Here is a 57,671-nt window from a genome sequence, read left to right as displayed (position 1 = left end):
GTTCAACTAATTTTTCTCCCACATTTCCAACACCAGTAATAAAAATATTAAGTTGTTTTGTTTTGGTTTCAAAAAATTGTTCGTGCAGTGTGTTCAACGCTTTTTTAACATCGCTTTGTAAAATAACAGCTGAAATATTTTTCTCTGAAGCCCCTTGAGCAATGGCTCTAATATTAATGTTGTTTTTCCCTAAAGTACTAAACATTTTACCGCTAATACCTTGGTGATTTTTCATGTTATCACCCACTAAAGCGATAATAGACAAGTCTTTTTCAACTATAATAGGATCAATTTTATGTAAAGCAATTTCATTTTCGAAGGCAGCATCGATAGCTGTTTGAGCTAATTCAGCATCATTTTCATCAATACCTAAACAAATAGAATGCTCTGAAGAGGCTTGCGTAATTAAAATGATGTTTATTTTTTCCTGTGAAAGTGTTTCAAACAAACGTTTAGAAAAACCAGGAATACCAATCATACCACTTCCTTGAAGCGTTAGTAAAGCAATATTTCCAATGTTACTAATGCCTTTTACAGGTGAAGAAGAAAAAGTTTCTTCGTTAGAGATAACCGTTCCTGCAGCTTCTGGTTCTAAAGTATTTTTAATGTGAATAGGGATATTCAAATCTAAAACGGGTTGCACCGTTGGTGGATACAATACTTTAGCGCCGAAATGCGATAATTCCATCGCTTCTTGATAGGATATTTTATCGATAGGGTAGGCTTGTTTAACCAATTTTGGGTTGGTAGTGTACATACCACTTACATCGGTCCAAATTTCCAACTGTTCAACCTTTAAGGCGGCAGCAACAATGGCGGCTGTAAAGTCAGATCCTCCACGACCTAAAGTGGTTTGTTCTCCTATTTTAGATCTAGAGATAAAACCAGGAAGCACGGTAATTTGTTGACTTGCTGAATTAAAATACGATTGAATATTTTTATTTGTTATAGCATAATCTACTTCCGCTTTTGTGAAATTAGAATTAGTAACTATCAAATCTTGTGAGTTTTTACTATCGGCAGATAACTCACGGTTTTTCATGGTTTCAGCAATAATATAAGATGATAATAGTTCACCAAAACTCACTAATTTATCAGAAGTTTTTGGAGACAGTTCATTTATTAAAAAGATACCGTCTAACAAACTTTTAAGGGCATTTAGTTTATCATCAATAAAAGGGATGATGGATGAGCTCTTTCCTAGATTAAGTTCATTAACCACGTTAAAATGGATATCCTTAATTAAATTAAAGGTTTCAATATAGGTAGTGTCTTTATTTTGAGCTTGTTTTCCCGCTAAAAGTAATTTATCTGTAATACCGCCAACTGCCGATACAACACATACTACTTTATCCTTTTCAGCATAATTCTCTAAAATGCTAATAACATTATTTATGTTTTTTGAAGAACCTACAGAAGTTCCTCCAAATTTTAAAACTTTCATGTGTTTTTATTTATTTTTTTGTCAGTCACATGTTATTTCCATATAATTTTTTCTTTTGATTTCGAAACCTCAATATGGAAGGTGCATGTTTTATTGAATTGATGATTTAAATAAAATATTAAAGATGTTGTGATTATAAAAACCACAAAGATAACCCGAAGAATATATAATTAGCAACCCCAAAGGGTTGTAATAATTGTAGTTGTACCAAAAATAAACGTGGTTTCTTTTGTTGAAAAAGAAACAGTTGTATTTGTATTTTGGCTTAAATGATTCATTATATCTATAATAATAGAATTCAAAAATATCACATTTAAACTTATAAAAAAATTAAAAATCCTTTTTTACGTTATTCTTATATTCATACAAGTTTCGTTTAAGAAAAACGACTATTTAAAATATGTATTGAAAAATCTATAATAATTTAGAAGGGGTTTTAAAGTGTACCTTTATGCCTCATTTGGTTTTGTGAATGCGTAACACTGAAATTAGTGTTCACTTTTAACAATATTTGTTAAATTATATCGTTTAAAATCATATTTACATGATTAAATGTGTTAGAAAATAAAGGTTTTCGCATATTTGTACCGGTAATTAATATAAGTCTCTTCAAAACCTCATCCCAAATGCTCTCAAAAAGAAAATGTACTTTACTGTGCTTGTTGTTCGTTGTGTTTATGCACGCTCAAGACAGTCCAAAATTAGCCCAAGAGATTGCAACTACCTCAAAAAATGAAGCGCCCAACATTAGTGGTTCAGCAGTATTAAACCATACTTTAGATACGATTGATTTGATGGGAGAAATCGCAGACACCAAAGATGCGGTAATTTTAGAAAGTGGATTCGTTTTTAGTACTTCTGAAACCCTACCTACTGTTTTAGATACTAAGATAATTACAGAATCAATAGGCGGGTCTTTCACCCATAAATTAGTAGATTTAACAGCTAATTCCATGTATTACATTCGGTCTTTCACCATCACAGATGGTGGTGTATTTTATGGAAACTTAAGCACGATAGACACGAGTACGCAATCGAATATTGATGTTAGTTTAAAAACGAGAATTAAAACATACCCCAATCCTTCAACTAGTTATATTAGTTTATCAGGGTTGATGGATACCAAAAACTATATTATTTACAGTATGACAGGGAAAGAATTGGCAAGAGGCACAGTGTCTTACAATAATAAAATTGATGTCCGCTTTTTGGAAAACGGCATGTATCTTTTAAAGTTAGACGATCTTGATATAATAAAATTTATTAAAGAGTAAGAAATTGCTTTTCAAAAAACGCTTGTAAATCCTTAGCTATTTTAGTTAAGTTTTTTTTCATTATATAAACTTCTGTTTGATTTAAAATTTAAAAATGCGTAATATTAGTGTTGATTAAAAATACAATCTACACATGAAAATTTTCTCAAAAGAACAAATTTACCAAGGAGATGCTCTCACTGTTTCGCGTCAAAATATATCTTCAACCGACTTAATGGAACGTGCCGGTGCACAAATTTTCAATTGGATGCATGTGCGTTTACAAGGTGCGCAAGTGCCTATTCATGTGTTTTGCGGCATCGGGAATAATGGAGGGGATGGTTTGGTTTTGTCGAGACATTTAATTTTAGATGGTTACAATGTTAAAACCTATGTTGTAAATTGTAGCGACAAACGATCTAAAGATTTTTTAATTAATTATGATAGAATCAAGAACGTTACGAAACAATGGCCAACGCTTTTAAGTTGTGAAGAAGATTTTCCGGAAATTAACCCTGAAGATATTATTGTTGATGCCATTTTTGGAATTGGACTGAATAGACCCGTAGATGCATGGGTAAAAGGCTTATTTATTCATTTTAAAAAATCGAAAGCTTTCACCTTATCGATTGATATTCCTTCAGGCTTGCAAACAGACAGTGTTCCTAAAGATGAAGATGCTGTGGTTTGGGCTGGTTACACTTTAAGTTTTGTAACACCCAAATTGGTGTTCTTTTTACCTGATACAGCAAAATACACAGTGCAATGGGAAGTTTTAGATATTGGTTTAGATCCCGAGTTTTTATCTGCAACGGAAACCCAAGTGGAACTAATAGGGAAACATGAAATGTTGCCCATTTATAAACCTAGAGATAAATTTTCGCATAAAGGCGAATTTGGACATTGCTTAATTATTGGTGGTAGTTATGGTAAAATAGGAGCCGTTACTTTAGCGAGTAGAGCGGCTTTAAGTTCGGGGGCAGGTTTGGTTACGGCCTATGTTCCTAAATGCGGCTATATACCTTTGCAGAGCGCATTTCCAGAAGCTATGGTGCTCACAGATGTAAACGATGAAAAAACAACAAATATTAGTTTCAAAATAAAACCAACGGTTATTGCTTTTGGAGTAGGAGCGGGCACAGATAAAGAAACAGTTGAAGCTTTTGAAGCCTTTTTAAAAATGAATAAAACCCCACTGGTTATAGATGCCGATGGTATTAATATTTTGGGAAAGAATAAGACGTTTTTAAAATTACTGCCAGAACAAACCATTTTAACGCCACACCCTAAAGAATTAGAGCGTTTACTAGGAAAATGGACAGATGACTTTGATAAAATAAATAAAGCGAAAGCCTTCTCTAAAAAGCACAACTTAATTGTTATAATTAAAGGCGCTCATAGTATAACGGTATTTCAAGAGAAGTTATATGTGAATTCAACAGGAAATCCTGGTTTAGCAACTGCAGGAAGTGGCGATGTATTAACGGGTATCATAACAGGTTTAATAGCGCAAGGCTATAGTGCTCTCGATGCTAGTGTTTTTGGCGTTTATTTACATGGGAAATCGGGAGATATAGCCATTGAAGATTATGGTTATCAAAGTTTGATTTCTAGTCATGTTATCGAATTTCTTGGAGAAGCGTATAAAGATCTATTTAAACAACCAGAGCAACCGCCTGTACAGCCAGAGGAAACGGTTGAAAATAAGAAGCAGAAAAAGTAGAATTAAAAAAGCCACGAACACACAATTCTATTAGTGTATTCGTGGCTTAATTTTAACCTCGCAAGGCTATGTTTTATATTAAGTAGTCTAAATATTTAATGAAGTAAATAATTCTGTTAAACTTGGGTCTGATGGTCTTGGAGCATCTGGTGTTACCACATTCCCATTTGGGTCTATTAAAATAAACCTAGGAATCCCTTTTACTTTGTAATCTACCACAAACTGCGATTGCCATCCGTTTGGAGCAAAAAGTTGAATCCCACCTAAGTTTTTGTCGGCAATCATAGCCTTCCAATCGGCACGTGCTTTATCCCAAGAATTACCATGACTTCTATCATCATCAATAGATAAGCTCACAAATTGAATGTTTTTTCCGTGATATTGTTTTTCTAAGGCTTTTAATGAGGGTATTTCTACTTTACATGGTCCACACCAAGTAGCCCAAACATCCACATACACATATTTTCCTTTTAAATCTGATAAAGATGTTTTACCACCTTTATAGTTTTCATAATCTTTAAAAGTTGGTGATGGCGATCCTTTTGCTAACTCTGTTTTTAAGGCAATAGATTCAGATATATAGCCTTTATAGTAATTCAACATCGGGTCTATATTTTTAGATAATCCATTAATTATAGAACTATCAATATCTTTATTGGCATTATAAAACTCCGTTAAACTCGTTTTTATTTCATTGAATTTAGCATCCAAACCAGTCATATCCAAATTACTTAAAGCATCAATATCTAAAAGTTTTTCTTGCATTAAACTATTTTTAGCCAAAAAACTACTGTGTTCTGAACCTAAGCCTGTGTATTTTACAGACTCATCAAACTCTTTAGTATCGACAGTAATGTTAATATCGAAACCATTTTTAAGAAATAGGTTGGTAGATTCACTACCATCATAAAAATTATAAACACCCGCTGCCACTTTTAATGTATCGCTAAAAGTACCATCTGTATTCACTTTAATTGTTTTTGAAAACGTGCGTGATCTCACAACAACCGAGTCACTACTCTTGTCTGTTATTTTTCCAGATAATGTAACATAATCTTTAGGTTCTTCTTTACAAGCAATTAATGCAATAGCAGCTGTTAGTAATAGTAGTTTTTTCATGTGTTTGTTTAATTTTTGAAACTCAAAAGTAAATATTTAATATTTTTTAGGTGGTAATTTTGATTAACATTAACATTTATTGGTTATGTTTTTACTGGGTTGCGTGTTTGTTTGCTTACATTGATAAATGTAAAACTAATAATTTTTAATGTACATTGTTGTGCGTTCGTTTTTATTCTCTTTTGTCTATTCCATCTTTGCCCCAATAATCATAAAAAAGTCTACCAATTTCTGCTGAAAATTCAAATCCTGCATTCGTCGAATTAAGCGGTTTTGAATCATCTACATTTATACATTTTAGTCCGATAACATATTCACTTTTAGATGTTTTGATATAAGCAACATCTCCTCGATAACCTGGCGTAAATCCTGCTTTGCCGTATAATTCAATACCAGCGTATATTGGTTTGTATTTTCCGAATGCTTTCATAGTTGTCACTTCTTCAACAAATGGACTCCAAGGCAAATGACGAGCAAGTCCATTATCCTCATAATGTTTTAGCATAATGCTTTTGCATAAATCAGCTGCTTTTTTCGAATAGCCATATTTTTCTGGTCGTGCTAATATTTGAGCTGCAGTTGCCAATGACTTTGCTGAAGTTGAAATCCAATCTCCTTTAAAAACTTCGCCTTTTACTTCGGTATCATTAATACCAATTTTTTTCAAAAATTTATCGACAGCTTCTATCCCTCCAACTTCCCTCAATAATATATTAGTTGCAACATTATCAGAAATAGACATCATTAAGTATGCAACAAAGGATAGTGAAACTTGGTTTCCTAGTATTTCGAAACGCAACACACCGGAACCTAAAACTTTATCTTCTTCTGTTAGTGTTATTCGGCTGGTAGGGTCTAAAGTGCCGCTAATAACTTGTTCAGCATAAGTAAGTAAAATGTAAAGTTTTGCTTCACTTGCAGCATTATGAATACTACTTGCTTCAATATCTATGACTTGTCCAGTTGTAAGATTTTCTGCGTATAAATGAGCATTGCCGTCGAAGTTTTTAATCAATTCATTTAATTGACTTTCAAGGCTAAGATTCTCTTTAATTTTAGTATTACAAGATAGAAGTAATATAAATAAAGCTAGTATTGATATTCTAAATGGTTTAATTTTCATCAATGAAGGTTATTCTGTTGATTAGTTTTGTCAAATGACGCTCAACTAAAGTACATGTGTTAACTTTTCATAAGAAACCATTTCTGGAATGATATCCAAAGCAAACAATTCTTTTTGAATGGTGGTCACTGTTTTTTTATCGATTAAACTTTGAGACCACTCGGTAATACTTAACCATTCTTGAACATCTTCCAATTGCTGCTCATACCGGTTAGCAATGTTTCTATCAATACTCGGTATATCTTTAAATTCTGAAGTCGTGTTATTTATAATGCGTAAAATGGTCTCTAAATCTTCTTTATTAGTTTCGATAAAATCTTCACGTACTGCGATCACAAAGCAAGGCCAAGGCGTAGGGCAGTTGCCTATTCTTCTAAAAGTACCATTATCTACTAAAGGTTTGGTGGTGAATTTCTCCCACATAAAATAATCGGCAGAACCATTTGTTAAGCCTTCAATCGCGCCACTCAAATCGTTTATAACCTCAAAATTTAAATCGGTTTTTAAATCCCAACCATGATTTTCAGCATTGATGTAAGCCATTAAATGAGAACCAGAACCATATCTACTAATTGCTGCTTTTGTTCCTTTTAAATCTTCAATGGTTTTATATGGCGAGTTGTTAGCTACATGAATACCCCAATTTAGAGGTGTTTGCACAAAGGTTTGTACAATTTTACTAGGGTTGCCATCAATAATATCTTTTATAATACCTTCAGTGAGTATAACGGCAATATCAATTTCTTTGTTTCGAAGCGCTTTACACATGGCGCCAGTGCCATCAGGATAATCTTGCCATCGTAAATTGATTTGCTCTTCTTTGTATTCCCCATTTTTTAAGGTTAAATACCAAGCTAAGTTGAAATGTTCTGGTACGCCACCAATGTTTACTTGTTTCATAAAATGAATGGTTTATTCAAAAACTTTATTTAGAGTATAAGTTATAAGTTTTTCTACAGTTTCTAAAGGATTTTTACTAAAAGTACCGTCGGCTCTATTAGCAACAATCGCGTTTAATGATAGCGCATGATGACCTAACAGTTTTGAAAGCCCATAAATGGCCGATGTTTCCATTTCTAAATTTGTAACACGCATACCGTTAAAATTAAAGTTATCCATTTTAGTGTTTAACTCCGCATCTTGGATTGGTAAGCGTAACACACGTCCTTGAGGACCGTAAAAACCACCCGCAGTAGCCGTTAGTCCTTTATGCATGGTACTGCTTTCCAATTTGGTTTCAAGTAGTTTACTGTTCGCTATAACCAAAGGGCGTGATTTGTTTGGGTGCCAATTGCTATGTTTTATAAAAGCATCTTCAATATCAGGATGGCTGATGCTGTTTACTTGATAAGCATGCAACATACCGTTAAGATCGAGACTGTGTGTGCTTAACAGAAAAGAATCGACAGGAATATCCTTTTGTAAAGAGCCTGAAGTGCCAATTCTAATAATTTGAAGGCTTGTTAATTCCTTTTTTATTGTTTTTGTTTCCAAATCAATATTGAAAAGTGCATCCAATTCATTTACAACAATATCAATATTATCGGGACCAATGCCTGTTGAAATAACAGAAATGCGATGCCCCTTTAAAGTACCCGTATGCGTTTTGAATTCACGTTTCTGGGTTTTAAAATCAATGCGATCAAAGTGTTTTGATACTTGCCCAACCCGATCTTGATCTCCCACAAAAATGATGGTTTCAGCAATTTGATCTGGTTTTAAATTAAGATGGTAAACACTACCATCTGGGTTTAGTATCAATTCCGATTCTTTAATTGGCATTATATATCGTTTTTATTAATTTATTTTCATTTTTATTAAATTGAAAATCGAATTTAAAGGCACCTCCATAAGTCATGGCGTTATTAATTTCTAAAGCAAAATTATGTTTAGCCAGTAAAGCTTCGTGACCTTTTCTATTTAATTTAATGAGGTTTTCTTCTTCTGTGAAAAAGAGGGTTAGTTTTTCTATAATTCTAGAAACCTGCAAGTCGGAATAACCATAGTAACCTTGGTAATTAAGCGCATAACCCAACAAGTGGTGCTTGGATTTAATGCTGTTATCTCTAACTATTTCCAAGATATTGCGTTCCATCACATTTAAACCATCTTTCGTTTTAGGAAAGCGTTCTAAATGTGCTTTTAAACAATTGCTTAAATATTTAAACGACGATTTTTCTATAATAAGAGGTTTTAGTAAATTATGGTCTGTACCACAGTAAATACTCCATGCACTCATAGCCATTTCAATATCTTCTGGTAAAAGTGCTACTTTGTCTCTAAAATGTTTTAGCAATTGACCCGAATTAAGTTCTGCTAAACCTTTTAAATTCTTGTTTCGTTCCACTTTACCACTGCAAACCAAATAGAGTGGTAGGTTTATTCCTTTCTGATGTAAAAGACTTATTATAGCAATCATGTTGATATGACAAAACAAATCATACTCAAACCAAAGTACTATTTCAGAATATTTTTCGGTGGCATCTAACTTATTTAATTCTAATTTAATTTCAGATGTTACGAGCGTAATATCATAAAATGAACTAAAAAAGTCTTTTCTAAGTTTCAAAAATTCATCGGAATACACCTGCTCTACAGTAGGTCCTTCACACAGCATTTCTTGCCATGTAAGTATATCCCCTTCAATATTTAGTTCGTCGAGGCGCTTGGTTAAAACAGAACCATTGGTGATGTGAAGCGGATGCTTGCTCATAATATTAACCGCCTACGCGTTTTACGTTAAACCCTTTGTCTTTTAGCATTTTCATGATTTTATCACGATAATCGCCTTGAATAATAATTTTATCATCTTTAAAACTACCTCCAACACTTAGTTTGGTTTTAATTTCTTTTGCTAAAATTTTAAAATCTTCAGTAGCGCCTGTGTACCCTTCTAAAATAGTAATGGGCTTACCTTTGCGTTTTTCATATTTACAAAGAATGGGGTCGTCTTGCATCCAAATTTTTGAAGTACTTTCAGTATCGACTGTAGGTTCTTCTTCTTTGTGATCTGGGAACAGATTTTTTAATTGATCTTGTAAATCCATTTGTTTTTTTTAGTATTCATTTCCAGTTTTTCAGTCCGTATACAACGACTTAGACTAAAAACTGTAAAATCATTTCTTAATAAGTCCTAATTCAATTAAACGTTCTGTTAAAAATTCACCAGCCGTGATATCCTCAAAACCTTTCGGGTTCCTTTCATCGATGCAACCATCTAAAACATCTAGTTTCATATCGCTTATGGGGTGCATAAAAAACGGAATGGAATAACGTGAAGTACCCCAAAGTTCTTTTGGCGGATTAATAACGCGATGAATAGTCGATTTAAGCTTATTATTAGTGTGTCTCGATAACATATCACCAACATTTATCATTAACTCATCAGGCTCTGCAATGGCATCTATCCATTCACCTTTATGGTTTTGTACTTGCAACCCACGACCTTGAGCTCCCATGAGTAAGGTGATTAAATTAATATCACCATGTGCTGCTGCTCGTACAGCTTCTTTAGGTTCTTCGGTAATTGGTGGGTAATGTATGGGTCTTAAAATAGAATTCCCATTGTGTATATAATTATCAAAATACGTCTCTTCCAAACCTAAATGTAAAGCGAGAGCGCGTAATACATATTTAGCTGTTTTTTCAAGCATTTTATAGGTTTCTTTCCCTACTTTATTAAATTCAGGTAATTCCTCAACCATAACGTTTGCGGGGTATTCTGCTTCTAATTTCGGGTTATCATCAACGTACTGTCCAAAATGCCAAAACTCTTTTAAATCGCCTTCTTTTTTGCCTTTAGCGCTTTCTTTTCCAAAAGAAACATAGCCGCGTTGTCCACCAATACCGGGTATTTCGTACTTGCGCTTTTTTTCGACAGGCAATTCGAAAAAGTTCTTTACTTCACTGTATAAAGTTTCAACTAATGTATCATTTAAAAAATGACCTCTTAGTGCTACAAACCCGATTTCTTCATAAGCCTTTCCAATAGCGTCTACAAATTGTTGTTTTTTAACAGAGTCGCCAGATATAAAATCACTTAAATCTACACTTGGTATCATATTCATGTGGAATCATTTTAGATTGTTCTATAACAAATGTACAAAAACATTGTAAAAATTCGGACAATGTAATTCAGTTTACTTTATAATTGAAAATGCTATCTTTGATTCTATTAAATTCCCAATTTATGAATCAGAATGCAGCTTTCACGAATATTGATTTTAGTCATAATCAATTAGATTCTAACACTTTATTGAGTTTATACAAGGCTATTTTAAAGCCCCGATTGGTAGAAGAAAAAATGCTTATTCTTCTGCGTCAAGGAAAAATAAGTAAATGGTTTTCAGGTATTGGGCAGGAAGCTATTGCGGTTGGTGTTACTATGGCGCTTCATAAAAACGACTATATTTTACCTATGCACCGCAATTTGGGTGTTTTTACAACCCGCGACATTCCGTTAAAAAGACTGTTTGCACAATGGCAAGGTAAAGCTTCTGGATTCACAAAAGGTAGAGATCGATCCTTTCATTTTGGTACACAAGACTTCAATATTGTGGGCATGATTTCGCATTTGGGTCCGCAATTAGGTGTTGCCGATGGTATTGCATTGGCTTCAAAATTGAAAAATTCCAACCAAGTTACGGCGGTGTTTACCGGTGAAGGTGGTACGAGTGAAGGCGATTTTCATGAAGCATTAAATGTGGCTTCCGTATGGCAATTACCCGTGCTTTTTTGTGTGGAAAATAATGGCTACGGACTTTCAACCCCCACAAATGAACAGTATAATTGCCAAAACATTGCCGATAAAGGCATGGGCTACGGCATGGAATCGCATATTATAGATGGCAATAACATCATTGAAGTTTATACAAAAATAAGTGACATTGCAGCAAGTGTTCGTAACAACCCGAGACCCGTTTTACTAGAATTTAAAACCTTTAGAATGCGTGGACATGAAGAGGCCAGTGGTACAAAATATGTGCCTCAAGACTTAATGGATACTTGGGCACTAAAAGATCCTGTAGTAAATTTTGAACAGTTTTTAAAAGGACAAGATATTTTAACCGATCAGGAAGATGCGCAGTTAAAAGAGGATATTATCAATGAAATTAACGAACATTTAAATAGCGCTTTTGCGGAAGAAGCTATTATTCCTAATGAAACTACTGAGTTAAGTGATGTATTTCAAGAATTTATATATCAAGACATTGAAAATAATTCAGAATTGAAGGATGTACGTTTCATTGATGCGATTTCAGACAGTTTAAAGCAAAGTATGGAGCGAAACCAAGACCTCGTTATTATGGGGCAAGACATTGCCGAATACGGTGGTGCTTTTAAAATTACAGAAGGTTTTGTAGAACAGTTTGGTAAAGACCGAGTACGCAATACGCCTATTTGTGAATCGGCCATTATAGAAACTGCTATGGGACTTTCAATAGCAGGCATAAAAAGTGTTGTTGAGTTGCAATTCGCCGATTTTGTAAGTTCAGGTTTTAATCCTGTGGTGAATTATTTAGCAAAGTCATATTACCGCTGGGGCCAAAATGCCGATGTGGTTTTAAGAATGCCTTGTGGTGGCGGTGTTGCCGCAGGACCATTTCACTCACAAACTAACGAAGCATGGTTTACTAAAACGCCTGGTTTAAAAGTGGTGTATCCTGCATTTCCGTATGATGCCAAAGGCTTGTTGAATACAGCGATTAACGACCCGAATCCTGTATTGTTTTTTGAACATAAAGGTTTATATCGTACCATTCGTCAAGAGGTTCCTGTTGATTATTATACGCTTCCTTTCGGAAAAGCATCGCTAATTCGTGAGGGTAGCGCCATTACTATTGTTAGCTATGGCGCTGCGGTTCACTGGGCTTTAGAGACTTTAGATAATAACACCGAAATTGAAGCAGACCTGATTGATTTAAGAACGCTTCAACCACTAGATACTGAAGCTATTTATGCCTCGGTTAAAAAAACAGGGAGAGCGATTGTTTTTCATGAAGATAGTTTGTTTGGAGGCATTGCTAGTGACATTTCAGCATTAATCATGGAGCATTGTTTTGAGTATTTAGACGCACCTGTAAAGCGCGTGGGAGGCTTAGAAACACCAATCCCTTTTGCGGCTCAATTAGAAGCACAGTATCTTCCTAAAACTAGATTTGAAACCGAATTAAAATCACTTTTAAAATATTAGCAGTATCTTTAATCATCATAAATCTATAGACTTTGAGAATACTAGTCGTCTTATGTTTACTTACCTGTTTTTCGTGTAAAAAAGAAGTCGTAATACCTTTTGAAGAGAATTACATTTGGCACGATTTAAAAGTGACGGCTTCAGCATATAATTCATTAAAAAGTCAAACCAATTCCAACCCGCATATTACCGCTTTTGGTGATAGTTTAAAACCTGGATTAAATTACATTGCCGTTTCTAGAGATTTGTTCAGAAAGGGGTTGATTCGCGATACGCCTGTAAAAATTAAAGGCTTTGATAGTATCTTCTATGTGAAAGACCGCATGCATTCTCGTTGGGAAAACAAGATTGATATTTACATGGGTATTGATGTAAAAGCAGCAAAAAAATGGGGAAGAAAAAAAGTTTCTATTTCTTATGGCATTTTGAAACCTGTTGATAGTCTTATTATTAAAGAATGATAGCTAAAATATTAATTTGGGAACGCTTTTTGTTAAATGATTGTAAAATATAGAGGCTTATAAAGGTGTTTTTAATATAAAAAAATATCTTTGAGGAATAATTAAGTCTGTAATTAGTATAAACCCAAAACTGTTTTATAAAACTGATGAAGCTACTTTTATCATTTTTTATTTTATTATCAGCAACATTTTTTGCTCAAGCTCAAATAGATAGCCAGAATAAATCTACGGCTATTCCTGCGGTTGAAAGTAAAAAACAAATTGATAATACACCAAAAATAACACCTTCGAAACCCGACAATTCTAACAACACAACCTTTGGAAGTTTAGATGTGCCGAATCTATCAACTGGTGTTGAAGCTCCAAAAAAGGAGTTTTCGTTATTTGGTGAAAAGTTTGGAAATCCCGGAGAGCTTTATCAAAAACAGCTAGATAAGAATTTAGAGAATACAAAATTAAGTCAAGCAGAAGTTGAAGCTAGAAACGGTAGTTTAACCGACCAGTATTTTGGAGACTTTAAAAGCAATGCCAAATCTGTGAATGTTTCATATCGTGACCACGGTTATGTAGATGGCGATTTAATACAGGTTTTAGTAAATGATGATGTGGTGCAGGCTAGAGTATTTCTAAATGGTGGCTTTAGTGGTTTTAAACTCGATTTACAAAAAGGATTTAATAAAATAGATTTCTTAGCCTTAAATCAAGGAGAATCTGGACCAAATACTGCGGAATTTCGTGTTATTGATGATATGGGTAATTTAATATCGGCCAACCGTTGGAACCTTTCAACAGGTGTAAAGGCGACTATAATTATAGTAAAAGAGTAATATCGTTATTCTAAAATATAATGGTACTGAAAGCAGTCATGGCAGTTATCAAATAGCACAAGTTCATTTTCAAATACTTCATATGATCGCATATTTCCAGTTTCATAAATTATTAGTTTTGAATTTTCGCCTCTAATAGATTTTCCTTTACCTAGTTTGTAGTTTGTTTCAGATTCTAATAGTTCATTTTTAAAAAGCTTGATTTTAGTTCTAGATATTCAAGTTTCATAATATCTCCCGTGCTTTCTGGAGTTAAAGTTCTACCATCAAACCCACCAGAAGATTCTACCCAATTCCAATGACCAATAATATCATTATTCAATTTATTGGAAGAGCAATTGATGCTCATACAGCATACAAAAACGAAAACGAAAAATAGTAGTTTTTTCATAAAGCGAATAGATCAAACTTTATGCACTAGATGCTATTAAAACCTATTGGTTGCTTTGGGTTAACCAACAATTTTATCAATCAATTGCAATTCATCTTCAGAAAAACTTAAATTACCCAATGCCTTTACGTTTTCTTTTAGTTGATTCGGAGAACTCGCACCAATTAAAACAGAAGCCACTTGAGGTTTTCTTAAAATCCAAGCAATAGCCATTTGTGATAATTTCTGGCCACGTGTTTGCGCGATGGCATCTAAAAGTTGTACTTTTTCAAGATTACTCGTAACTGTATCTACGTTTAAATAGCTTAAATCTTTGGCTGCCCTAGAATCTTTAGGGATTCCTTTTAAATATTTATCGGTAAGCATCCCTTGGGCTAAAGGTGAAAAAGCAACACACCCAACACCGTTATCATCTAAAGTATCTAAAAGTTCATTTTCAACCCAACGATCTAGCATAGAATAGCGGGCTTGATGTAGAATGAAAGGAACGTCTAAACGCTTTAAGATAGCAGCTGCTTCTTGAGTTTCTTTGGGTTGGTAATTAGAAATACCCACATACAAAGCTTTTCCTTGACGAACGATGTCGGCCAAAGCGCCCATAGTTTCCTCTAAAGGTGTATCTGGATCTGGTCTGTGATGATAGAAAATATCAACATAATCCAGTCCCATACGCTTCAAACTTTGATCTAAACTAGAAATTAAATATTTTCTAGACCCGAAATTGCCATATGGTCCAGGCCACATATCGTAACCCGCTTTACTGGCAATAAACAATTCATCTCTATAGTTTTTGAAGTCTTTTTTGAAAATAGTTCCGAAATTTTCTTCGGCAGAACCATAAGGAGGTCCGTAATTATTAGCCAAATCAAAATGAGTAATCCCTAAATCGAATGCCGTTTTTAAAACAGCTCTACCGTTTTGAATGTTATCGATAAATCCGAAATTATGCCATAAACCAAGAGATATTGCGGGTAAAAGCACACCGCTTTTGCCAGTTCTCTTATAGGTCATGTTCTCGTAGCGTTGTGAATTTGCTATATATTCCTTTGTTCCAGATTTATCGTTTATTTCCATAGTTTCTAATAATTCAAAAAGTAAAAGTATGAATTACTAAAAGTATTTATATGAAGTTTTTAAAATAAATAATTAATTTAAAATGGTATTTAACTCATTAATTAACGATGATTTTGCTGCAGAATCTGAATCGCTTAACGGTAGTTGGTTCGTATTAAGCAAATTGGTGGTTTCCAAAGCATCGGTTTCTAGTTTGTAAAGTGCTTCAGAGCCATCATTAAAATAAATATATTTATGAGTGCTATTTCTTACTGTTTGATCATTGTTTTCAGCATAAACAACCGTTCTGTTTTCGTTATTTGTATTTGTTAAAAGACCTTTAAAACTTTTACTGTCGTTAATTTTAGTGGTTTCTACACCCGCTATATGGGCGATGGTTGCAAATAAATCGCTGGTGTTTATTAAAGCATTTTCTGTATCATTGATTCTAGTAACATTTTTGCCCGAAATAACCATCGGTACATTAACACCACCTTGATAAATACTACCTTTAGCCCTGCTAGACCGGTATGTTTGCGCTACCTGATTAGGACTGCCATTGTCACCTATAAAAATAATAATGGTATTGTCTCTTTCTTCTTGAGGCATGGATGCGATTAATCTACCCATTTCAGAATCAAGTGCTTCTAAAGCCGCCATGTAATAGGGTAGTGGGTTGGCATTGATACTGGCATCGTCTGTTGGTAATTGACCTTGCGAGTGCAGGTTGTTAGGTGGTAAATGAAAAGGCACATGTGGCGCATTATAGGCTAACCATAAAAACCAGGGTTGCGCTTGTTTATCAACCCAATTAATGGCTAAATCGGTGAATTTAGTAGTTGTATATTCTGTGGATGTTGATGTTTTTCCATCTTCAATTAAAGTCCAATTATAATAATTAGGTATAACGCCACCCGAAAATCCAGCATAATAATTCACACCCATATCCGTTGGATGGGTTGTAGAATTCGACAAATGCCATTTCCCTATAACGGCATGATTGTAAGTGCTATTCGTGTTATTATCTAAATAACTTTGTAAAGAAATTTCAGAAGTTGATAAAACATCTCCGGGCGTTAAAATACCGGTTCTAAAACCATATTTCCCCGTAAGTATCGTTGCTCGCGTAGGAGCACAGGTTGGGTTAGACCAAAGATTGGTAAATCGAATTCCAGAATTAATCATACTTTCCAAATTTGGCATATTCGGTTTTACTGCTCCTATATCATAACCTGGGCAAGCGTCTAGTCCCATATCATCTGCAATAACAAATAAAATATTTGGTGTTTTATTGGTGTCTACAGGCGTTTCAATTTCGTTTGTAATATCTTCTTGTTTAGAGCTACATGAAAGGATACTAATTAGTAAAAGGAGAGAATATAAAAAACGAGTCGTCATATGGAATTGATAAATTTAACAGAATAGTAATGTTGTTAGGACTAACAAATTACAGATTAGTTTAAAGCTATTAAAAAATTATTAGAATTTTCACATGAAACATTCGTTAAAAACCCTTTAAAGGTGTTATTTTTGCTCGCCATAAAGTTTGTTACATGTCTATATCAAAAACAGAATTAGAAGAAAGAGATGCCGGTAAAAATTTATATAGCTACCAAAAGGGAGCTATAGATAAAATTTTTAATGCATTTGAAGAATCTCCAGACGATTACCATTTATTGTACCAATTACCTACAGGTGGTGGTAAAACCGTTATATTCTCTGAAATTGTAAGACAGTACCTTAAACACCACAAAAAAAAGGTGTTGGTTTTGACTCACAGAATTGAATTGTGTAAGCAAACATCTAAAATGCTTACTGAATTTGCTGTAGACAATAAGGTGATAGATAGTAAGGCCGATTTAAGCGACCAGAGCAACTACAGTTGTTTTGTTGCCATGGTTGAAACCTTAAACAACAGGCTAAATGATGATAAATTAGATATTTCTGATATCGGTTTAGTTATTATTGATGAGGCTCACTACAACTCCTTTACCAAATTATTCAAGTTTTTTAGTCAGTCGTTTATTTTAGGAGTTACAGCAACGCCTTTAAGTTCGAGTATTGAATTACCTATGACTGATAATTACGACGAGTTAATTGTTGGAGAAAGTATCGAGTCGCTTATTTCGAACGGGTTTTTGGCACAAGCTGAAATGTTTACATATAACGTTGGATTAACCTCGTTAATAGTAGGCGCAAATGGTGATTACACCGTAAAATCTTCGGAAGATTTATATACTGATAACGACATGCTTAGCAAGTTGTTACAGGCCTATGAAGAACGTTGTAAAGGTAAGAAAACCTTAATTTTCAACAATGGTATCAACACGTCTTTACATGTGTATGACACCTTTAGAAGAGCCGGATACCCTGTAGCGCACTTAGATAATACGAATAGTAAAAAAGAGCGTGCCCAGATATTGAGATGGTTCAAGAAAACACCAGATGCCATATTATCATCGGTTAGTATTTTAACCACAGGGTTTGATGAGCCAACGGTAGATAGTATAATTTTGAATCGTGCAACCAAATCATTAACGCTTTATTACCAAATGATTGGGCGTGGTTCTCGTATTTTAAAAGATAAGAAAACCTTTAGTGTTATTGACCTAGGAAATAACTTTCACCGTTTTGGACCTTGGGGAGATAATTTAGATTGGCAACGTATATTTAAATCGCCAAATTATTATTTAGATTCTATTTTAAGTGATGATGAGTTAGAAAGCAATTTCAGATATGAAATGCCGGATGAATTACGTGCTGAGTTTGGTAAATCGAAAGAAGTCTATTTTGATATTCAAAAAACCTATGTAGATTCTATTAGAAATGGTGAGTCTTCAAAAGTGGTTTTAGAGCGTTCTATTGAACAACATGCTAAAATTTGCACTGAGAATAGTGAAGATGTTTATGATGCCTTAGCTTTAGCTAAAATGCTTGGAGATGATATTGATTTCAGAATTCAACGTTACACAAAATGCATTAGTAAAAGTACTTTTAACTTTGTAGAATGGTTGAAAGACGACTATAGAAAAAAGCTAAATTCGTACTTACGAACTAATTTTGACGAAGTTTTTGAGAGTATTCATGGCTATCCACCTGAAGATTAAATCTTAATTAATAAAAGCAATATAATTATAACATCCTTAAAATAAGGCGTACCTTTGCAGTATCGTAATTAATAGTATGCCAACATTTTCAGAATTAGGAGTTAAAAAAGACTTTATTAAAGCTCTAAAAGAATTAGAGATTAAAACTCCAACCGATATACAGGAGCAAACCATTCCTGTATTACTAAAATCTGCTACAGATTTTATTGGTTTAGCACAAACAGGTACTGGTAAAACAGCTGCTTATGGTTTGCCTATCTTACATCAAATAGATACTTCATCAAACAACGTACAAGCCCTAGTTTTGGCGCCTACGCGTGAATTGGTTCAGCAAATAAAAAAACAACTTTTTAAATTCACGAAGTATTCGGAAGATAAAATATTTGCCGAAGGTGTTTATGGTGGTGAAAAAATTGAAAAGCAAATTGCAGCACTAAGACGTACCACTCACATTATTATTGCAACTCCAGGACGTCTATTAGATTTAATAGAACGTGGTGATGTTAATATACAACATGTAAAAACTTTAGTATTAGACGAAGCAGATGAAATGCTTAGTATGGGCTTTAAAGAAGATCTAAACAAAATACTAAAACATAATACAAGTAAAAGACATACGTGGTTATTTTCAGCAACTATGCCTGAAGATATTCAACGTATTATCAATACATATATGGCTTCAGATGCCATTAAAGTAGAGGTGAATAAGGAACATTTGGTGAATGCAAACATCACACACCAATACATTTCTACTCATATCAAAGAAAAATTTAATATCTTAGTAACAATATTGGGTAGAAGACCAAATGAACGCGGTATTATTTTTTGCAGAACCAAAGCGGGCACTAAAGATTTAACTGAAAAACTACTAGATGAAGGTTTTTCTGTTGGTGCACTAGAAGGTGATATGCAACAAAAAGAACGCGACAAAGTAATGCGAGCTTTTAAAAACGAGTCGTTACGAGTATTAGTCTCTACAGATGTATCTGCAAGGGGTATTGATGTTAATAACTTAGCATTTGTTATTCATCATCAACTTCCAGAGCAATTGGAATATTATACACATAGAAGTGGTAGAACTGCTCGCGCAGGGAATAAAGGCTATTCTATAGCATTAATAATTCCTGGAGAATTACAAAAAATACACGATATTCAAAAAGCTTTGAATATTCAAATAAAAGAAACAATCATATAATTAATTAAACCTGTTCACATAAACAATGGCAAAATCACAAGTAACTTTTAATAAAATTGAAAAGGAAAAGAAACGCTTAAAGAAACGAGAAGATAAGCAAAAGAAAAAAGAGGCTCGTAAAGCAGAATCAAAAGAAAACCCACAAGGTATTCAGTTTGCTTATGTTGATTATAATGGAAATTTAACAGATACTCCGCCAGACCCTAATTTAAAAGTTAAGGTAGATGCAGAAAGTATTGAATTAGGTATTCCTAAAAAAGAAGATAGAGGCGAAGAGGAGCCAACTGGAAAAGAAGGTAAAGTATCATTTTTTGATACCTCTAAAGGTTTCGGTTTCATCCTTGATAGCATCAATCAAGAAAAATATTTTGTACACGTAAGTGGTTTGTTAGAGCCTATTAAAGAAAATGATAGAGTAACTTACGAATTAGAGCGCGGTCAAAAAGGAATGAACGCTGTTCGAGTAAAAAAGATTTAACTCGTTTTTATTATATAGTTTATTTTTAAGAATTTATGAGTGTACCTCGTAAAACTATGCTCATTATATTGGCATTTTTTGCCATATATGTTATATGGGGCTCTACATATTTACTTAATAAAATAGTGGTTACAGAAGTAGCCCCCATGTTTTTGGCGTCCATACGTTTTACTACGGCTTCTATATTAATTTTTGGCATTGCGAAAGCATTGAAATTAAAATTAACTATAAGCAGAAAACAATTTTTCAACAATGTTTTAGCTGGATTCTTATTTCTAGTTTATGGAAACGGCGTATTTGTTTGGGCTCTAAAATATGTAGATAGTGGCTTCGGTGCTTTAGAAGCCTCTATCCAACCATTGATGGTATTAGTGATGATGCGGATGATTGATGGTAAAAAAATTCAAAAAAAATCTATAATAGGTATTTCTCTGGGTATTATTGGCATGTACTTGTTGGTAAGCCAACAACAATTATCGTTTGAAAACGATAGTTTAATAGGTATTGTAATGATATTTACATGTGTTATTAGTTGGAGCGCCGGTAGTCTGTTTGTCGCACGGGCCGAATTAGGTCCAAACTACTTCGTAAATACCGCTTACCAAATGCTTAGTTCGGGTACTTTACTTTTTTTCATTAGTTTAATATTGGGTGAAACTTGGTTATCTCCTTTAGATTGGAGTGCTTCTGCACAACTCTCTATGGGGCTTCTTATTGTTTTTGGAAGTGTAGTGGCATTTACAGCCTTTAACTATTTACTTAAAGAGGTGTCTACTGAAAAGGTATCTACTTCCGCCTATATAAACCCTGTAATAGCTTTAATATTAGGCTGGTATATACTCGATGAACAAATAACGGGACAATCTATAGTGGCAGCTATCATTTTACTAACAGGTGTTTATTTTATAAATTCCAGAAAAACTATTAAACCAAGAATGCATGGACGTTAAGAATGCTATAAAATTCATGATTTTAAGCACCATGGCATTTGCATGCATGAATGCGATTGTGAAGTACTTAGATAATGTTAACACGTATCAAATCGTGTTTTTCAGATCTTTAGGTTCGCTATTTTTCACTTTTGGTTACTTATTAAAAAACAAAATACCTCTTATTGGGAACAAAAATAAACTACTCATATTACGTTCGTTAATAGGAGCTGCATCGATGATATTTTTCTTCTTATCTGTAAAATATTTATCTGTAGGTACAGCGGTATCACTTCGTTATACGGCACCTATTTTCGCTGCTATTTTTGCTGTTTTCATTTTAAAGGAACAAATTAAACCTCTACAATGGGTGTTTTTTATACTGTCTTTTATAGGTGTTTTGGTTTTAAAAGGAATTGACAACCAAATAGATACGCTTGGTTTAATATTTGTGATCATAGCGGCCATTCTTAGTGGTTTGGTTTATATTATGATCAATCAAATTGGGCAAAGCGAACATCCTGTAGTCGTTGTGAATTATTTTATGGTGACAGCCATGATTTTGGGAGGTGTGCTTTCTATTGGAAATTGGGTAACACCATCTGGTGTTGAATGGCCTTTATTATTAAGCTTAGGTATTTTTGGCTATTTCGGGCAGATTTACATGACCAAGGCTTTTCAAACAGCTTCCACAAACATTATTGCACCTTTAAAATATATAGAAGTTGTTTTTACTGTATTATTAGGAATGGCTTTATTTGGTGAAATTTACACCTTTTGGAGTTTATTTGGTATGGTTTTAATTATTACAGGTTTGGTTTTAAACGTGTGGTACAAAGGAAAACTAAAACAATAAATTCATTATTTTTCAATTACAATTATACCTTAATTTGTAATTTGCAACATTCAAAAATAAGTTTTAATTACATTCAAATTATGGCATTTAAACAAAGCATCAATCAGGTAAGAAGACGGTTAATGCACAAAATAACCAGAAGTGTTGGTGACTCTTATTCTAATCCAAAATTAACCCCTGGTCAAAAAGTTGATATCAAAAAAGTATTGATTATTAGACCGAACCACCGATTGGGTAATCAGTTGCTTTTAACACCTTTAGTTCAAGAGGTTATAAATACATTTCCAGATTGTAAAATCGATTTATTTGTAAAGGGAGGTGTTGCACATCCAGTATTTGAAAACTTCGAACACGTTAATAAAATTATTCAATTACCAAGAAAACCTTTCAGCAATATTTTGAAGTATACTGGTGGTTGGGTTTCTATTAAAAGCACGAAATACGATTTGGTTATTAATGGTGATAAAAATTCATCATCAGGACGTTTGTTAACGCAAATAGCGAATGCGCCTTTTAAAGTTTTTGGTGATCTTGACGAAGAGGTCCAAAAACAATATGCAGATCATAAGCACATCTCAAAATCGCCTATATATAATTTAAGATCCTATTTAACAAAAATTGGATTTCCTAAGAACGATAGTCCGGTTCCTGTTTTAAATATTAAATTGAATGCTGAAGAATTAGCTCAAGGCAAGATTGTTTTAGACGACATTATTAAAAACGATAAAAAAACCATCTGTATTTATACGAATGCTACAGGTGCTAAATGTTATTCTGAAATGTGGTGGGAGAGTTTTTATGCACGTTTGCAAAAAGAATACCCAACCTACAATATTATAGAAATGTTACCTATAGAAAACATTTCAAAAATCAATTTCAAAGCACCACATTTTTATAGTGAGGATGTTCGAGAAATGGGGGCTATTATCAAAAATACAGCTGTTTTCATAGCTGCAGATAATGGTATTATGCACCTTGCTAGTGCATCGCTTACACCTACAGTTGGTTTCTTTTCGGTTACAGATCCAGATGTTTATGCGCCTTATAGCCATGGAAGTGTTGCGTTACACACGAATGAGACAACCATGGATTTTTGGATAAAATCTATTGACGATATTTTAAAGTAAACACCTCGGTATGTCGGATATTTCTAACGTTCATAAAACCTTCATTCCATTTAACGTTTATTTTAAGTGTTCGTGTGATTTTTTAGGAATCTATAGGCATAATTAATTAGTTTTAAACTGATTAATTATAGCAAATTCATGAAAACCCTCCTTTATATTTATTGTTTTTTTACTTTTTTTGTAACCAAACAGACTGTTACTGCTCAGCAATATGCATCCGTCTTAGACGATGTTCCTTCAAATTATAAGAAACAAAACCCTATTTATAATTTATCTGTAGAGGAATTGACAAATGTTGGTACAGTGCCCGGTTTTGATACGAAACCCAATAAATTAAAAATCACGGGAACTATTTACCTTCATGATGGTAAAACACCAGCGAAAGACGTTGTGCTTTTCATTTATCAACCAGATGAAACGGGTAATTATGAAATGAAAAAGGATAGCAACCGGAAGCGTTATTTTTACCATAGAGCTTGGGTGAAAACGGATGAAGACGGTAAATATACCTTCTATACCTTTATGCCTGGTAAATTTTTACGCAATAAAGAATTAAAGCAAATACACCGAGTTATAAAAGTACCGGGACAACCAGAATACAATATGGCCTCTTTCTTTTTTAATGACGACCCTTTATTACCAGAATTAACATTGGCATGTCGTGCGCAAGCGGTTCAAAGTATGCTTCGTATTGAAAAAGAAGATGATATGTTTGTAACGGTAAAAGACATTAAACTTCCTAAAGAAACGGCCCTGTTTCAATAAATTTATCAACGATTTCATGTCTAGTGCATACTTTTTAATTGGTGACCATGTAAGCATAACTCCTTTACTTACATCGAGTTAAATCCATTAATTTCTCGTATATTTGGTTTTCTCCCACTTACCAACCATATACATGACAGCTTTGAAATTATTCCGAAGTGTTCTTGTTGTTGTTATTATTTTGATTTCAACACACTCAAGTTATGCCTTGGTGCAACTTTCAAGTGAAGAAGCTCTAGAGAAATTCAATAAACTACATGAAAGTATTGAAGCCTTGTTTCCGCAGAATGAAATAAAAACATTTAGAAGGGAATCGTTTACAGAAGAACAGCTTAAAACCTATTTATCACAACATTTTAAGCAATTAGACCTCATACCATTTATAAAAGGGCATCATGCCTTGAAATTAAACACCTATTTGCATTCGGCAAACTGGTTTAGACTTATTGGTTTAACAAAAGAGTCCATCAACTCCTATAAAGAGTTCTTTCGTTATTATGGTGTTAATGAAGAGCAACTTACCGAGGCTGAAAAGGAAGCTTATTTGAGAATGAGAACTTTTGGGTATGATATGCTCGCTGATAATTATGCAAAAGTATCCTATTTAGATAGTGCACAGATTCAGCATAAGTATAATATTAAGTTCGCATCCAAATTTAACAGAATTTCCTACCCATCGTCCATAAATAATTATGGTCTTTTTCTTTATTGGCATAAAAATGATTTGGAAGCAGCATTAATCCAATTTAAAAAAGCCTTTACTATTACAAAAAAACAGTTTTCTCAGCATTATCTATTAGGAAGTATTCGCGATAATATTGCAGATATTTATTTAGAATACAATCGAATAAAGGAAGCTAACACGTTGTATGGTGAAAATTTTGAGTTTTATAAATACACTATTAATGATGATTTACAATCTATCGACATACCTCGCTTAGTAAGTGCGGGTTCACAATACATATCCACTGCGCTTACTTTAAACGATCTAACTGAAGCTACTAAGGTGTTTAATGAGTTAGAAACCATCCTTAAGAACCCTATTTACAAATCTAAAATATTGCCTAAGAGTCAGTTAGAAATTTTAAAAGCGAAAGAACTTTTGTATTCGAAAAAAAACAGATTTGAAGATACGTATGCCATTTTAAAAGAGGTCAAAACACTTGAAGATAGTTTAAACTCACTAATTGCTGGGTCTGAACAGAAACGCTTAACCGTTGTGAATAGTATTGTGTTAGACCAAGTGAAGTCTAGTTTTAAAACCGAACGCATAGAGCGCGAAAATAAGATTAAAAGTCAGGATTTAAAATTATGGATCATAACACTGTCTTCTTCCTTAGTTTTACTTGTTTTGTTATTACTATTTCTTAGAAGGCATAAAAACTTAATTATTGCGCAAAACAAACAGCAATTAGCAGAGCAGTCTAAAGAATTAGTCACCATAAATAACCAAAAGCTACAGGCCGAAATAAAAGCTAAAAAAAGAGATTTATCGGATTTTGCCATAAACTTAACTCAAAACCAGGAATGGGCTAAATTGTTGGCAGAAAAATTAGAGGTTTTTAAAAAAGCTAAGGGGCGGGAACGCACTAAACTGCTAGAAATATTTGAGAAAGACATTCAAAACAAAATAAGGTATGATCATGATACTAAAGATTTCTATGAACGTCTTGATAAATTAAGTGATTCTTTTTACAGCGTTTTACATACAAAATACCCCAATTTGACAAAAACAGAAATACATTTATGTTCATTAATACGTTTAAAAATAGATAGTCACACTATTGCCAATTTTCAAAACATAACCCTTTCATCCTTAAATACAAGCCGGTACCGCCTCAGAAAAAAGCTAAACCTTCATGAAGATGATAATTTAGATGAATTTATTCAATTCTTATAAAATAGTACATAAATATCTGTTTATCAATTGATTGGAAATATAAAACACAATTTAGTCTATTAAAAATCTATTCACAGTCTATTGTTTGTCTATGTGTTTTATGGCTGAAATAGTAGGTTTTATAATACTTTTATACAAGAACGAACTTCCCCTATTGTTTTAATTGTAGTACACAGTTTCCCTAAGTATTACTAATAGCAAGAATTTAATGTTTCATTTTTATAAATAAAAAAAAACTCATGAAAACTTTTCTATTAGGGTTACTATTTTTAGGATTCACCAACCTAACATTCTCTCAAAACAATATGGCTTATGTAGACGTAAGTTCTGAAATTGATTTTATCAAAATAAGAAAAGCTGCGCCTGTTGCCATCAACTCCAGTTATATAAACAGTTTTGCTGCTGTAGATATTTCTAAAAGAATTTTATCATTTCAAAACGTTGCCGCTTATTATAATATTAAATCGAATGAAGTTTATACGGAAGATAAACCCACAACATATGATGTCGTTTTTCAAGAAGCTAATAATAGAATTGAAAACGTATACGACCAAAGCGGTGAAATACTAAGTAGTAAACAATCGTATAAAGCTATAAAATTACCATACAGTCTTAGTTCTAAAGTTGCCGAACAGCACCCAGGTTGGTCTATTAAACAAGTTGCCTGCTCTATAGCATATTTACAAGGAGAACCTTTAGATATTCATTATAAAGTAAAACTTAAAAAAGGCTACCGTACAAAAACTTTAAAAATTGAGTAATTAAACTTTAAAAACATCAAAAATAGAGAGTAGTAGAGAAGAAGTGTGTGTGGTTTGAATTGATAAAAATCAAACGGCACACGCACTTCGTTTTAAAAGCATATACTCGCCATTATTCTTAAACTCGCGAATAGAAATGCCTGCATAGCGTTTAAAGGTTTTTGATAAGTGACTCACATCTGTAAAGTCTAACTCATCTGCAATTTCCGTAAGTGTGTAGTCAGAATTTAGTAAACGTATTTCCACCAGTTTTAATTTGGCTTTAATTATGTACTCACGAAGAGGCATATCCACTTGTTTTTTAAAAAATTCACTTACATAGGTTGGAGACATCATAAAAACATCGGCTAAATTTTCAACCCTTAAAAGTTCTGAGTTGTCAATATTCTCATTTATATAGGTTAACATTTTTGTGATTCTATCATCTAAATGTTTCTTAGGTTTTTCAAAATAACTAGTCTTTTTAATGTTCCGAATAAGAATTTCTAGGATACTCGTCATTAAACTAGTTATTAAACTCACCGATTCTTCCCCGTAATTTCTAGATTCTAATAAGATAATAGACGTTAAACTTTCTAAATGAATTCGATCTACATCATTTTTAATAATATCTCCAGGTAATTGATTGTAGTTAGATAGTATGTAAGAAGCTTCCTTAAACCATTCATTTCTATCAATAGCTATTCTGTTGGCATTTTTAAAAAACGAATCTGTAAACTTCAAAAAGATAAATTTGGTGGTTTTTTCTATATTAAAGGAATGACACTTTAAGGGTGGTAGTAAAAAGATACTTCCTTTATTATAAGTGTAATTATTATAGTTTATACACTGCGTTCCTTCACCAGCTGTAATTAAAACAAGCTCAAAAAAGTTGTTTTTAACTGCACGTTGTTTCCATTCCGATAATTCTAACTCTTGTATTTCAAAAGGTTTATAAGCTTCTAGTACTTGCATTTTGGTATGTATTAATGATAATATAGACCAAATTTAGACAAAACAGCTGTATAATTCATTGTTTTGAGCGAATTAACCTTTTAAAGTACATGAATACCCATTTTAAATACATGAAACAACTTTGATTGTACCTATATATTTGCATCATCATTTAAACGAAACATATATTTCAACAAAATAATTAGATAAAAACACAAGAAAATGAATACACCAAACATTTCAAAAGAAGCCATAATTAATGCATTTCAATTTAGACACGCTACAAAAGAATTTGATGCCACCAAAACCGTGTCTGATGAAGATATGAGTTTCATTTTAGAAACGGCACATTTATCGCCTAGTTCTTTTGGTTTCGAACCTTGGCATTTTATTGTAGTACAAGATAAAGAATTACGCGAATTATTAAAACCTGTAGCTTGGGGAGCACCTTTAAAACTAGATACGGCAAGCCATTTTGTATTGGGTTTAAGCATGAAAGCGCCTATGGTAAAGCACGATGCAGACTACATTATGCACATGATGAAGGATGTTAAACAATTACCAGCCGATGTCATTGAAATGTATTCTAAATTTTACAGAGAATTTCAAGAAAATGATTTTGATTTAGATACAGACAAAAAATTATTCGATTGGTCTTCAAAACAAACGTACATCGCTTTAGGTAATATGATGACAGCTGCGGCATTAACAGGTATTGATTCTTGCCCTATTGAAGGATTTCACCAAGAAAAAGCAGAAGCATTATTAAAAGACAAATTTGGAGTAGATACCGATAAGTACGGTTTATCATTTATGGCTGCCTTTGGCTATAGAAAAACAGATCCGGAATTTGGAAAATCAAGAAGAAATTTTGAAGATATCGTTACGTTTAAGTAAACAATTCAATTTAAAAAATATAAAAAAATGAAAGCAATAGGATATAAAGAGAACCTTCCAATAGAAGATGTTAACTCATTACAAGACATAGAATTAAAAACACCAAAAGCTACTGGAAAAGATGTTTTAGTAGAAATAAAAGCCATTTCTGTAAATCCAGCAGATTATAAAGTACGAGCAGGAATGCCAGTAGAAGGAGACGATTGGAAAGTTATTGGTTGGGACGCCACAGGAATTGTAAAAGAAGTTGGTGACGATGTCTCTTTATTTAAGGTTGGTGACGAAGTTTGGTATGCTGGCGATTTTACGCGTCCAGGAAGTTATGCGCAATACCAAATAGTAGACGAACGTATTGTTAGTAAAAAACCTTCAAGTTTGTCTTATGCGGAAGCTGCTGCTTTGCCATTAACATCACTTACAGCTTACGAAATGTTGTTTGATAGATTACAAGTTGCAAAGAATGATGCTAGCAAATCTATTTTAGTAATTGGTGCTGCTGGAGGTGTTGGTTCAATATTAGTGCAATTAGCTAAAAAGCTAACAAAACTGAATATTATAGCTACCGCTTCTCGTGAAGAAACTACAGCCTGGTTAAAAGATTTGGGGGCAGACGCTGTTATTAACCACAGAAATAAATTAAGTGAAGAATTAGAGAAATTCAACCTTCCTGCACCAGATTATGTAGTGAGTTTAAACGGAACCGAGCAACACGCAGATGAGATCGTTAAACTAATTAAACCACAAGGTCAATTCGGGTTTATTGACGATCCTAAATCGTTTAACGTCATGCCTTTTAAAGCAAAATCAGTATCAACTCATATCGAGTTTATGTTTACGCGTTCTATGTTTCAAACGGAAGATATAATGGAACAACATAACATTTTAAACGAAGTAGCTACCTTAATAGACAACGGAACCATCAAAACTACTTTAGGTGAACATTTCGGAATCGTTAATGCGGAAAACTTACGTAAAGCACACGCGTTCCTTGAAACAGGAAAGGCAAAGGGTAAAATAGTTTTAGAAGGATTTTAATATGAAAAAGATCAATTTAAATAGGGTTTTAGTATTAACTATGCTAGCTGTTGCATTTACAAGTAACGCAGTAGTCGCTCAAGTAAATACGATAGATTCTGTAGCGACATCCAAAGTGCAACATTTCAATTTTGACGACATGGAATCTGAAACGATTGGTGAAGGCATAAAACGAAAATGGTTTCATGGCGAAAAAGGCCAAATTACTATTTTTAATTTAGAAAAGGGAGCACACATTCCTTGGCACCAGCATCCTAACGAGCAAATAACTTACATCATGTCTGGAAAGGTTAAAATTAAGACCATTTTAGACGGTAAAGAACAATTTGTAGAAGTAGGAGCAGGCGAAGTGATTGTATTCCCAGAAAACGTACCGCATGAGTTTTGGGCTTTAGAAAAAACGGTAGATTTAGATGTGCACGTTCCTGTGCGTCAAGATTGGTTATCTAAAGAGTTGCCGGAGTATCTTAAACAAAGTAAGTAGCGTTTATTTAAATGAATTACAAACTTGAGGTGGGTACTTCCAAAAGAGGAATCGTAACTCTAAATAAAGCATAAATAAATTGTTTATTGATTCATACTAAAAATAAGCCACTATCTCATTGTGGCTTATTTTATATTAATAAAGGTGAAAATGAAAAAATTCGAAAACATAAACAAAGGATACAATAGCATTTTTAAACAAAACGAGCTAAGTATTGGTATTGTGGCACCTATTGAAAATTATTCAACAAGCCAAATACCAAGCATGCAAGACCACTTGCTACGTGTAAAACAAGTTGAAGCATTGGGGTTTAAAGCACTATGGATTAGAGATATCCCATTTAATGTGCCGAATTTTGGAGATGCAGGGCAAACCTTCGATCCGTTTACATATTTAGGTTTTTTAGCAGGTCAAACTTCAAAAATCGCATTAGGTGTTTCTAGTATTGCTTTACCGCTACGCCATCCATTACATGTAGCGAAATCGGCAACAACTATCGATCAACTATCAAACGGGCGCTTACTTTTAGGTGTCGCCTCAGGCGATCGATTCGATGAATATCCAGCTATGGGAATGGATCATGAAAAGCGGGGTGACTTGTTTCGAGAATCTTTCGATTATATTCGGAAAGTACAAAATAATTTTCCGTCTTTTAAAACAGACAACTACGGCAGTTTACAGGGTACTATTGATATGTTACCCAAACCAACCGGACATAAAATTCCATTATTAATGACGGGAAGTAGCCGACAAACATTAGAGTGGAATGCGAAAAATGCGGATGGTTGGATGAATTACCCAAGAGATTTGTACACTCAAAATTACACCATAAAAGGATGGCGCGAGCTTGTTGCAGATACGCATGAGTTTGATAAACCTTTTATGCAGCCCATGTATGTTGATATTCATGAAGATGCTAATTTTAAACCGCAACCTATACATTTAGGGTTTCAATTGGGAATAAATTATTTGTCTGATTATTTAGATAAATTACGAAGTATTGGTGTTAATCATCTCGCTTTAAATTTAAGATTTAATACCATGGATATTAATGACACTTTAGAACGTATTGCAGCACATGTATTACCAGAATTTCATTCAACAGAAAAACAAATAGAACATCATGAATAAAACGATACTAATTACAGGAAGTACAGACGGCATAGGGAAATTAACAACTTTAAAATTGGCTAAAGATGGCCATAGCATTTATGTGCATGGTAGGAGTAAGACTAAAGTTTTAGGTTTAATTACTGAGTTGAAAGAAGCTTCAAAAAACAACAATATTAAAGGGTTTGTTGCCGATTTTTCAGATTTAAAAGCCGTTACAAAAATGGCTGAACAGATTAAAAATGAAATTCCTAAAATAGATGTATTAATTAATAATGCAGGTGTTTTCAAAAGCAATACGAGTCAAAATAGCCAAGGTTTAGATATTAGAATGGTGGTGAATTATTTAGCACCTTACGTACTAACGAATGCGATACTTTCAATTATTAAAAAATCGGAAGCACCACGTATCATCAATGTAAGTTCTGCAGCTCAAGCACCCGTTTCACCCGCTGTTTTAAGCGGTGCAGAGCAAGAGTCTGAAAACAATACTTATGCACAAAGTAAACTTGCTTTAACTATGTGGAGTTTCCATTTAGCAAAACAAAATAAAGATATTACCGTAATTGCCGTAAATCCTGGCTCTTTGTTAAATACAAAAATGGCAAACGAAGCTTACGGACAATTTTGGTCGCCAGCGGAAAAAGGTGTTACTATTTTATATGATTTGGGGACATCTGAGGCTTACAAAAACGACACAGGCAAATACTTTGATAATGACAAGGGAGAAATTAAAGGTAATTTTTCTGAAGCACATCCAGACGCTTATAATTCTGAAAAAAATAATTCACTTATCGATTTGACTAACAATGTATTAACAGAAAATGGAGGCTTGTAAGAAAACGAAGCGTTGTAACGCATATTTGATTTTTTTATTGCCTGTTATTATTCATCAATGTTAAATATTTAAAAAAAAAGTAAATAAAAGATTGCTTTACACGCTAAAATTTAAGAACTTTCTTGCAAAAATTAATTACTACAAAGAGTTCAACCCTGAAATCTAAAGAATGAAAAAAGCACCCCTTCCTGAAAATGAGGTAAAACGACTTGAAGCTTTAAATAGTTATCATATTTTGGATACTTTTCCAGAAGAAGAGTATGATAATATCACAAAAATAGCATCAGAAATTTGTGATACACCGATGGCCTTAGTTTCATTAGTTGATACCGAAAGACAATGGTTTAAATCACATCATGGTCTAGGTGCCACTGAAACCCATAGAGATTATGCGTTTTGTGCCCATACCATTTTAGAACCTGATAATTTATTTATAGTATCAGATGCCACGAAGGATGAGCGTTTTTTCGATAACCCATTAATAACGGGAGATCCTCATGTTGCTTTTTATGCTGGAGCCCCCCTAAACACATCTGATGGATTTTCATTAGGCACTTTATGTGTTGTCGATACCAAGCCCAGAGAACCTTTAACAGAAGGGCAGAAGTCATCTTTAAAAGCCTTGGCGAATCAAGTTATGGTTTTGTTGGAATTGAGGCGAAAAAATATGAAATTAGAGCATGCCAATAATGAAATTTCGAGATTAAATGATCAATTAAGTCATTTCGCATACCGTTTAACGCACGATTTAAAAACTCCCATTAGAGGTATTAACGCGTTGGTCGCTTTTATTAAACAAGATCATGCCGATTTATTTAAAGACACGAAGGTCGAGGACATGATTGAACTTATTTATTCAAGGTCTAAGTACATGGATACTTTAATAGGTGATATTCTAGAATATACTAAAGTGAATAATGCAGATATTCATTTTGAAAAATTCAGTGTAAGATACTTGATAGAGAATGTTTTAATAAATTGCGATGTAGAAAAAGTGATTAAAGTGTACATGGAAAATGTAGATGTAGAAATTATACATTCTAGTATTTCTTTTGTTCAAATTTTTCAAAATTTACTCCTTAATTCTAGACAGTTTAATGATAAAGAAACCTGTGAAGTACAAATTAAATTAATAGAAGAGAAAGATTACTATCGCTTTATTTATGAAGATAATGGCCCTGGTATCCCTAGAAAATACTGGGAAAAAGTTTTTGTTATGTTCGAAACTTTAGATGAAGGAAGTAATAATAACACAGGCATAGGTTTAGCAACCGTTAAATCGATTATTACAAGATTAGGAGGAAGTATTACCATTAAAAATAGAGACGACCATAAAACGGGTGTCTGTTTTGATTTTACAGTTGAAAAGAATAATATGGTAGTTTAAAAACTATAGTTTCTTAAAAAATTCAATTTAAGGAATTTCTATTTTGTTAGTTAAGAATGAAACCTAAGATATTTTGCTTTAAATTTGAATGTTATAAAAAACATGCAAAAAGACATTCCAAATATTACGTTCAATTCTACAAAACCTGATAATAAAGGAATCGAGATATTAACGATTGAAAGTCTTTCTATTCGGAAAAACGATATCCTTCATAATCCTGAAAAGGCACATCAAGTTGCTTTTAATATGATTGTTTTTTATACCGCAGGGGCAACCCAACAACTAGTCGATTTTGTGTGGCACGAGGTTAAAAAAAATACTATAATTCACCTCGCTAAAGGACAAATTAATACGTTTCAGTTTACTGAGGGCCTAAAAGGCTACATTCTGCTATTTACAGATGATTATTTAAAAAAACAAATTCATTCACTTCCAGAAAATGAAATGATTCGGTTGTTTAACTCCCATTTGTTTTCTCCTAAAATTCAAGTTCCAGAAGCATCGAACGTGCCCACGTATTTTGAATTATTCTACGAAGAATATTCAAATACAAATGAAGATTACAACCAAGAAAACACCTATAACGCCTTACATTCCATTCTTTTTTCCAAATTAGAGCGCTTAAAGCAATATCAAACAGTTCATTTAAAACGTTCGGATAAATTGAACACGTTTTTAAATTTTAAAGCACTTTTAGAAGACCATTTTAATAAAAATAGAAATGCCGATTTTTATGCCCATACTTTAAATATCACCTATAAACATCTAAATAGTATTTGTAAAGACATTATAAAAGTCACCGCAAAACAATTTATTGATGCTTTTGTAATTTTGGAAGCCAAACGGTTACTTATAAATTCTGAAATAAAAAGTACCGAATTGGCCTATTCTTTAGGCTTTGAAGAACCCACTAATTTTGTGAAATATTTTAAAAAACATACAGGATTAACCCCTAATAGCTTTAAAAAAGACTACATATAGTAGTTTAGGTTCGATATTTACCATTTTAAAATCCAAATTCACCTTTAGTAAAAGGCATCGCTGCTGTAATTTTGTCCTCATAATTATTAACATTAATATATGAAGCAAACACTTTTAGCATTATCACTAGTTGTAACATTAGGATCTTGCAAATCGGAAAAAAAAGAAACATTAGCAATAAACAACAAAACAGGAATTAAAATGGAAACAGTAACAAATCTATCTAACAAGGACAAGACATTAGCAGTTTTAAAAAGTATTGAAACTGGAGATCAAAAAGCGGTAACTTATATCAACCCAAATAACTACATACAGCATAACCTTGCAGTGGCAGATGGTTTAGCTGGCTTTGGTGAATTGCTACATCATGCTCCAGAAGGCGGTTTTAAAGTAAATACTATTAGAGCCTTTCAAGATGGAGATTACGGATTTACTCAAACAAGTTATGATTTTTTCGGACCAAAAATTGGTTTTGATGTATTTCGTTTTGAAAACGGACAAATTGTAGAACATTGGGATAATTTAATTGAAGTTTTACCAGCAAATCCTAGTGGTCGCACTCAAACGGATGGCACAACCGAAATTACCGATTTAGATAAAACAGAAGCCAACAAAACACTAGTTTCAAACTTTGTGAGTGATATTCTTGTGCAGGGTAAAATGGAAAAATTAGCAAGCTATTTTGATGGCGATAATTACCTACAACACAATCCAAATATTGCAGACGGTTTATCCGGCTTAGGAAAAGGCTTAGAAGCAATGGCGAAGCAGGGTATTACTATGGAGTTTAAAACAATTCATAAAGTATTAGGACAAGGTAATTTTGTATTAGCAATTAGTGAAGGCACGTTTGCAGGACAACCAACTTCCTACTACGATTTATTTCGAGTTGAAAATAACAAAATAGCAGAACATTGGGATGTTATGGAGACTATTACTCCTGATGCTGATAGAAAAAACACCAATGGGAAATTCAACTTTCCTAAGTAATTTTTTTTTTAGTAAATATAAAAAAGGTTCTCTTAATTAAGAGAACCTTTTTGTTTTTGGGCTAGTAAATTCAGAGAAGTCTAGACATCGCTAGTACATTTCTTTAAAAATCAAGATTACAGCGCAAGTTTTTTTTAGATACTGCATCTAAAATTAAAACCATAAAAATAATACCATGAATTTTAAAATTAAAGTAGAAGCCATTGTCCTTTCAATACTTATGTTAAGTATCGTGAGTTGTATAAGTTGCAGTGATAGTGACACTAAAACAACAGAAAATGTTAGTGATTCTACTATTTTGAATGTAGACGCTTCGTTATTCTTAACAAGTACTTCCGCCGTAACTATTACAACAGTACCATGTACACTTTCCGATGGTACAAGTACAGATTGTTATAAAATTGTTGCAACAAGTACACCTTCAGATCATGAAATGGGGCCTTGGTGTCCTATTAATATTTCAGATGATGCCTCTGCAGGAGGTATTTGGTTAGAAAATGGCCAAGTGTATGATGTGGATGGTGCCTTTATAAAAAATATGGCAACATTTTACAACGATACCAATTGGCATATGTATGATGCTAATGGCGCTATTTATAAAACAGAAACACAAGAAGACTGTGCTAATGCCGCCAACCCAAATGTTGGGGTAGAATACGAAAACTTCTGTGTTGAATGCTTACCATCCTATGTTGCGGGTTTAACCCAAACGTACTATATACCCGTTACTCCTGTTAAGCAGGCGACTGCCACTAATTTTGGCGGCGGACCTCCAGGAAGAGGAGATGCTGGTCCATCACAACGCGGTATTGCTTTTAACGGGGTTGTTTTTGATGCTCCTGCACCAACGGATGCTATTTTAGGAGCGTACACTTTAGCACCTTTTGATGATGCAGGTGGTCACATTAATTTTAATGCCGGGTATCACTACCATGCTGCCACTGGAGTATCTACCCAAATAGCACAAGCAGATACACATGCGGCTATGATAGGCTATGCCTTAGATGGTCATGGTTTATACGCACAATTAGATGCCAATGACTCTGAACCAACAGATTTAGATGCCTGTAGAGGACATTATGACGCTATTAGAGGTTATCATTATCACGCCGATGCTCCAGGAAATAACAACTTTATAAATTGTTTATACGGTGCTTACGCCAATTAAATCTAGAATGATGTTTAGAAAAAGTATGTTAGTTATTTCGCTACTTATTACCATGGTAGCTCAAGCACACCAGCCAGATGTTTCAACAACGATGTTGGTGGAGAAGGAAAATAACACGTGGGTTTTACAAATAAGTGCTTCATTAACTGCTTTTCAGCAAGAAATAAGAACACATTTTGCTGAGACACCGTATAAAACTCCCGAGGAGTTTCAACAAATGGTGATTACACACATAAAAAATAACCTTGAAATTAGCTTTAATGGTGGTAATAAAATCACCCTAGGCAAAGGCTTTGTGAAATTAGGTCATGAAACAAAGGTGGTTTTTGAAGTAGTGGGTGTCCCGCTAGACATGCAGTCTGTTGTAGTTAAGAATAGTGCTTTTAAAGATATTTTTAAAAATCAAAGCGCCTTGGTATTACTTAAAAATGGCTTTAATAAAGAGCATTTTGTTTTAAATGATGCCAATAACCACACCTTAAACTTGGAAGTGCAAACTAATAAGTTTGTAGAAAAAACAGACAGTCAAGCCGCTTCGTTTCCTTCAGAATATGGATACTTTTTGATTGCTATTTTATTGGCCAGTTTGGGTGTTGCTTTTGTTATTAAAAAAAATAATGCGAAGCGTATATCAATTTAATGCCCTATGATAAAAATCTTCAGAAAAATTAGGCAGCGTTTGCTAACAGAAAGCAAATTTGGTAATTATTTTGTTTATGCTTTAGGTGAAATATTTCTTGTAGTTATAGGTATTTTAATTGCGCTAAAAATTAATAACTGGAATGAAATTCATAAAACGGATAAAGTGAGAAATGGTTATTATAGCCAACTTTTACAGGATTTAGAAAAGGACAAGATTTACATTAATACCATCAAAAAAAAGATGGATTCGAGTGTGTTAAAGTATAACGACTACCGAGACTCATTTAATAAACCGAATTTAACTGCTGTTGAAATTCTTCATAATCAAAATAAATTGAATTATAAATCGAAACTAATTCGGTTTCATTCCAATACCATTTCAACTTTAGAAAATACCGGCGATATAAAATTATTACCTTCAGAAATAAGGAATATTTTAATTGATTTGAAACAACTACAAGAACTTACTATAAAAACAGCTGAGTTTAATGATCAAGGTAAAGCCGAATTATTAAGAAGCGCTATGATAGAATATGGCAGTATGGATTTGATTGAAAGTCGCGATAATCAATCAAAATTAGCGACCTTTTATAACAATGAGCATATTCGATTTAAAAAAATCATGTCGTTAGAAGCGGCACAACAAGTGAAAAATGATTCAGAAAGAGATATTGTTGAGTCGTTTGAACAAATGTTAATTGAGATTGACCGAATTACAAACCTCATTCAACAAAAATTAAACTAAAAAAAAGCCTGTAAATAATGGATTTACAGGCTTTTTTAAATTTATATTGTGTGTATGGACTAGTAAGCCATTTTTACAATTTTCTCCACTTTATCTGGAGATAATGTTTGGTGTTCTCCTAATGCTACCCAACCACGATCTGTAAAACGTTGTGCTATTTTTTCAGCAGTACCGTTATAATCTTTGGTGTAATCAGATAACTTAGTGTCGATTCCTAATTCATTAAAAAAGGCTTCTGTTCTTTCAATAGCAGCATGTGCTTTTTCATCAAGACTACCTTCAGTAATGTTCCAAACACGTTCACCGTATTGTGCTAATTTTTCTTTTTTAGCTTCAAAATTGAACTTGTAATGACTTGGAGCAATCACCGCCAATGTACGGGCGTGGTCTATACCAAATAACGCGGTAAGTTCGTGTCCAATAGCATGTACAGCCCAATCTGTTGGGACTCCTTTTTGAATTAAACCATTAAGTGCCATGGTACAACTCCACATAAAATCTGCCGTTGCTGTATAATCTGTAGGGTCTTTTAATACTTTAGGAGCTACTTCAATTAACGTTTGTAAAATACTTTCAGCAAATCGATCTTGTAAAGACGCACCAATAGGGTAGGTCATGTATTGCTCTAAAACGTGTGTAAATGCATCCGTGATTCCGTTAGCTAATTGACGTTCTGGAATAGAAGCAATTACTTTTGGATCTAACACTGAAAACTCTGGAAACAAACCTGGGCCACCCATGGCTAATTTTTCTTGAGTTTCGGCTCTAGTAATCACAGCACCAGAATTCATTTCAGATCCCGTTGCAGGCAAGGTTAAAACCGTTCCAAAAGGCATGCCTTTTTCAGTTCGTATATTCTTAGTTAAAATATCCCAAGGAGTTTCACCTTCAAACAAAGCTGCAGAAGATAAAAACTTGGTACCATCAATCACAGATCCACCACCAACAGCTAGTAAATAGGTGATGTTTTCATCTTTAATTACTTTTAAAGCTTCCATTAAAACCGCATATTCCGGATTTGCAGGGATGCCTCCAAATTCAACCGTTTCAAACTGCGATAAAGCTGCTTTTACTTGGTTATAAACACCGTTTTTTTTGATGCTTCCACCACCATAAAGCACTAATACTTTAGCGTTTTCAGGGATTTCAGTTGCTATTTTCTCTATAGTATCTTTACCAAAAATAATTTTGGTAGGATTTTTAAATTCAAAATTGTTCATTCTCTTTTTCTTTTTAAATAATTTATATTTTAACAATCATTTTACCATTGTTTTTACCTTCGAATAAATCGATAAAAGCATGAGGGATATGATCAAAACCATCAACAACCGTTTCTGTATATGTTAGTTTGTTTTCTGCTAACCAATCTGCTAAATGTTGCATTGCTTCCGGGAATTTTTCAGCATAATTAGAAACAATAAATCCTTGCATTAAAGCACTGTTTTTCACAAGGAAAGGTTGCACACTTATACTTGTAGGCAACTCGGTATCGTTATAAACCGAAATAGCACCACAAACAATGATTCTTGCAAACCTGTTGATATTAAATAGTACCGCATCGGAAATGGGTCCGCCTACATTATCAAAATAAATATCGACTCCCTGTGGTGCCGCTTTAGCAATGTCTGCTTTTATATCTTTACTTGTGTTGTAATTGATACCTGCATCAAAACCAAATTGAGATTTAAGCACCTCTATTTTTTCGTCTGTACCAGCAATTCCAATAACAGTAAGACCAAGTATTTTACCAATTTGCCCCACAATGCTTCCAACAGCACCAGCAGCACCAGAAACCACTAAAGTTTCACCAGCAACCGGTTTACCTATTTGGTTAAGTCCTAAATATGCGGTTAAACCAGTCATTCCTAAAACACCTAAATAAGCGCTTAAAGACGCTTTAGAGCCATCTACTTTTAAAAGGCCCTCGCCAGTAGATACTTGTTTTGTTTTCCAACTTAACATGCCCGAAACAAAATCACCTTCTTTAAAGTTTTTGTTTTTAGATTCAATGACTTTAGCTATAACACCAGACTGTATGGGTTTGTTTAATTCAAAAGAAGGGATGTATGATTTAGCAGCGCTCATGCGTCCTCTTAAATAAGGATCTACAGATACATAGGCCGTTTCTAAAAGTATGTCGCCTTCATTTATTTTTAACTCGGTTTCCTCTGTTACAAATTCAAAATCTGAAAGCGTTGGTTTTCCTTCTGGTCTATTCTTTAATAAAATGGTCTTAATCATGATCTTTTTTTTAGTCTATTACGGTTACTAAATCTTCAGTAGGTTTTCTCACTTTTACTAAGTTCACTAACCAATCTGCATCCTCTTGTCTATAACCAACTGGTAATAAAACAGCACTACGCAAACCTTTTTCACGTAAACCTAAAATACTGTCTACAGCATCTGGGTCAAAACCTTCTACAGGAGTTGTATCTACACCCTCAAAAGCAGCAGCGGTAATGGCTTGAGAAAATGCAATGTAAGCTTGTTTTGCAGCATGATTAAAGTTTTCTTCTGCATCTTTTTGCGGATATGAACTTAATAACATCTGGCGATAATTTTCCCAACCTTCATTTTTAAATCCGCGAATGTCGTTTGTTAAATCGAACATATAATTAATACGTTCTGCTGTGTAGGTATCCCAAGCCGCAAAAACAAGTAAGTGCGAACAGTCTGTAATAACCGATTGATTCCAAGCCACCGGTCTAATTTTCTCTTTAACTTCTTGATTTTTAATCACAAAAATTTCGAAAGGTTGTAAGCCACTTGAAGTAGGAGCCAAACGTGCCGCTTCTAAAATTCTATCTATTTTATCTTCAGAAACTTTTTTTCCGTTCATGGCTTTCGCCGCATATCTCCACTTTAATTTGTCTAATAATTCCATATTGTTTATTCTATTTCAGTTCTTATTATTTTAAATATTAATGTTTGCATGTTTTAATACTGCTCCAAGCAGATTGATATGCTTCTTCCAAATGTGTTTTATCTAGTTTGAAAGATCCTCGTTTTTGTGCCATCATTAAAAATGATAATGGGTTTATTGAATAGGCATATAAAATATAATCTGATAAAGGTTTTATAATACCTTCCGCTTTACCACGTGCCCAAAGGTCGAGTAGGGGTTGTAAATGCTTTATACCTTCTTGTCTGCTTTCCTCTTCAATCATAGGTGTATTATCACACTGTGCTAAAAACATAGCGTGTTCACATTCTTGAAGTTTAAAATCGGCAATACGCTTCCAAATGATTTCAAAACCAGCTTCAACAGACATTGTAGCGTCATAAGTTTCAAAAGCATAATTGGTGTATTCTGACTTTACATCGATGTATGTTTGGTTGACCAAATCTTGCTTATTTTCAAAATACAAATAGATGGTTGCAGGCGATACATTTGCTAGTTTGGCAATTTTACTCATAGGTGTAGCATGGAAACCGTTGTTGTTTACCAAGTCTATTGTTGCTCTAACTAAAGCGTTACGCTTTTCTATGCTTTTTTGAAGTTTTGCCATGGTTATTATTAATTTCTATGCAAAGATATAAAAAATGAACGTTCATTCTTTTTTTTTAACAAAGATTTATAAAATGGTTTTAAATGCTCGCTAAAAATAAAATACCAATAACAACTGTTCCAAAGAATAAGGAAGTTACCTTTGCAAAAATATTTTTTTTATGTCCAAACTATTTTCTGATTTAGGAATTAATCAGTCTCTACAACAAAGTCTAGCCGATTTACAAATTTCTGTACCCACCGATATTCAAGAAAAGGCCATTCCTGTTGTGCTTAACAACAAAGAAGACCTTGTTGCATTGGCAAAAACCGGAACTGGTAAAACGGCTGCATTCGGCTTGCCTTTACTACAATTGATAGATGTTGAAAATACAAGTGTTCAAGCTGTAATATTAGCACCTACCAGAGAATTAGGGCAACAAATACATAGTAATTTAGTTTCTTTTGCATCGCACAGCAGCGCCATTTCAGTGGCATCGGTATGCGGAGGTATCCCTATAAAACCACAAATAGAACGTTTAAAAACAGCTACCCACGTGGTTGTGGCAACACCAGGGCGTTTGGTCGATTTAATAAACCGTGGTGCCATCAACCTTAAAAACGTTGCGTATTTAGTCTTGGATGAGGCCGATGAAATGGTAAGTGCTTTAAAAGATGATTTAGATCTTATTATTAAAGAAATTCCTAAATCGAGAAGAACCTTATTATTCACTGCGACCATGCCAGGTGCCATCAAACAATTGGTGCAAAATTACATGTCTAAACATGTGATACAGGTGGAAGCAGATATGTCTACCATGGGACATCAAGGAATCGATCATCACTATGTAGTGGTAGAACCTATTGAAAAACTAGAGGTGTTACTTCATTTTTTAAATTCAAAAGAAGGACAACGTGGTATCATTTTTTGTAAAACCAAAGCAGCGGTTAATAAATTAGCCAAAAATTTAGCTATTAATAAATTCTCGTCTGGGGCACTTCACGGTAGCTTATCTCAAGGGATTCGTGACCGTATTATGGGGCAATTTAGAGAAGGGTTTATAGATATTTTGGTAGCAACCGATTTAGCTGCTAGAGGAATTGACGTTAAAGAAATAGCTTATGTGGTGAATTACCATTTACCAGACACCTATGATGCTTATGTGCATAGAAGCGGACGTACAGCAAGAGCAGGAGCAAAGGGGCTTTCATTAACTATTTTACAACAAGAAGAAGTTGTAGATATCGCCGATTTTGAACAAGAATTGGGCATTGTTTTTAATGAATTTAAAAAAGCCGATGCACAAAGCATTGAAGAAAATAACGGTTTATTATGGGCGAAAAAAATATTTAAAACCAAACCGAATCGTGAGGTATCTGAAGATTTTAAAGCTAAAATCAAAACGATATTTCATCATTTAACAAAAGAAGAACTAGTCGATAAAATATTAGCAAATTACTTAGCTCAAACTGGTACAGAAACTCTAACACCAGAAGTGACTAAAAAGACTAAAAAGAAATAATCATTATGGCAAATAGCATTAAAAATCAAGAGGATATTTTAGCAAAATTAAATATTGAAGCTTTAAACCCGATGCAGGAGGAAGCTGTTTCCGTTATTGAAACAACAACAAACACCATTATATTATCGCCTACTGGAACAGGTAAAACTTTGGCGTTTTCATTGCCATTATTGAATGTTTTGGATCCAGAATCGGACGAAGTACAGGCTTTAATATTAGTACCTTCAAGAGAATTGGCTATTCAAATTGAACAGGTGATTCGTTCTATGGGGTCTGGTTATAAAGTAAACGCGGTTTATGGAGGTAGACCCATGTCTAAAGACAAAATTGAAATTAAACATAACCCAGCTATTTTAATTGGAACACCAGGTAGAATATTAGACCACTTTACAAGCGATCGTTTTTCTAAATCTAGTATAAAAACACTGATTTTGGATGAGTTTGATAAATCGTTAGAAGATGGTTTTGAGGAAGAAATGAAAGCAATTATAGGTCATATTCCTAACGTAAATAAACGCATTTTAACCTCTGCTACACAGGCTGTTAAAGTGCCAGGTTTTGTGCGATTGGACAAACCATATACTATTAACTATTTAAAAGAAAAAACGGCATCAAAGTTAACCATCAAAACCGTGGTGTCTCCAGATAAAAACAAGTTAAAAACCTTGTTGGAATTACTACAGCATATAGGTAATGAGCCAGGTATTATTTTCTGTAATTTAAGAGATAGTATTGATGAGGTGAGTCGTTTTTTAACACGTAATAAAGTGAGTCATTCCTGTTTTTCAGGTGGTATGGAGCAAAAAGACAGAGAGCGTTCTCTTATTAAATTTAGAAACGGAACAAGTCAAGTACTTATTTCAACCGATTTGGCAGCACGTGGTATTGATATCCCAGAAATGGGTTATATTATTCATTACGAATTACCTAAACATGAAGAAGAGTTTATTCACAGAAACGGTAGAACCGCTCGAGTAAATGCTAAAGGCACCGCTTATATATTAAAATGGCAAAAGGAATTGTTGCCTGAGTTTATTAAAAATATTAAGGGTATTAACGTTTCGAAGAAAGCCCCTGTTACGCCACAAATGTGGGAAACTTTATTTATTTCAGGGGGTAGAAAAGATAAAATATCAAAAGGAGATATCGCTGGTTTATTTATTAAACAAGGTGGTATTGATAACGACCAATTAGGTACTATAGAATTAAAACCAGATTGTGCTTTTGTAGCTGTTCCTTATGCTATGGCAGATGCGTTGGTAGAAAAATTAAATAATACCCGATTAAAAAAGAAAAAAGTACGCGTTACTATTTTATAAAGTAGCGCGTTCTAGGTATACAGTATTAAAAACACCCCAACCAAAATACCAGCTAGCGGAACTAATTTTTTTCGTTTGTTTTTCTCTTTAAAAATTAAGCCACCAGCAACTACGGCTATAATGATTTGGCTACGTTTTATAGCTGAAAGTAACATGATTAGGGCTTCAGGGTCTTGCAAAGCTTTAAAGTAAAAATAGTCTGCTACTTGCAATAAAATACCAACCATGGGAATCGTCCAACGCCATTTGAAATCTTTACGTTTTTCAGCATGTGGAAACCAGGTAATTGTTAAAATAACGAGTAAAATAAGTACGGTATAAAAGCAAAACCAGAAGAGCAAGGTTTGCGGATTTAAACTTAAAGTTTGAATCAAAAACTTATCGTACAAACCACTCGATGCCCCTAAAAAAGTAGCTGCAACAATGGCAACAATCCATTTGTTTCTTTTAAAATGGATTCCTTCTTTCTTGCCTATTTTTGAATAGAGCATCACCGAAAAAATTATAAGAAAAAAACCAATCCATTGCCAAAAGTTTGGCTTTTCTTGGTAAATAGTTATGGCGCCAATAAAGGTGAAAAAAGGACCTGCCGATCGGATAGGCGTAACAATAGTAATTGGTAAATGCTTTAAAGCTTGATACGCCAACACCCAAGACGCTGCCATGATAGCCGATTTAATGGCTATAAAACCATGAGTTTCCCAAGGTATATCGGTAATATAAAAGCCAATATGCGCCATATAGTCTGGAGCAAATTTCGAGCCTATATAAATAGGTAGTATTAATAAAAACCCAGAAGAAACGGTCCCTAAAAGAACAGGGAACACTTCATTGCCCTGTACGGCATGTTTTTTACATAAGTTGTGTAATCCTAAAAATAAAGCAGCTAAAAGTCCTAAGTACATCCACATAATGCGCGCGAAGATACTAGTTTATTAAGGAATGGCTCTAAAAATTTGTAGTTAAAGAACATGGTCCAAGCCCGTGTAGTAATTGATTTACTTCTAGTTTTTCAATAGAAATGAAGTCGATAAAACAGTTCCACTTTAAAAACAACACCATCTTCAAAACGTTCATTCTTCAAAATCGTTTTTAGGAGTATTGGTGTAGGTTAAATTTATAACGTCGAAGTAATTCTGAGAATTGGCTTGAATAAAAAAGGAACTAAACAAAAAATACAACTCTATACAAGAACCTTCATGAAATCTCGTCGATAAAACCACCCTTTCTGTATAGTCAATACCCTAGAACATCTATTCCAGTTTAATAAGATTGTATATAGTTTCATCTTTGAAGTGTTAAATAAAAACACTCATAAAATGAAATTATATCTCATTATACTTAGCTTCTTATGTATGCAAATATCTTTTGCACAAGATGACTCAAAGGTTTCGACTTCAAAAATATGGTCTTTGCAAGACTGTATAGATTATGCCTTAAAAAATAATATTACGGTAAAAGAAGCTTCTTTAAATACCAATATTTCAGAAGTTGATTATAGTAAAGCAAAATCTGCAAAGCTCCCTAATTTGTTTGGGAATGCTTCACAAAATTTCTCTAGTGGAAATACTATTGATCCTATAACAAGTGATTTTGTTACAGACCAAATAAATAGTACTAATGTGGGGATAAATAGTTCTATCACTTTGTTTCAAGGTAATCAATTAAATAATCAAATAAAACAGAATAAATTATTATTAGAGAAAAGTATTCTACAGGAAGAAGTAGAGAAAAACAATATCGTTTTAAATTTATTAGAAACCTATTTACAAACGCTTTATAGCAAGGAAAGTATCGTTATAGCGGAAAATAATTTATCAGCTTCAGAACAAGAAGTGCTACGTGCAAAATCACGTTTAGATGCTGGGTCTATTGCATTGAATGATTATACAGAAGCACAAAGTCAAGCAGCGAGTAATAAATACAATGTAATTACAGCAAAAAACAACTATCAACAATACATTATTCAGTTAAAACAATTATTAGAATTACCACCAACTGAAGATTTAGAAATTGAAACCATTAATGAAAACATGGATTTAATTAACATAGAACTTGATAAAACAGCTATTTATAATAATGCTTTAAACCAATTACCAGAAATAGGTGTGAGTATGTTAAATATTGCTGCCAACGAAAAAGAATTGGATATTGCTAAAGGCGCTTATTTGCCAACACTATCATTAGCAGGAAGTATTGGTTCTGGTTATACGAGTATAAAAGAAGCTAATTTTTCAGATCAATTTGATTTTAACTTCAATCAAAAAATAGGGTTGTCGCTTAGCATTCCTATTTTTAACAGAAACCAAACCAATGCGGCTGTAAAAACAGCAACTATTAATATTGAAAAGGCACAACTACAGAAACAAAGTACAGAAAAGGATATTTATAGAAAAGTAGAAACAGCCTATCAAAATGCTTTGTCATCTCAAGAGCAAGTTATAGCATCAGAAGCCTCTAACGAAGCGGCAAAGGAATCTTACAAATTAGCACAGAAAAGATACGAACTTGGGGCGTTAAGTACAACAGATTTGGTAATCAGCCAAAACACTTTTACTAATACACAACAAACGTATTTACAAGCCAAATATTTAAATATTTTATACCATCAATTACTACAATTTTATCAAGGAAACGATATTAAACTTTAATCAAAATGAAAAATAAAAAGAAAATTATTATAGGAAGCATCGTGTTAATTGCACTTGCTATTGCAGCATTTGTTTTAATGAAAGATAATGATGCAATTGTTATAGAAGCACAAACTATTACAGCAAAAAAAGCTAACGTCACTACCATGGTTACCGCAACCGGAACGATGGAACCTATTACACAAGTTGAAGTTGGAACACAGGTATCAGGTGTGGTAGAAAAAATATATGTGGATTATAACAGTGTGGTTACCGAAGGACAACTGATTGCTGAGTTAGATAAAACCAATTTAAATGCAGCTAAAACACAAGCACAAGCCGTTTATGACAATGCGGTGAGTCAGCGAAATTACACACAAACAATTTATGACAGACAAAAAACATTATATGATAGCCAGGTAATAAGTAAATCTGATTTTGATGACGCTGCATTCAATTATCAAACAGCAAAAGGGACGGTTACGCAACGTTATTCAGATTTGCAACAGGCTATAACGAATTTAGAGTATGCTAATATTTATTCACCTATAGACGGTGTGGTATTATCTAGAGCTATCGACGAAGGACAAACCGTAGCGGCCAGTTTAAGTACACCAACGTTATTTACAATTGCTCAAGATTTAAAAGAAATGCAAGTAGAGGCCGATGTAGATGAAGCTGATATAGGACAAGTAAAAGAAGGTCAACGTGTTGAGTTTACGGTAGATGCTTATATAGGAGAAACCTTTCAAGGAGAAGTAACACAAGTACGTTTAGACCCAACGGTTACTTCAAATGTGGTGACATATACCGTTGTAATTAAGGCAGATAATCCAGACCTAAAACTGAAACCAGGTTTAACTGCCACCATTTCAATTTTCACTTTAGAATTAAATGATGTGTTAACTGCGGAAGCTAAAGCCATCAACTTTAAACCAGAAAGAGAAGTCTTTGCTAGCTATAATGAACAACATCAATTACCTGAAAACACAAGTAGACCTTCTAGAGAAGAAACCACGCTTTGGGTATTACAAGCGAACGGAGCAATTACATCTAAAGTAGTAACACTAGGAGCTAGTGATGGTGTTAATGTAGAAATATTGAGTGGTATTTCGGCAGGCGATCAATTAGTATATAGCTTAAAAGGGGTTTCTAAAACAGAAGCAGCTACAGATGAACAAAGTAAAAGTCCATTTATGCCACAAAGAGGTGGTGGCGGAAAAAGATAATACGATGAAAAAAGCAATCATAAAAATAGAAAATTTAAAACGAGAGTTTACCATGGGAACCGAAACGGTTCATGCGTTAAAAGGTATTTCGTTTGATATAAAAGAGGGCGAGTTTGTAACCATTATGGGGTCGAGCGGTTCAGGTAAGAGTACCATGTTAAATATTCTAGGCTGTTTAGATCAACCTACCAGTGGTAATTATGAAATTGATAGTGTTAAAGTAAAGAACCTGACTAGAAATGAATTGGCAACGATTAGAAATGAAAAGATAGGCTTTATTTTCCAATCGTATAATTTACTAGCAAGAACATCTGCTATTGAAAACGTAGAATTACCCTTGTTGTACAACAGCAAGGTTTCTACTGACGAACGCAGAGCGCGCGCCATTAAAGCCTTAGAAATGGTTGGATTGGGCGATAGGATGGATCATACACCATCGCAGCTTTCGGGAGGGCAGCAACAACGTGTTGCTATTGCTAGATCTTTGGTAAACAATCCCGTCATGATTCTTGCCGATGAAGCCACAGGAAACTTAGATACCAGAACGTCTTACGAAATTATGTCCTTGTTTCAAGAGTTAAACAAGCAAGGAATTACCATCACTTTTGTAACGCACGAACCTGATATTGCCATGTTTAGTAATCGAACCATCGTGTTAAAAGATGGGAATATTATTAAGGACTACATTAATGAAAATATCCAATCTGCCGCAAATGAGTTGGCAAAATTACCTAAACAAGACGATTAATTATGAGACTATTAAATTTATTTAAAATCGCAACAAAAGCCATCATTCTTAATAAAACAAGAACCTTGTTAACGATGCTTGGAATTATTATTGGGGTAGCATCTGTTATCGCCATGTTGGCCATTGGAGAAGGCTCTAAGGAAAGTATTCGTACTTCCATTTCTGCAATGGGTTCTAATATGATAACTATAAAAGCGGGAGCTGATACCAAAGGTGGTGTAAAACAAGAAGCTAGCGTTATGGAATCGCTAACTTTAAGTGATTATGAAGCGATTAAAGCACAATCAACTTTATTAAGTTATAGCTCTCCAGTGGTAGAAGGTAGAGGTCAGGTTATAAATGGTTCTAGTAACTGGCCATCATCAATTTATGGTGTTAATCCTGAATATTTAAACATTAAAGTTGTCGGTTTACAGAGCGGAAGCATGTTTACAGATGTAGACGTAAAAACAGCATCAAAAGTAGCTGTCATTGGGCAAACAGTTGTAGAAAGTGTGTTTCCTGACGGTCAAGATCCGGTCGGGCAAATGATTCGTTTTAATAATATCCCGTTTAAAGTGATAGGTGTTTTAGAGGAAAAAGGAGAGAATACCTTTGGTCAAGATCAGGATGATGTGGTTATTGCGCCTTATACAACCGTACAAAAACGTATTTTGGCTATCGATCATTTAAATCAAATTATGGCTTCTGCTATTAGTGAAGAAAAAGCGCCAGATGCTGTTTTAGAAGTTTCAAATATTTTGCGTGTGCAACATAAATTAACGGATAGTGATGACGATGATTTTATGGTGCGTTCTATGGAGGAATTAATTTCAACATTTAGTTCTACCAGCGAAATGTTAACCATACTACTAGTTGCAGTAGCAAGTATCTCCTTATTAATTGGTGGTATTGGAATTATGAATATCATGTATGTTTCTGTAAAAGAACGAACAAAAGAGATTGGCTTGCGTATGGCTGTAGGTGCTAAAGGAGCAGATATTTTAATGCAATTTTTAATCGAAGCTATTTTAATAAGTATTACAGGTGGTGTATTAGGTGTATTATTAGGACTAGGATCCACGGTTTTTATAGAAAAATTCTTAAATTGGCCTACTAGCGTGGCTTTATATTCTATTGTGATTTCATTCGCCGTTTGTGCGGTAACAGGTATCTTTTTCGGATGGTATCCTGCTAGAAAAGCATCGGCTTTAGACCCAATAACCGCTTTACGTTACGAATAATAAATTATGTATAAAAATAAAACCATAACTGTAGTATCACATTTGCTTGTATGGCTAACACTATTGTGTTTGCCATATTTGCTTTCCTACGGAGAACAACAAGAAATTAATAGAGTTATTGCTCATTTCTGGATTCCATTATTCTTTTCGTCTATCATTTTTTATTTCAACTATTTTGTACTGGTAGACCGCTTTTTCTTTCCTAAAAAAACACTGTTATTTATTGTCGTAAATACAGCGCTTATAGGATTTTTCTTATTTTTAAAAGAATATATTGAAGATAACTACTTTCAAGATATTTTAAAAAAACGTCTTGAGAATACCAATAGGGTAGAACCTCCTTTTAAAATGGCGATGTATATACAGTTGTTGTCTTATTTAGCACCTTTGTTCTTTTCGGTTGCTTTAAAATCGACAAAGCGATGGATTAAAACAGAGGCCGAACGCAAAGAAGCTGCTAATTTTAAATTGAAATCGGAGTTACAGCATTTGCATTACCAATTGCAGCCGCATTTCTTTTTTAACTCGTTAAATAATATTTATTCTTTAGTCGATATTGCACCAGATCAAGCAAAATCTTCCATTCACAGTTTGAGTAAGCTGATGCGTTATATGTTGTATGAAACCAATTTAGAAGTGGTGCCTCTGACTAAAGAAATTGATTTTCTTAAAAAGTATATCGATTTAATGAAGCTAAGAGTTTCCGATAAAACTACCGTTAATTATAGTTTTCCTTCGGAAGAAACTGGCATTCAAATAGCACCTTTATTATTTATTTCATTAATTGAAAATGCTTTTAAACATGGTGTTTCTGCTACCAAAACAAGTACCATTGATGTTAACATGACTTGTGATGAAAAAACCGTTTTATTTTCTGTGGAAAACAATAATTTTCCGAAGAAAACGGATGATAAAAGTGGGTCTGGTATCGGACTTCAAAATTTAGAAAAACGATTACAATTACTATATCCAGATAAATTCAGCTTTAAAACCATATTAAAAAACGATCGGTTTATAGTCACTTTAAAAATAGAAACGAGTTAAACGTATGAGTACTATAAAAATCACCTGTGTTATTGTAGACGATGAGCCTATGGCGCTTAATTTAGTGGAAAGCTATGTAGCAAAAACACCTTTTTTAGAACTAAAACAAAAGTGTAGTAGCGCTATTGAAGCGATGGAGTTTATAAAAAAGGAACCTGTAGATCTATTGTTTTTAGACATTCAAATGCCAGATTTAACAGGTTTAGGATTCTCTAAAATGTTACCAAAAGATACACGTGTTATTTTCACCACTGCTTTTGATCAATATGCTTTAGAAGGTTTTAAAGTAGATGCTTTAGACTATTTATTAAAACCTTTTGATTATGCCGAATTTCTGGCAGCGGCAAACAAGGCAAGCTCTTGGTTTGAGTTAGTCAAAGGAAAAAAACAAAACATCGTTTCCGAAGAAAAGGAATTCCTTTTTGTAAAATCCGAATACAAACAATTGCGTATTAAACTAGCTGATGTCTTGTATTTTGAAGGATTGAAAGATTATATTAAAATATGGTTAAAAGATAACCCAAAGGCTATTTTAACGCTTATGAGTTTAAAATCTTTAGAAGCAGAACTTCCGGAAAGTCACTTTATGCGTGTGCATCGTTCATTTATTGTTTCTCTGAATAATATAGATGTTATCGAACGTAGCCAAATTATTATTAATAGCCAACGTATTACAGTTTCAGAACAATACAAACCAAAATTCTTGGCGTTTGTAAATAATAATTCTTTAAACAACTAAACTGCAGAGGCAGCAACGTTGTTGAGTTTAAACCTTATAAAATTAATAGGTTTATTGAGTTTAAAATAGTAGTCAGAAAAAAAGATATACTTTGAAGGTATATCTTTTTTGTTTCCATTCAAAAAGTAAAACGCATTCATAAAATAGGACTAGTGATGTCTATAAAATCAACGTATTCATCTATACAATTTGGCCAAACTTCCATTTGCTTTTTTTTAAACGTATAAGACAAATATCTTTAGACTATCAATGTGAGATGACATCAAGTTATTGATGAAAAAGTTTAATCATTAAAATCTTAAAAATTATGAAAACATTTATAAAAACGTTCGTAGTACCATCGTTATTTTTGGTAGCAATTTCAACACAAGTTTCGGCACAAACACGTCGTAGTACGACAGCAGTAGCATCAAATAATACTGAAAAAACTACAAAAACAACTCGAGTAACACCTGTTAAAACAAGCCCTGCAAACAGTAGAGTAGTAAGTTCAAAAGTAACTTATAAAACACCCCAAAAGAAAGTGGTTTCTGTTAGAAATATACCTAATAAAACGGTTGTTAGCCATAAGGGGCAAAACTACTATTACGGGAATAACAAATATTACACACAATCTAGAGGTCATTATATAACAATTGCTCCAAAAGTAGGATTTAGAATAAATACTTTACCAGCAAATTATAAAAGAATTAAGTACAATAATTACAATTATTATAATGCCCATGGTATATTTTATGTGCAAATAAATAATGCATATGAAGTTGTTGAACCAGAAATAGGAACCCTTGTATATGAGTTGCCAGACGATTACGAAAAAGTAACTTTGGACGGACAAACCTATTATGAATACGCCAATATTTTATACGAGAAAGTACAAGTAAATGGTACTAGAGCTTACGAAATTGTAGGTATTATAGATATGGTTTAGTTGAGTGCAAATAGAATTAAGAAAGAAGGTTGGCTTTATAGTCAGCCTTTTTTTTGTTTTAAATACTGGTGCCGATCCAGAGTATAGCACTCATAAAATACCCAGCCTCAGAAAGTTTTCAAATATTGTATTAAAACGTGGTGCGTTAAAAAACGACAATGGAAACATTAGAATTAGCTCATGATGGATTAATAGTACAACGTACAGATGACTAATCATGGCTAAAACAAACTATCCACCTTTAAATATGCACTTGGTTGTTAAATTCAACAGAAAGGAACTTGTGTTAATACTATTTGTTTTTCAAATTAACAACGTCTTCCGTATCTATTTTAGATAATTCTTTTAAGTTCCCAGCTTCATAAAGTGCAGGCAAATCTTTTAAAGCTGTGTTTAATTCGGCTTCATAATTTATATAATCTTGAAAGGTGACGCCGTCTACAACGCGTTTATTGTAGGCACTCCTAAAACGCACACCGCCGTTGTTTACTTTGTAATTGTATGCTAGGTAATCTACTTGGTGGGTTTCCGTATGAATCCAATAATGGTACTCATCATCAAAATCTTCGCCACCACCTTCTTGTTTAAAAGTAACACCCAAAACAGTATATTTTTCACCTTTAATAGTCGTTTCGCCCACGTAGGTTTTATTTACCGAGGCATCATTTAATTTATGTGGTAGCGTTGCAAAATAGATAACCGAATTTATAGCACCCGTGCCACCTTTTATAGCTTTCTCAGTAGGTTCAACAGGTTCTCCATTAACTGTTCTAGAAAATTTACCGTTTTTAAGAACATCTTTAGTGATTACATTGCCTTTTTTAGACGTTTTTGAGTATTCATAGTTCTTGCCATCGTTTATAAATTGATAGTTATTCCCTCTAAATACGAAGGCATACTGTGCCGTGTCATATAAATCACCTCCATGTGCCTCAATGGATTGGTTTAAAATTAATTCCGCTTTGGAAGGTTCAATAACCTGAGATGTATTCTCTGTTTCAGTTTCTGTTGATGACGGAGTTATTGTTTTTTTATCCTTAGAATTACAAGCTAAAAGGGTTGCGATGCAAGTAATAACTAAAATAGTTTTTTGTATGTTCATTTTAAAATATCAGTTTTTATTTAAAGTTTGGTCTGTGGAATGCATGAAAACTTTCAGTGTCTATACACTCAAAAACGTGTTTTTAACATAGAAAGCTCAATTTAAGAGTTTTCTAGCAATTGAGACTGTCGAATAACAAAAATTAAAACAGAGACAAGAACCACAAAGCGGGCCCAATACTAAAACTGTTTTTATTATGAAATATTCTCGCCATTTTAAATATTACCTTTGCACAGCCAGATAAAAAAGGAGTCTATTTAGTTCCAAATGCGGTTTTTTTTAGTCTCAAAATTTACAGGCAATCAGATTTATACATTTATGAAAACCACACCTACACGATATTCCATTTTAGATCTTGCCTTAGTTTCTGAAGGTCATACTCTTAAGCAAACTTATAATAATGCGCTTGAATTGGCACAACATGCCGAAAGCTTTGGTTACACAAGGTATTGGTTAGCCGAACACCATAACGCCCCAAATATTGCAAGTAGTGCCACCTCGGTATTAATTGGATATATTGCTGAAGGCACTAAAACGCTGCGCATAGGTTCTGGTGGTATTATGCTCCCTAACCATTCACCTTTAATCATAGCCGAACAGTTTGGTACTTTGGCTTCTCTATATCCAAATCGTATTGATTTAGGTTTAGGCAGAGCACCAGGAACAGATAGAGAAACGGCACAGGCCATACGCTCCGATTTTATGGAAGCCGCCCATTCGTTTCCAAGTGAATTGGAAAAAATAGAAACATATTTTTCAATTGAAAATTCAAATTCTAAAGTCCGCGCTACCGTTGCTGAAGGGGTAGAAGTACCCATTTACATTTTGGGATCCAGCACAGATAGTGCCCATTTAGCAGCAAAAAAAGGTCTACCTTATGCCTTTGCGAGTCATTTTGCAACCACACACTTATGGGATGCTCTAAAAATTTATAATAACGAATTTCAACCATCTAATAATTTACAAAAGCCGTATGCCATGGCTGGTGTAAATATTATTATTGCAGAAACGGATGAAGAAGCTCAACGCCTGTCGACCTCTCTAATCCGTATGATTGTGGGTATATTTACCGGAAAACGCGATTATGTACAACCGCCAACCGTTATGACCGATGAGTTTAGGCAAATGCTACAACATCCTCAAATAAACCAAATGCTCAAGTTTTCTTTTATAGGCAGTAAAGCCACTGTTAAGGCACAAATAAAAGAGTTTATAGAGGAAACAAATGTAGACGAACTTATTGCGGTCACTCATATTTACGATGCCAAAGCCAGAATACGATCTTATGAACTATTTTCAGAAATTATGAAGGAGCTCAATTAAACGAGATTCTTCTTTTTTAAAATATCATAATACCTAGAATTATTCTAGAACCACAAAAAGAACGCAACGCTGTAATAAGTTATATTATAGCGTTTTGCATTTCGTAACTTGCCTTTATTTAAACGTCTAGTTTTTCTTCTAAATACGATCTCTATTCCCTTAAAAAAAACCATTTTCTACACGGTGTAGAAGTCAAGGCAGAAAGGTTATAATTGTGGTATACATGTGTGTGTGTGTGTGTGTGTGTGTGTGTAGATACAAATGACATTCTAAAACATTAAGATTAACAATTTTGTTTATCGACAGTAATTGTTCATTCGTCTACACATAACGAGGTGTTAACCTTAATAACTCCTTAATTATTTGCATTAGAATTAATTTTATTATTGGTAACTAAAGTCTTTTAAGCTATACCTGCTTGTTTAGATGAATTTAAATATCATTAAAATATGTGTAAATTATTTTCAAAGCGTTTTATATATTCCAATATTAGCTTTTTATTTTTTTCTTTATTAATCAGCAACTTTACAGCGAGTGCTCAAGACAAATATTTTACGTCGTCCGTTATAACAGAGCTTGAAACTGATAATTCTGCTTTTTCTATAGATGAAAATTTTGCAACAAAAGCTTCCATTCGAACCTATTCTGGTGATTTTATTACGGGAGCAAATGATTATGAAGGTTTTTTGGAAGTAGGGTATTTAAGTCCTTTGAACTCTAATTTAACCACTTACATTAAAATTGATGCTGAAGATGATTTTTTAGCAACACTAGCCGCCGGAAGTTTAGCAACAACATTAAGTGCAGTTACGAATACTGTGATTAATGGCGGACAAGAGTTTACGTTTGAGGTTAAAAAAGACACTAATTTATTAATAACAGCAGAGTCTCAAGTTGAGAACGATTTTGCACGCTCCGGACTTAGAATTGTGTTAGATGGTAACAATGATACTTATATTCTAGTAAACCCCTATTTAATAAACCCATCTATTATTGATTATAATAGAATTAGAATAACCAATAGATTAGGCAATAGTGTATTGCAATTTGGGGTTTCTAAGTTTTTAGGTTTATATGAATCTTATAATGCACTTATTGGTGAAAGTTGTGGTTTTGCATCGTTTACCTCCTTTGATGGCGATGGTTTAAGCGTACAAGCTTTACAGGATGGGGCGGGAGTTTCTAATCCTCATCATATCATAGATACCAACTTAGATAATTACTCCACCTTAAGTGTTGGTACTGCTGGTGCTGGAGCGTCTATTCAACAAACGGCCTATTTCGAAGAAGCTTCAACCATAAATGAGAATTTTAAAATTAGATTCGCCATTACTGCAGATATCGCTGAAATTGAAGTAATACCAGATGTTCAAATCACCGGCTATTTTAACGATACCCAAGTTTTTACTGCTGGTTTAACCGATTTAATTAATCTAGATTTATTAGGAGGCGCCTTAAATGGTGGTGCTCCTATAACTATTTCTCTACCAGCAACAGGTGCTGTAAATAGAGTGGAAGTGAAAATGACTCAAACTGTTTCAGCCGATGCTGGAACCGAGTTTAAATTGTACGATATTATAAAAACACCTCCTTTTCCAACGGTAGATAAAACATTACCAGCAAATATTTGTGTAGGTGAAACAATCGACTTTATTGGAACGGTTTCCCCTTCAGATATAAAAATAAGATGGTATGATGCTGAATTAGACGGGAATTTATTAGCCGAATTAAATTCAGGAGACACCTTCACAACATCCATAATTACAGCAGACACAACCCTTTGGATTGCTTCGGCAGAAGATGGTTGCCAAACGGAAACCATACGGTTACCAATAGATATAATTGCTAACGCAAACCCAACAGCATCCGACATAAATGTAGCCGGAAATGATTCGGCACACTGTACTTCCCAAACTATTGTGCTGACACCAAGTAGTAGCATAGGTACCACTTTTTCATGGTATTTTGATGCTAATAAAACAAATCCTATAATTTCAAATTCGACCGTAAGCGGCGTAACCTATGTTATTAACGCGAATGGTGCATTAACTATTGATGGTCTTTTGGAAGCTAATAGTCCTATAAGTTATTTTGTAAGTACTCAAAATGACAGTTCTGGTTGCGAAAATATTCCTGGAACTTTAAAAGAAGTAAGTCTTGTAATTGATGATACGGTACCAACTTCAGATTGTGATAATGATGGTGTTATTTATTCTGAAGAAATAGCCAATGGCACCGACCCTCTAAATCCAGACACCGATGGTGATGGGATTAACGATGGTACCGAAGGTACCACAGATACGGATGGTGATGGAACTATTGATGCTTTAGAATCGAATACAGCTGATGCTGATAATGATGGTGTGGTCGATCAATTAGATGCTGATGATACCGATCCGAATAACGATTCTGATGGTGATGGTTATGGCAATGCGGATGAAACCGCTGCTGGTAGTGATCC

General features: G+C 33.7%; 53 protein-coding genes and 1 pseudogene (1 of these 54 running past the window's edge). 36 read left to right on the top strand and 18 right to left on the bottom strand.

Features of this window, described 5'->3' with window-relative positions; genetic code table 11:
• On the bottom strand, window positions 1-1,444 hold the 5' portion of the coding sequence (gene thrA, locus Q5N74_RS15345; RefSeq protein ID WP_304389851.1) for a bifunctional aspartate kinase/homoserine dehydrogenase I. It extends 1,001 nt beyond the left edge of the window; 1,444 of the gene's 2,445 nt are visible here — the first part of the coding sequence; the start codon lies at window positions 1,442-1,444; its stop codon lies beyond the left edge, outside the window.
• Between the two features lie 626 nt (window positions 1,445-2,070).
• Between thrA and Q5N74_RS15340 the strand changes: the two genes are divergently transcribed.
• Together Q5N74_RS15340 and Q5N74_RS15335 are read left to right on the top strand one after the other, a co-directional pair.
• The gene (locus tag Q5N74_RS15340) at window positions 2,071-2,718 is read left to right on the top strand and encodes a T9SS type A sorting domain-containing protein (protein ID WP_304389850.1); all 648 of its coding nucleotides are present in this window, start codon (window positions 2,071-2,073) and stop codon (window positions 2,716-2,718) included.
• A 133-nt stretch (window positions 2,719-2,851) separates the two neighbouring features.
• Entirely contained in the window at window positions 2,852-4,420 is a 1,569-nt protein-coding gene (locus tag Q5N74_RS15335; RefSeq protein ID WP_304389849.1) for an NAD(P)H-hydrate dehydratase, read from the top strand.
• Between the two features lie 87 nt (window positions 4,421-4,507).
• Here the strand turns inward: Q5N74_RS15335 and Q5N74_RS15330 are convergent, their stop codons facing one another.
• From Q5N74_RS15330 to Q5N74_RS15300, 7 genes are all read right to left on the bottom strand, one after another.
• Window positions 4,508-5,539, bottom strand: coding sequence for a redoxin family protein (locus Q5N74_RS15330; protein WP_304389847.1), 1,032 nt, complete (start codon window positions 5,537-5,539; stop codon window positions 4,508-4,510).
• 172 nt (window positions 5,540-5,711) lie between these two features.
• Window positions 5,712-6,662, bottom strand: a complete 951-nt coding sequence (locus Q5N74_RS15325; RefSeq protein WP_304389846.1) for a serine hydrolase — start codon at window positions 6,660-6,662, stop codon at window positions 5,712-5,714.
• Between the two features lie 45 nt (window positions 6,663-6,707).
• The gene (locus Q5N74_RS15320; RefSeq protein WP_304389845.1) at window positions 6,708-7,562 is read right to left on the bottom strand and encodes a substrate-binding domain-containing protein; all 855 of its coding nucleotides are present in this window, start codon (window positions 7,560-7,562) and stop codon (window positions 6,708-6,710) included.
• Window positions 7,563-7,574: 12 nt separating this feature from the next.
• A complete protein-coding gene (locus Q5N74_RS15315; RefSeq protein ID WP_304389843.1) occupies window positions 7,575-8,444 on the bottom strand; it encodes a nucleoside phosphorylase in 870 nt (289 codons plus the stop codon).
• Window positions 8,434-9,375, bottom strand: a complete 942-nt coding sequence (locus Q5N74_RS15310) for a DUF1835 domain-containing protein (RefSeq protein ID WP_304389841.1) — start codon at window positions 9,373-9,375, stop codon at window positions 8,434-8,436. Before Q5N74_RS15310 ends, Q5N74_RS15315 begins: the two co-directional genes overlap by 11 nt.
• Before the next feature lie 4 nt (window positions 9,376-9,379).
• On the bottom strand, window positions 9,380-9,709 hold the full coding sequence (locus Q5N74_RS15305; protein WP_304389840.1) for a translation initiation factor: 330 nt from the start codon (window positions 9,707-9,709) through the stop codon (window positions 9,380-9,382).
• A gap of 69 nt (window positions 9,710-9,778) precedes the next feature.
• Entirely contained in the window at window positions 9,779-10,729 is a 951-nt protein-coding gene (locus tag Q5N74_RS15300; RefSeq protein WP_304389839.1) for an isopenicillin N synthase family oxygenase, read from the bottom strand.
• 122 nt (window positions 10,730-10,851) lie between these two features.
• On the opposite strand from Q5N74_RS15300, the gene Q5N74_RS15295 reads away from it, so the two are divergent.
• From Q5N74_RS15295 to Q5N74_RS15285, 3 genes are all read left to right on the top strand, one after another.
• A complete protein-coding gene (locus Q5N74_RS15295; RefSeq protein WP_304389838.1) occupies window positions 10,852-12,855 on the top strand; it encodes a dehydrogenase E1 component subunit alpha/beta in 2,004 nt (667 codons plus the stop codon).
• 92 nt (window positions 12,856-12,947) lie between these two features.
• Complete coding sequence (locus tag Q5N74_RS15290) at window positions 12,948-13,316, top strand: 3D domain-containing protein (protein ID WP_304389900.1); 369 nt, start codon at window positions 12,948-12,950, stop codon at window positions 13,314-13,316.
• A gap of 146 nt (window positions 13,317-13,462) precedes the next feature.
• Window positions 13,463-14,143, top strand: a complete 681-nt coding sequence (locus Q5N74_RS15285; RefSeq protein WP_304389837.1) for a hypothetical protein — start codon at window positions 13,463-13,465, stop codon at window positions 14,141-14,143.
• 175 nt (window positions 14,144-14,318) lie between these two features.
• On the opposite strand, the gene Q5N74_RS15280 is transcribed toward Q5N74_RS15285, so the two are convergent.
• The 3 genes from Q5N74_RS15280 to Q5N74_RS15270 all read right to left on the bottom strand — a co-directional run bounded on the left by Q5N74_RS15280 (window position 14,319) and on the right by Q5N74_RS15270 (window position 16,985).
• The gene (locus Q5N74_RS15280) at window positions 14,319-14,534 is read right to left on the bottom strand and encodes a hypothetical protein (RefSeq protein WP_304389836.1); all 216 of its coding nucleotides are present in this window, start codon (window positions 14,532-14,534) and stop codon (window positions 14,319-14,321) included.
• Window positions 14,535-14,594: 60 nt separating this feature from the next.
• Entirely contained in the window at window positions 14,595-15,608 is a 1,014-nt protein-coding gene (gene mgrA / locus Q5N74_RS15275) for an L-glyceraldehyde 3-phosphate reductase (protein WP_304389835.1), read from the bottom strand.
• Window positions 15,609-15,680: 72 nt separating this feature from the next.
• Entirely contained in the window at window positions 15,681-16,985 is a 1,305-nt protein-coding gene (locus Q5N74_RS15270; RefSeq protein ID WP_304389834.1) for a sulfatase-like hydrolase/transferase, read from the bottom strand.
• 155 nt (window positions 16,986-17,140) lie between these two features.
• Between Q5N74_RS15270 and Q5N74_RS15265 the strand changes: the two genes are divergently transcribed.
• The 9 genes from Q5N74_RS15265 to Q5N74_RS15225 all read left to right on the top strand — a co-directional run bounded on the left by Q5N74_RS15265 (window position 17,141) and on the right by Q5N74_RS15225 (window position 26,705).
• Window positions 17,141-18,694 carry a DEAD/DEAH box helicase gene (locus tag Q5N74_RS15265; protein WP_304389832.1) on the top strand — a complete coding sequence of 518 codons (1,554 nt, stop codon included), beginning with the start codon at window positions 17,141-17,143 and terminating at the stop codon, window positions 18,692-18,694.
• A gap of 76 nt (window positions 18,695-18,770) precedes the next feature.
• Window positions 18,771-19,889: a DEAD/DEAH box helicase gene (locus tag Q5N74_RS15260; RefSeq protein WP_304389831.1), complete on the top strand. Its 1,119-nt coding sequence runs from the start codon at window positions 18,771-18,773 to the stop codon at window positions 19,887-19,889.
• Window positions 19,890-19,914: 25 nt separating this feature from the next.
• Window positions 19,915-20,367 carry a cold-shock protein gene (locus Q5N74_RS15255; protein WP_304389830.1) on the top strand — a complete coding sequence of 151 codons (453 nt, stop codon included), beginning with the start codon at window positions 19,915-19,917 and terminating at the stop codon, window positions 20,365-20,367.
• Between the two features lie 56 nt (window positions 20,368-20,423).
• Complete coding sequence (locus Q5N74_RS15250; RefSeq protein WP_304389829.1) at window positions 20,424-21,317, top strand: EamA family transporter; 894 nt, start codon at window positions 20,424-20,426, stop codon at window positions 21,315-21,317.
• Window positions 21,307-22,152 (top strand): DMT family transporter, encoded by an 846-nt coding sequence (locus tag Q5N74_RS15245; RefSeq protein WP_304389828.1) that lies wholly within the window; start codon window positions 21,307-21,309, stop codon window positions 22,150-22,152. The genes Q5N74_RS15250 and Q5N74_RS15245 overlap by 11 nt, the downstream gene beginning before the upstream one ends.
• An 80-nt stretch (window positions 22,153-22,232) precedes the next feature.
• On the top strand, window positions 22,233-23,279 hold the full coding sequence (locus Q5N74_RS15240; protein ID WP_304389827.1) for a glycosyltransferase family 9 protein: 1,047 nt from the start codon (window positions 22,233-22,235) through the stop codon (window positions 23,277-23,279).
• Between the two features lie 138 nt (window positions 23,280-23,417).
• Window positions 23,418-24,044 (top strand): hypothetical protein, encoded by a 627-nt coding sequence (locus Q5N74_RS15235; protein ID WP_304389826.1) that lies wholly within the window; start codon window positions 23,418-23,420, stop codon window positions 24,042-24,044.
• Between the two features lie 133 nt (window positions 24,045-24,177).
• A complete protein-coding gene (locus tag Q5N74_RS15230) occupies window positions 24,178-25,944 on the top strand; it encodes a hypothetical protein (RefSeq protein ID WP_304389825.1) in 1,767 nt (588 codons plus the stop codon).
• 239 nt (window positions 25,945-26,183) lie between these two features.
• Window positions 26,184-26,705: a hypothetical protein gene (locus tag Q5N74_RS15225; protein ID WP_304389823.1), complete on the top strand. Its 522-nt coding sequence runs from the start codon at window positions 26,184-26,186 to the stop codon at window positions 26,703-26,705.
• 69 nt (window positions 26,706-26,774) lie between these two features.
• Here Q5N74_RS15225 and Q5N74_RS15220 read toward each other — a convergent pair whose 3' ends face one another.
• A complete protein-coding gene (locus Q5N74_RS15220) occupies window positions 26,775-27,659 on the bottom strand; it encodes an AraC family transcriptional regulator (protein ID WP_304389822.1) in 885 nt (294 codons plus the stop codon).
• 201 nt (window positions 27,660-27,860) lie between these two features.
• Here Q5N74_RS15220 and Q5N74_RS15215 point away from each other — a divergent pair, with 201 nt between their 5' ends.
• From Q5N74_RS15215 to Q5N74_RS15165, 11 genes are all read left to right on the top strand, one after another.
• Window positions 27,861-28,535: an NAD(P)H-dependent oxidoreductase gene (locus tag Q5N74_RS15215; protein ID WP_304389820.1), complete on the top strand. Its 675-nt coding sequence runs from the start codon at window positions 27,861-27,863 to the stop codon at window positions 28,533-28,535.
• A 27-nt stretch (window positions 28,536-28,562) separates the two neighbouring features.
• Window positions 28,563-29,570 (top strand): zinc-binding alcohol dehydrogenase family protein, encoded by a 1,008-nt coding sequence (locus Q5N74_RS15210; protein WP_304389819.1) that lies wholly within the window; start codon window positions 28,563-28,565, stop codon window positions 29,568-29,570.
• Between the two features lies 1 nt (window position 29,571).
• On the top strand, window positions 29,572-30,054 hold the full coding sequence (locus Q5N74_RS15205) for a cupin domain-containing protein (protein WP_304389817.1): 483 nt from the start codon (window positions 29,572-29,574) through the stop codon (window positions 30,052-30,054).
• 150 nt (window positions 30,055-30,204) lie between these two features.
• A complete protein-coding gene (locus tag Q5N74_RS15200; RefSeq protein ID WP_304389816.1) occupies window positions 30,205-31,185 on the top strand; it encodes an LLM class oxidoreductase in 981 nt (326 codons plus the stop codon).
• Window positions 31,178-32,002 (top strand): SDR family NAD(P)-dependent oxidoreductase, encoded by an 825-nt coding sequence (locus Q5N74_RS15195; protein ID WP_304389815.1) that lies wholly within the window; start codon window positions 31,178-31,180, stop codon window positions 32,000-32,002. The genes Q5N74_RS15200 and Q5N74_RS15195 overlap by 8 nt, the downstream gene beginning before the upstream one ends.
• A gap of 169 nt (window positions 32,003-32,171) precedes the next feature.
• On the top strand, window positions 32,172-33,389 hold the full coding sequence (locus Q5N74_RS15190; protein ID WP_304389813.1) for a GAF domain-containing sensor histidine kinase: 1,218 nt from the start codon (window positions 32,172-32,174) through the stop codon (window positions 33,387-33,389).
• 102 nt (window positions 33,390-33,491) lie between these two features.
• On the top strand, window positions 33,492-34,370 hold the full coding sequence (locus Q5N74_RS15185) for an AraC family transcriptional regulator (protein ID WP_304389812.1): 879 nt from the start codon (window positions 33,492-33,494) through the stop codon (window positions 34,368-34,370).
• A gap of 99 nt (window positions 34,371-34,469) precedes the next feature.
• Window positions 34,470-35,360, top strand: coding sequence for a nuclear transport factor 2 family protein (locus Q5N74_RS15180; protein ID WP_304389810.1), 891 nt, complete (start codon window positions 34,470-34,472; stop codon window positions 35,358-35,360).
• Window positions 35,361-35,535: 175 nt separating this feature from the next.
• The gene (locus tag Q5N74_RS15175) at window positions 35,536-36,528 is read left to right on the top strand and encodes a YHYH protein (RefSeq protein ID WP_304389809.1); all 993 of its coding nucleotides are present in this window, start codon (window positions 35,536-35,538) and stop codon (window positions 36,526-36,528) included.
• A 7-nt stretch (window positions 36,529-36,535) separates the two neighbouring features.
• Window positions 36,536-37,168 carry a DUF6702 family protein gene (locus Q5N74_RS15170; RefSeq protein WP_304389808.1) on the top strand — a complete coding sequence of 211 codons (633 nt, stop codon included), beginning with the start codon at window positions 36,536-36,538 and terminating at the stop codon, window positions 37,166-37,168.
• A 6-nt stretch (window positions 37,169-37,174) separates the two neighbouring features.
• Window positions 37,175-37,915, top strand: coding sequence for a DUF6090 family protein (locus Q5N74_RS15165; protein WP_304389807.1), 741 nt, complete (start codon window positions 37,175-37,177; stop codon window positions 37,913-37,915).
• 59 nt (window positions 37,916-37,974) lie between these two features.
• Here the strand turns inward: Q5N74_RS15165 and Q5N74_RS15160 are convergent, their stop codons facing one another.
• From Q5N74_RS15160 to Q5N74_RS15145, 4 genes are read right to left on the bottom strand one after another with little or no spacing between them, the layout of a single operon-like run.
• Complete coding sequence (locus Q5N74_RS15160) at window positions 37,975-39,135, bottom strand: iron-containing alcohol dehydrogenase (RefSeq protein ID WP_304389806.1); 1,161 nt, start codon at window positions 39,133-39,135, stop codon at window positions 37,975-37,977.
• 22 nt (window positions 39,136-39,157) lie between these two features.
• Window positions 39,158-40,156 carry an NADP-dependent oxidoreductase gene (locus tag Q5N74_RS15155; protein WP_304389805.1) on the bottom strand — a complete coding sequence of 333 codons (999 nt, stop codon included), beginning with the start codon at window positions 40,154-40,156 and terminating at the stop codon, window positions 39,158-39,160.
• A 10-nt stretch (window positions 40,157-40,166) separates the two neighbouring features.
• A complete protein-coding gene (locus tag Q5N74_RS15150; protein ID WP_304389803.1) occupies window positions 40,167-40,799 on the bottom strand; it encodes an NAD(P)H-dependent oxidoreductase in 633 nt (210 codons plus the stop codon).
• A gap of 37 nt (window positions 40,800-40,836) precedes the next feature.
• Entirely contained in the window at window positions 40,837-41,424 is a 588-nt protein-coding gene (locus Q5N74_RS15145) for a TetR/AcrR family transcriptional regulator (RefSeq protein WP_304389802.1), read from the bottom strand.
• 160 nt (window positions 41,425-41,584) lie between these two features.
• Between Q5N74_RS15145 and Q5N74_RS15140 the strand changes: the two genes are divergently transcribed.
• Window positions 41,585-42,925 (top strand): DEAD/DEAH box helicase, encoded by a 1,341-nt coding sequence (locus Q5N74_RS15140; protein WP_304389801.1) that lies wholly within the window; start codon window positions 41,585-41,587, stop codon window positions 42,923-42,925.
• Window positions 42,926-42,930: 5 nt separating this feature from the next.
• Window positions 42,931-44,244 carry a DEAD/DEAH box helicase gene (locus Q5N74_RS15135; RefSeq protein ID WP_304389800.1) on the top strand — a complete coding sequence of 438 codons (1,314 nt, stop codon included), beginning with the start codon at window positions 42,931-42,933 and terminating at the stop codon, window positions 44,242-44,244.
• A gap of 11 nt (window positions 44,245-44,255) precedes the next feature.
• On the opposite strand, the gene Q5N74_RS15130 is transcribed toward Q5N74_RS15135, so the two are convergent.
• Complete coding sequence (locus Q5N74_RS15130) at window positions 44,256-45,155, bottom strand: EamA family transporter (protein WP_304389799.1); 900 nt, start codon at window positions 45,153-45,155, stop codon at window positions 44,256-44,258.
• Window positions 45,156-45,563: 408 nt separating this feature from the next.
• On the opposite strand from Q5N74_RS15130, the gene Q5N74_RS15125 reads away from it, so the two are divergent.
• From Q5N74_RS15125 to Q5N74_RS15095, 7 genes are all read left to right on the top strand, one after another.
• Window positions 45,564-46,895: a TolC family protein gene (locus Q5N74_RS15125; RefSeq protein ID WP_304389796.1), complete on the top strand. Its 1,332-nt coding sequence runs from the start codon at window positions 45,564-45,566 to the stop codon at window positions 46,893-46,895.
• A gap of 5 nt (window positions 46,896-46,900) precedes the next feature.
• Window positions 46,901-48,103 carry an efflux RND transporter periplasmic adaptor subunit gene (locus Q5N74_RS15120; protein ID WP_304389795.1) on the top strand — a complete coding sequence of 401 codons (1,203 nt, stop codon included), beginning with the start codon at window positions 46,901-46,903 and terminating at the stop codon, window positions 48,101-48,103.
• 4 nt (window positions 48,104-48,107) lie between these two features.
• Window positions 48,108-48,851 carry an ABC transporter ATP-binding protein gene (locus Q5N74_RS15115; RefSeq protein WP_304389899.1) on the top strand — a complete coding sequence of 248 codons (744 nt, stop codon included), beginning with the start codon at window positions 48,108-48,110 and terminating at the stop codon, window positions 48,849-48,851.
• Between the two features lie 2 nt (window positions 48,852-48,853).
• Window positions 48,854-50,074 carry an ABC transporter permease gene (locus Q5N74_RS15110; protein ID WP_304389794.1) on the top strand — a complete coding sequence of 407 codons (1,221 nt, stop codon included), beginning with the start codon at window positions 48,854-48,856 and terminating at the stop codon, window positions 50,072-50,074.
• 6 nt (window positions 50,075-50,080) lie between these two features.
• Window positions 50,081-51,118, top strand: a complete 1,038-nt coding sequence (locus Q5N74_RS15105; RefSeq protein WP_304389793.1) for a sensor histidine kinase — start codon at window positions 50,081-50,083, stop codon at window positions 51,116-51,118.
• Between the two features lie 4 nt (window positions 51,119-51,122).
• Window positions 51,123-51,857 carry a LytTR family DNA-binding domain-containing protein gene (locus Q5N74_RS15100; protein WP_304389792.1) on the top strand — a complete coding sequence of 245 codons (735 nt, stop codon included), beginning with the start codon at window positions 51,123-51,125 and terminating at the stop codon, window positions 51,855-51,857.
• A 307-nt stretch (window positions 51,858-52,164) separates the two neighbouring features.
• Window positions 52,165-52,785 carry a DUF6515 family protein gene (locus Q5N74_RS15095; RefSeq protein WP_304389790.1) on the top strand — a complete coding sequence of 207 codons (621 nt, stop codon included), beginning with the start codon at window positions 52,165-52,167 and terminating at the stop codon, window positions 52,783-52,785.
• A gap of 292 nt (window positions 52,786-53,077) precedes the next feature.
• Here the strand turns inward: Q5N74_RS15095 and Q5N74_RS15090 are convergent, their stop codons facing one another.
• The gene (locus Q5N74_RS15090; protein WP_304389789.1) at window positions 53,078-53,887 is read right to left on the bottom strand and encodes a DUF6503 family protein; all 810 of its coding nucleotides are present in this window, start codon (window positions 53,885-53,887) and stop codon (window positions 53,078-53,080) included.
• A gap of 318 nt (window positions 53,888-54,205) precedes the next feature.
• On the opposite strand from Q5N74_RS15090, the gene Q5N74_RS15085 reads away from it, so the two are divergent.
• Both Q5N74_RS15085 and Q5N74_RS15080 read left to right on the top strand, forming a co-directional pair.
• Window positions 54,206-55,210, top strand: a complete 1,005-nt coding sequence (locus Q5N74_RS15085; protein WP_304389788.1) for an LLM class flavin-dependent oxidoreductase — start codon at window positions 54,206-54,208, stop codon at window positions 55,208-55,210.
• 449 nt (window positions 55,211-55,659) lie between these two features.
• A pseudogene (locus tag Q5N74_RS15080) lies at window positions 55,660-57,671 on the top strand (hypothetical protein); the annotation flags it as partial.

This window comes from Mariniflexile sp. AS56, assembly GCF_030552475.1.
In the GTDB taxonomy this organism is placed as follows: domain Bacteria; phylum Bacteroidota; class Bacteroidia; order Flavobacteriales; family Flavobacteriaceae; genus Mariniflexile.
The sequence above is the reverse complement of the archived record's forward strand: the minus strand, read 5'-3'. Positions and strand labels throughout refer to the sequence as shown.

Coding starts and splice junctions, on each gene's coding strand:
- Q5N74_RS15105 (WP_304389793.1), top strand. CDS start 50,081: ATGTATAAAAATAAAACCATAACTGTAGTATCACATTTGCTTGTATGG.
- mgrA (WP_304389835.1), bottom strand. CDS start 15,608: ATGGAAATAAACGATAAATCTGGAACAAAGGAATATATAGCAAATTCA.
- Q5N74_RS15155 (WP_304389805.1), bottom strand. CDS start 40,156: ATGATTAAGACCATTTTATTAAAGAATAGACCAGAAGGAAAACCAACG.
- Q5N74_RS15095 (WP_304389790.1), top strand. CDS start 52,165: ATGAAAACATTTATAAAAACGTTCGTAGTACCATCGTTATTTTTGGTA.
- Q5N74_RS15100 (WP_304389792.1), top strand. CDS start 51,123: ATGAGTACTATAAAAATCACCTGTGTTATTGTAGACGATGAGCCTATG.
- Q5N74_RS15140 (WP_304389801.1), top strand. CDS start 41,585: ATGTCCAAACTATTTTCTGATTTAGGAATTAATCAGTCTCTACAACAA.
- Q5N74_RS15330 (WP_304389847.1), bottom strand. CDS start 5,539: ATGAAAAAACTACTATTACTAACAGCTGCTATTGCATTAATTGCTTGT.
- Q5N74_RS15270 (WP_304389834.1), bottom strand. CDS start 16,985: ATGACGACTCGTTTTTTATATTCTCTCCTTTTACTAATTAGTATCCTT.
- Q5N74_RS15265 (WP_304389832.1), top strand. CDS start 17,141: ATGTCTATATCAAAAACAGAATTAGAAGAAAGAGATGCCGGTAAAAAT.
- Q5N74_RS15180 (WP_304389810.1), top strand. CDS start 34,470: ATGAAGCAAACACTTTTAGCATTATCACTAGTTGTAACATTAGGATCT.
- Q5N74_RS15135 (WP_304389800.1), top strand. CDS start 42,931: ATGGCAAATAGCATTAAAAATCAAGAGGATATTTTAGCAAAATTAAAT.
- Q5N74_RS15285 (WP_304389837.1), top strand. CDS start 13,463: ATGAAGCTACTTTTATCATTTTTTATTTTATTATCAGCAACATTTTTT.
- Q5N74_RS15300 (WP_304389839.1), bottom strand. CDS start 10,729: ATGAATATGATACCAAGTGTAGATTTAAGTGATTTTATATCTGGCGAC.
- Q5N74_RS15260 (WP_304389831.1), top strand. CDS start 18,771: ATGCCAACATTTTCAGAATTAGGAGTTAAAAAAGACTTTATTAAAGCT.
- Q5N74_RS15165 (WP_304389807.1), top strand. CDS start 37,175: ATGATAAAAATCTTCAGAAAAATTAGGCAGCGTTTGCTAACAGAAAGC.
- Q5N74_RS15280 (WP_304389836.1), bottom strand. CDS start 14,534: ATGAAAAAACTACTATTTTTCGTTTTCGTTTTTGTATGCTGTATGAGC.
- Q5N74_RS15130 (WP_304389799.1), bottom strand. CDS start 45,155: ATGTGGATGTACTTAGGACTTTTAGCTGCTTTATTTTTAGGATTACAC.
- Q5N74_RS15125 (WP_304389796.1), top strand. CDS start 45,564: ATGAAATTATATCTCATTATACTTAGCTTCTTATGTATGCAAATATCT.
- Q5N74_RS15185 (WP_304389812.1), top strand. CDS start 33,492: ATGCAAAAAGACATTCCAAATATTACGTTCAATTCTACAAAACCTGAT.
- Q5N74_RS15305 (WP_304389840.1), bottom strand. CDS start 9,709: ATGGATTTACAAGATCAATTAAAAAATCTGTTCCCAGATCACAAAGAA.
- Q5N74_RS15240 (WP_304389827.1), top strand. CDS start 22,233: ATGGCATTTAAACAAAGCATCAATCAGGTAAGAAGACGGTTAATGCAC.
- Q5N74_RS15310 (WP_304389841.1), bottom strand. CDS start 9,375: ATGAGCAAGCATCCGCTTCACATCACCAATGGTTCTGTTTTAACCAAG.
- Q5N74_RS15200 (WP_304389816.1), top strand. CDS start 30,205: ATGAAAAAATTCGAAAACATAAACAAAGGATACAATAGCATTTTTAAA.
- Q5N74_RS15195 (WP_304389815.1), top strand. CDS start 31,178: ATGAATAAAACGATACTAATTACAGGAAGTACAGACGGCATAGGGAAA.
- Q5N74_RS15210 (WP_304389819.1), top strand. CDS start 28,563: ATGAAAGCAATAGGATATAAAGAGAACCTTCCAATAGAAGATGTTAAC.
- Q5N74_RS15245 (WP_304389828.1), top strand. CDS start 21,307: ATGGACGTTAAGAATGCTATAAAATTCATGATTTTAAGCACCATGGCA.
- Q5N74_RS15315 (WP_304389843.1), bottom strand. CDS start 8,444: ATGCCAATTAAAGAATCGGAATTGATACTAAACCCAGATGGTAGTGTT.
- Q5N74_RS15120 (WP_304389795.1), top strand. CDS start 46,901: ATGAAAAATAAAAAGAAAATTATTATAGGAAGCATCGTGTTAATTGCA.
- Q5N74_RS15085 (WP_304389788.1), top strand. CDS start 54,206: ATGAAAACCACACCTACACGATATTCCATTTTAGATCTTGCCTTAGTT.
- Q5N74_RS15335 (WP_304389849.1), top strand. CDS start 2,852: ATGAAAATTTTCTCAAAAGAACAAATTTACCAAGGAGATGCTCTCACT.
- Q5N74_RS15205 (WP_304389817.1), top strand. CDS start 29,572: ATGAAAAAGATCAATTTAAATAGGGTTTTAGTATTAACTATGCTAGCT.
- Q5N74_RS15115 (WP_304389899.1), top strand. CDS start 48,108: ATGAAAAAAGCAATCATAAAAATAGAAAATTTAAAACGAGAGTTTACC.
- Q5N74_RS15110 (WP_304389794.1), top strand. CDS start 48,854: ATGAGACTATTAAATTTATTTAAAATCGCAACAAAAGCCATCATTCTT.
- Q5N74_RS15170 (WP_304389808.1), top strand. CDS start 36,536: ATGATGTTTAGAAAAAGTATGTTAGTTATTTCGCTACTTATTACCATG.
- Q5N74_RS15225 (WP_304389823.1), top strand. CDS start 26,184: ATGAAAACTTTTCTATTAGGGTTACTATTTTTAGGATTCACCAACCTA.
- Q5N74_RS15150 (WP_304389803.1), bottom strand. CDS start 40,799: ATGGAATTATTAGACAAATTAAAGTGGAGATATGCGGCGAAAGCCATG.
- Q5N74_RS15340 (WP_304389850.1), top strand. CDS start 2,071: ATGCTCTCAAAAAGAAAATGTACTTTACTGTGCTTGTTGTTCGTTGTG.
- Q5N74_RS15250 (WP_304389829.1), top strand. CDS start 20,424: ATGCTCATTATATTGGCATTTTTTGCCATATATGTTATATGGGGCTCT.
- Q5N74_RS15190 (WP_304389813.1), top strand. CDS start 32,172: ATGAAAAAAGCACCCCTTCCTGAAAATGAGGTAAAACGACTTGAAGCT.
- Q5N74_RS15325 (WP_304389846.1), bottom strand. CDS start 6,662: ATGAAAATTAAACCATTTAGAATATCAATACTAGCTTTATTTATATTA.
- Q5N74_RS15145 (WP_304389802.1), bottom strand. CDS start 41,424: ATGGCAAAACTTCAAAAAAGCATAGAAAAGCGTAACGCTTTAGTTAGA.
- Q5N74_RS15235 (WP_304389826.1), top strand. CDS start 23,418: ATGAAAACCCTCCTTTATATTTATTGTTTTTTTACTTTTTTTGTAACC.
- Q5N74_RS15160 (WP_304389806.1), bottom strand. CDS start 39,135: ATGAACAATTTTGAATTTAAAAATCCTACCAAAATTATTTTTGGTAAA.
- Q5N74_RS15215 (WP_304389820.1), top strand. CDS start 27,861: ATGAATACACCAAACATTTCAAAAGAAGCCATAATTAATGCATTTCAA.
- Q5N74_RS15230 (WP_304389825.1), top strand. CDS start 24,178: ATGACAGCTTTGAAATTATTCCGAAGTGTTCTTGTTGTTGTTATTATT.
- Q5N74_RS15295 (WP_304389838.1), top strand. CDS start 10,852: ATGAATCAGAATGCAGCTTTCACGAATATTGATTTTAGTCATAATCAA.
- Q5N74_RS15220 (WP_304389822.1), bottom strand. CDS start 27,659: ATGCAAGTACTAGAAGCTTATAAACCTTTTGAAATACAAGAGTTAGAA.
- Q5N74_RS15320 (WP_304389845.1), bottom strand. CDS start 7,562: ATGAAACAAGTAAACATTGGTGGCGTACCAGAACATTTCAACTTAGCT.
- Q5N74_RS15090 (WP_304389789.1), bottom strand. CDS start 53,887: ATGAACATACAAAAAACTATTTTAGTTATTACTTGCATCGCAACCCTT.
- Q5N74_RS15255 (WP_304389830.1), top strand. CDS start 19,915: ATGGCAAAATCACAAGTAACTTTTAATAAAATTGAAAAGGAAAAGAAA.
- Q5N74_RS15175 (WP_304389809.1), top strand. CDS start 35,536: ATGAATTTTAAAATTAAAGTAGAAGCCATTGTCCTTTCAATACTTATG.